Origin of the sequence: Streptomyces sp. ISL-99, assembly GCF_018614005.1 — a bacterium.
Classification (GTDB): Bacteria; Actinomycetota; Actinomycetes; order Streptomycetales; family Streptomycetaceae; genus Streptomyces; species Streptomyces flavidovirens.
In genome coordinates, this window is the sequence record NZ_JAGGPC010000023.1 from 1 (window position 1) to 55357 (window position 55357).

A 55357-nucleotide genomic window follows, 5' to 3' on the forward strand; every position below is an offset into this window, starting at 1 on the left:
CCGGTGGCCGTTCGTCTATGCGGGCACCATCCCGATGCCGGAGCAAACCCCCGGATCAGGTCGAACCCGTACACCACTTCCCTGGACGCAACCCTTGAAAACCGTCGTGGCAGCGACGTCGCCGTGGGTTCAAATCCCACACCCCCGCGCAGGTCAGCGTATGCGCTGGCCGAAGGGGTGCCTCTCGATGAGAAGCACCCCTTCTCTGTTTGGCCTGTCTCCCCTTGACCCGCCTCTGTCACGCCGTTGACCAGTGCGCGTAGACCAGGCGTGGACCAGGATTTGACCCACGGAGGCCGGGAACCCGCCGGTCACGCCCCATGCTCAGGCCAGTACGTGGACCGGCCTTGAAAACAGCGGTGCCCTGAAGGAGTCCTCGGAGGTACAAATAACGCAGACGCCCCAACCAAGTCCGCGCTTTCGGCGAACAAGCCATGTGGGCGGCGCTATGGCCCGACGATGGCGCGCAGGGCGGCGAGGTGTGCCTGGTATGTCTCGCGCCCGCGCCGGGTCAGGCGTAGCCAGACGCGTTGGCGGGTGTCGCGCACGGCCTTGCGCTGCTCGACGTAGCCGGCCTCCATCAACACGGTGACGTGCTTGCTCAGCACGGAGGCGGAGACGTCGAGCCGCCGCTGGAGCAGGGCGAACTCGGCCTCGCCGGCCGTGTCGAGCAACGCGCAGATACGCAGCCGGTTGGGCGCGTGGATGGTGGCGTCGAAGCCGTCCATGGGGTCGGTGGCAGCGCTGTTCACGAGGCTTTCCGGTGCATGCGCACGAAGACGAGGTGGAAGGCAATCGACACCGCGGCGCCGACGGCGGAGGCGGCGAACAGCCACAGCGGCTCCCGGCTGGCCCGAAAGGCGAAAGCCGAGCCCACCAGCAGCGCGGGCAGCCCGATCGCGAGCGGCACGGTGGCGCGCTTGGGCAGCACATCCAGGCGCAGCGCCACGCCAGTCTTCTTGCGCCAGTTCACGCCCGCGACCCCGAACAGCACCATGTATGCCGCGGTCATCACCAGCATGATGACGCCCCAGGCGAGGTTGGGAAGCAGCCACCGGGGACTTGCCAGCGTGCCCCCGTAGACCGGTGGTATGGCAGCGATGTACAGCGTGAGCGTGGTGGCGAACCAGCGGGGCCAGGGGGTGGCGGACAAGGCGGCAGCGGATGCCCGGACTTGCTCGGTGTCGGCCAGTGCGGTGCGGGCCTGTTGTGCGGTCGGGCGGATGGCGTCCCCGTTATTTTCCATGATGGAAAGACTAGCGGCGTGTTTCCGATACGGCAAAGCGAAACTTTCCGTCATGGAAGGCCTCCAGCCCTGCGCACGGGGCAGCAGCCAATGGGCTTTCAGCAGCAAGCCAGGCGTCACCCCCTTAGATGCCTCCGCCGGCCGGGTGCGAGCTGTCCCGCAGTGGACCAGGTGTGGACCGCAGATTGGTTTGGGGTCGGTGGGAACCTCGTCCTTGCAGGTCACAGCAAGGGGCGTCCTTCTTGTCAGCACCCTCTTGAAAACCGACTTGGCAACGCCATGGTCAGAAGTCGTTGCGGAGGCGCTCACAGTCTCAACGGCAGTCTCATCCGCACAGGTTCAGGGCCGTACAGTGGGTTGTTGATCGGTAGCAAGACAGCGGGTGTGAACGAGGTCGAACGACTCTGAACTGAACCATGCAGAGTTGGAAAGCGTGTTGGGGGCAACCCCTCACGAGTTCGAATCTCGTATCCTCCGCACTCGCCCGCCAGGGCGAACGAGAGCCCCGACCGGAATCCGGTCGGGGCTCTCGTTGTCTTGTGGCTGCAGTTGCATGGGTTGAGCCGACCGTCGCCCTCGGCAGCACGCCCCTCGCCCGCTCACGATCCGGTGACTGTCCGCACTGCATCACAATCAAAGGGTCGCCGCATGCGCGAATCGCCTGAATCGCTAGATGTAGCACATCTTGCGTAGGCACCATAGGTGTACGGACAGGGACGCCGGGACCTCACCGCCCCCGGACAAGCGCCTCAACTCGGCGCTACTGCGGTACGACAAGCCGCTGTACCGCGACTGGGCGTTCTGGACGACGGTGGGCATGGCCTGCGTGACGGCTTTCGCCATTGGGACGAGCACCGAGCCGACATCACTACCCAGGCGGCTGGACACCCTCCTGGCCGTCATCACCTTCACGGTCCTTTTCGGGGTGGTTCCCGCGTGGCTTCGGTTGCGCATCAGGCGATACCGCGCACATCGCCCTCGCGGACCAGCCCGGCGGCCCCCCCACTCACAAGGACGCCACTACGGCATCCGTTTGGCAGCCTCGGCGGCAGCAGGCACATGCCGCACCGCCAGAGGCTCAAGTGATTCCCTCCGCACCTCCGCCCAGTGCCAGCGCCCCCGTCGCCACGCCCCCTCCAACGGCTAGAAGCGCAGATACATCGGCTGAGCACCTGAGTCACTTGACTCTCCGGTTGGCTTGGGACCGACTGGACGACGACGGATTTGAACGGTTGCTGTTCGACCTGCTTCGCAGCTTTCCTGAGCACCGGAACGTGCAGTTGCTCTCTCATACGCGGGCCGCGGACCGCGGACGTGACTTGTCGATGGATCGCGTATTCCATGACAGCACCGGTGGCACCCGCAGCGAACGAGTCATCGTCCAAGCGAAGCACTGGCTGCGGAAGCCCGTGAACCTACCAGCGGTTTCGGCGACGGTGGCAGCGGTGAAGCTGTGGGAGCCGCCAGCCGTCAGGATCCTGATCTTTGCGACGAGCGGGCGTTTCTCTGCGGACGCTGTGAGATGGGTGGAGCAGCACAACGACAGCGGAGCCGCACCGGTCGTGGAGCTGTGGCCTGAGAGCAAGCTCGAAGCGCTCCCTGGCCGCAAAGCCCCACCTCGCTGTGGCCCATGGCCTTCGGTAGCGATCCACTCAATGCCCGTCTCGGCAGAGACCCTCGCACGGTCCACAGCCTGTGCATACGCCTCGGTGAGGGCGGCGGCAACAGCGCCTTGCCCGTGCCGCGCCCCTGGGCGGTCCACAAAAGGTGGTAAGGGGCCCAATACCAGGAGTATGGTCTCCAGTATGGCGACTAAGAAAGTGACGGTAACGATCCCCGAAGATCTACTTGATGAGATCCGCACGGACGCGGCAGAGCGGGGACTCTCGGCGTACGTTGCCGAGGCGCTGCGCTTCAAGCGCGACCGGGACCGGCTGCTGGAGCTGGTCGAGTGGCTGCAGGAAGAACACGGGCCGGTCACCGAAGGCGAACGGGCCACAGCGCTCGAAGGGCTTGAGGATCTCGACGCCGAGCACGAACGCCGACAGGCAGCCCGAAAGCGCAAGGCCGGAGAGGCCGCGTGAAGAAGCGGACCGGTCAGCACGGTCAACGCCCCTTGCGCATCTTCGTACTCGACTGCGAAGCCCTGTCCCTGGCCGTACGCGGCGACCGGAAGATGATCGCCTGGCTCGAGCTCGCGGCCAGAGGTGAAGCCGAGGTGGTGACGTCCCCGATGACGCTGGTCGAGGCATACGACGGCAGAACCACCGAGCAACGCTGGGACTGGGTACTCTCCCGGCTCCAAGTCGCCGATGTCAGCAAGGACGAGGCCCGCCAGGCCCGCCGGCTCCTGGCTGACGCCAAGTTGCACGGCCACAAGTACGCGATCGACGCGGTGCTCGCGGTCACTGCGCGACAGCAGAAAGGTCAAGTCACGGTCTTCACCTCGGATGTGGATGACCTGGAGAAACTGGTACCCGACACCATCGTCGTCAAGAAGGTGTGACCCGATGCCCCCCGGTCTCAGTTCTGGTCGCATTCACCCCCGTCCAGCGCTGTCCGGCACACCCTCCGTCAAGCAAGCTGACGCAGGTCAGGACCCATTACGACCGGCGCTGAGTGCCCGGACGAACACATGGAAGACGTGTTGGGACAACCCCTCACGAGTTCGGATCTCGTATCCTCCGCACTCGCCCGCCAGGGCAGATGAAGGCCCCGATCGGTTCACCGGTCGGGGCCTTCTTCGTTGTGCGGCGCTGGAACGCGTGTGATCTCTGGCGAGTGGGGCGTTCAGGGGGTTCGGGGCGTTCATGATGGGGGGCGGCGCAGGTTGCGCTGGTAGGGACGGGGTTCGGGGAATGGGACAGGGAATGGACTGCACGCTCGGGGAACAGGTCATGCTTCTTTCGCTCGAGGACGACACGGGTGTCGGCCAGGAGGCGATGAGGACGGGTCTGGCTGTGACGGGGGCCGCGTTGGTGGAGTTGGCGCTGCTGGGGCGCGTTGCCGTGACGGGCGACGGCAAGGTCGTGGTGTTGGATCCGGCTCCGGTCGGTGAGCCGGCCTTGGACCCGGTGCTCGGTGCCCTCGCGGGCCGTGACAAGCCGCGCAAGGCCCGCGACTGGGTGGAGCTGCTGCAGAAGGACGCCGTGAACGCGGCGCGTGAGCGGCTGCTGGAGCGGGGGCTGGTGCGTGAGGAGAAGAAGCGGGTCTGGGGCATCTTCCCGACCCGCCGCTACCCGGAGGCCGACGGGAGTGTGGAACGCGAGTTGCGGGACACGCTGGCCTCGGTCGTCCACGAGGGCGCCGAGCCGGACGAGCGGACGGCGGCGCTCCTCGGGCTGCTGCACGGCGCCGGGCTCCAGCAGCTGGCCTTCCCCGACGCGCAGGGCAAGGCGCTCGACCGGCGCCTGACCGAGCTGGCTCAGGGGCAGTGGTCGGTTCCCGTGGTGCGCGACGCCGTGAAGGCGGTGCAGGCCGCTACCACCGCGACGATCGCGGCTGTCACGGCCGTCACTCTGACCTGAGCTGGGCTGAGCCGAGGTGGCTCGGCTGAGTGATGTGAGCTGGGCTGAGCTGGGCTGACGTCTGGAAACGGTTGGCGGCGCCGAGACGGTGCATGAGGTCGGCGATGTACTTGCGGTAGGTACGCACGGACAGGCCGACCTCCCGTGCTCCCGATTCGTCCTTGTCGACCTGGTACATGGTGGCCAGGATCTTCCGCTCCACGTCGGTGAGCTGCGCGCCGGGGTCCGCGGTGAACCCCAGCAGGTCGCGGATGTCGGTTGCGCTCCTGGCCCGCGACCGCGGCTGGATCTGATGCCCCGTCGGTGGCCGGCGCCCCCTCGGGGCGCCCGTCGGGGTGGTCGGCGGCTCAGGACGGTGTGAGGCGCTTGAAGTAGAAGCTGCAGTCCTTGAGGGTGCCGGACGGGTCGCCCGCGTAGTCGGGGACGATGCCGTAGCGCGTCCAGCCGGCGGCGCGGTAGAGGTGATCGGCGGGGCTGCCGGTCTCGGTGTCCAGGAGCAGGAGTGTGGTTCCGGCGCGGGCTGCCGCCTCTTCGGCGGTGGCCAGGAGTGTGCGGCCCAGGCCCTGGCCTCGCGCGTCGCGGTGGACCATCAGCTTGACCAGCTCGGCGCGGTGCCGGCTGTTGGGCTTGGGACTCCGGGCGAGGCTGAAGGTGCCGGCGATACCCCTGGGACCGCGGGCGAGCCAGACGGCGAGGCTGCCGTCGTCCACCGCCGGCTGCTGAGCGCTCCACCAGGCGGCGGCCGCGTCAGGGCCGAAGGGGGCGAGGAAGCCGACGGACGCGTTGCCGTCGACCGTGTCCGCGAGGAGGTCGGCCAGGTCCTTCACGCTGTCGCGGAACTCGTCGGCGGACAGGCGGGATATGGCGTGCGTGACGGCGCTCATGGCAGGACGACCATGACGGCGTAACGGACCGGACCGGGGCCCGGGCAGTGGAACCGTGAAGCGCCCCAGAGCCGGAAGCGCAGGCAGTCCCCGGCGCGGATCTCGTGGACGCCACCGCCCGCGATGACCTCCAGGGCGCCGTCCAGTACCCAGATGTGCTGTTCGATGCCCGGCACGGGCGGTCCTTCGTACGAGATGTCCGCGCCCGGCCGCAGGACGCCCTCGACGATCTCGCCCCGCAGCCCGGGGTGCGGCGGGGACACCGACCGCCGGGTGAAGCCCGACTCCTCGTCGCGCCACACCGACTGACGCTCGGCACGGACCAGTTGCGGCGGCTCGGCTTCCACCTCGGCGAGCAGTCGCGACATCGTCCGCCCGTACGCCGCGCACAGGCTGCCCAGCAGCGCCGCCGTCGGGCTGATCTCGGCGCGTTCCAGCCGCGACAGGGTCGACCGGCTGACGCCCGTACGCCGCGCCAGCTCGTCCAGCGACCAGCCGCGCTCCACGCGGAGTTCGGAGAGCCTGCCTGCCAGGCGGTCGTCGAGGGATTTCACATCTGAGAATATATCTCATATCTGGGAAGCCCCGGTCCCCCGGCCGTGGCCGAGCGGGCCGGGCAGAGGTCGAAGTGGCTGATGCGGCAGGTGTCGGACGGGGACGACGAGCCCAGGTTGACCGCCGTACCGTCGCCCGCGATGCGCCAGCGCTTGCCCGCGGGGACGGCGCCGAGCGGCCGGTCGCCCGGCTCGATCAGGATCCAGCGGCCCCGCACGGTGCGGTGCCAGGTGGCCGGGGCGCCGCACTGTTTGCACGCCGTGGTTCTGGCGGTGCGCGGATCGGGTACGGCCGCCGAGGTGCGTGCCGCGAGTGTCAGCTCGACGGCCGTGGTGGCAAGTACCTCCGCGAGCAGCACCGGTTCACGGCCGGGACGGCTGCCCCCGGTCCGTTCGCACGGGCCGCACAGCGTCATCCCCAGAACCGCCCGCCACCTGCCGCGCGGGACACCGCACGCGTCACATGCGTCGCGCTCGTCGTACGAGACCATGTCCCCACCCTCGAACTGCCCTGTTTACAGCCGACTTGGGCAATCGTTCCACGGGGGTACGACAATCATGCGGCGCACGACGCTTCCGGGGGCCGCGCGCGGCGGACAGCCGACCGGCCCCCGGAGTCAGAAGTCGTCACACGTCGCGGTGGCGAACCTGCCGGTGGCCGTGGCGGTCTGCGGCTCGTTGTCGTCCACCGTCACGGAGCAGGTGGCGGTGCCGCCGGAGGCCCCGGTGGTGACGACGAGCGAGCCGCCCTTCACCAGGCCGGTGGTCTCGACCTCCTCGCGCCACGGGAGCCGGGCGTCGGACACGGTGTGCGACGAGGCGTTCCCGTCCCGCCAGGTCGTGTACGCGATGGTGACGTCCCTCGCGTCGCCGGTGACGGCGTACTTCACCTTCACGGTCCGCGTCGACTCGTCGTCGACCACGGTGGCGATCGTGGCGATGACGGCGATGCAGCCGCCCGCGAAGAGCAGCACCAGGCCGAGGAGGACCCAGGGCCAGATCCGGCGTCTCTTCGGAGGCGGCGGGTAGCCGGCCCACCCGGGCGGGGGCAGGCCGCCATCCGGGGGCCGCGGCCCCCAGCGCGGGCCGTCGGGCGGCGGGGGTGGCGCATCGGACATGGGGCGCGTCCTTCCGGGTCGGTGGCCTGGATGCCTTCCTCACCTCCCGATCATTGGCCGGGTCCGGCTCGCACGCCCACGGGCTTGGGCCGGCGGGATGGCGAGACGGAACGTCTTGCGTAGAGGCAGGGCAGCACTTATTCTCCTTGAGAGACGCAACGTCTCGTCTCATCCCTGACCTGAAGAAGGCTGCTCTTGCTCCGATCCGGCACCCAGCTCGTCCTGTCCGACGTCACCGTGCGCTACGACGACCACGTCGTCCTAGACCGCGTCTCCCTCACCGTCCGGCCCGGCGAGAAAGCCGGCGTCGTCGGCGACAACGGCTCCGGCAAATCCACCCTGCTGCGCCTCCTCGCCGGCACCCGGCAACCCGACAACGGCACCGTCACCGTCACCGCCCCCGGCGGCGTCGGCCACCTCGCCCAGACCCTGGACCTGCCGCCCACCGCCCTGGTCGCGGACGCCGTCGACCGCGCCCTCGCCGGACTGCGGGCGCTGGAGCGGCGCATGAGGCAGGCCGAAGCGGCTCTCGGTCACGCGGGTCCGGACGGGCTCTCGGCATACGCCGCCCTCGTCGCCGAGTTCGAGGCGCGCGGCGGCCACGACGCCGACCGCCGCGTCGACATCACCCTGCGCAGGCTCGGCGAGCGCGCCACCGTCGACCGTGCCCGCCCCCTCGGCACACTCTCCGGCGGGCAGCGCTCCCGGCTCGCGCTCGCCGCGACGCTGGCCGCCGCGCCGGAGGTGCTGCTGCTCGACGAGCCCACCAACGACCTCGACGACGAGGCCGTCGGCTGGCTGGAGGAGCACCTGCGCGCCCACCGTGGCACGGTCGTCGCGGTCACCCACGACCGGATGTTCCTCGACCGGGTCACGACCACCGTGCTGGAGGTGGACCAGGACCAGCGGACGGTACGCCGCTACGGCAACGGCTACAGCGGCTTCCTCACCGCCAAGGCCGCCGCCCGCGCCCGCTGGACCAGGGAGTACGAGCAGTGGCGCGCCGACGTCGCCAGGCGTTCCGCCCTCGCCGAGTCGAACACCGTGCTGCTCGCCGCCATCCCCCGCAAGGCCCCGGCCGCCTTCAGCGGCGCCGGCGCCTTCCGCGCCAGGTCGCGCGCGCACGGTGCGATGAGCCGCATCCGCAGCGCGCGCGAGCAGCTGCACCGGCTGATCGAGCGTCCGGTGCCGCCGCCCCCGCGCCCCCTGCGGTTCACGGCCCGTATCGAGGCCGAGGCGGTGGCAGGGGCGGAGCTGGACGACGTACGCGTGGCGGGACGCCTGCGCGCCGGCTCCCTGCGCATCGCACCCGGCGAGCGCGTGCTCGTCACCGGACCCAACGGCGCCGGCAAGTCCACCCTGCTCCAGGTCCTGGCGGGTGACCTGGCCCCCGACAGCGGTACGGTCACCCGGCCGCCGCGCACCGGCTTCCTGCGCCAGGACGCCTCCCTCGCGGACGCTCTCGACGACGGCCGTACGGTCCTGGAGGCCTTCGGGGCGCCGGAGCGCGCCGACGAACTGCTCGCGCTGGGCCTGTTCCGCGCGGCCGACCTGACGAAGCCCGTACGCACCCTGTCCACCGGCGGCCGCCGCAAGCTCGAACTGGCGCGCCTGGTCACCCGCCCCGTGGACCTGCTGCTGCTCGACGAGCCGACGAACCACCTCGCGCCGGCCCTGGTCGAGGAGCTGGAGGCGGCCCTGGCCGGCTATGCGGGCGCGCTGGTGATCGTGACGCACGACCGGCGGACGCGGGCCGGTTTCGCCGGGACGCGGCTGGAGATGGCGGGCGGTGAGGTGTGCGAAGCCGGCGCGCGTGCGTGATCATCGGAGGATGAGCCCCGATATCCGCCTCGCCCAGCAACCGGAGGCCGACGAACTGCTCGGCCGCAGCCCGCTCGCCGACCTGATCGGCATGCTGCTCGACCAGCAGATCCCCATGGAGTGGGCGTTCGCGGGTCCGTACACGATCGCCCAGCGGCTGGGCGGCGACGACCTCGACGCGCACGAGATCGCCGCGTACGACCCCGAGGCCTTCGCCGGCCTGCTGTCGGCCAAGCCCGCCGTGCACCGCTACCCGGGGTCGATGGCCAAGCGGGTGCAGCAGCTCTGCCAGTACCTGGTCGACGAGTACGACGGCGACGTGACCGCGATCTGGCGCGACGTCGCCACCGGCAAGGAACTGCTGGCCCGCCTGAACGCGCTGCCGGGCTTCGGGAAGCAGAAGTCGCAGATCTTCCTGGCCCTGCTGGGCAAGCAGCTCGGCGTACGCCCGGAGGGCTGGCGGCAGGCGGCGGGCGCGTACGGCGACGAGGGCTCGTACCGCTCGGCGGCGGACATCACGGGCCCGGAGTCACTGGCGAAGGTCCGGGCGTTCAAGCAGCAGGCGAAGGCGGCGGCGAAGAAGCGGGCGCCGGCGAAGTAAACCCTCGGGGAGGCTGTACTCCGAATGGGGGAATGCCTGCCCGGCCCGACGCGCACGGCGGCGCCCCGCCGCAATCACCGCTGTGGGGCCCCCGGAGCCGCCCACATCGCCGGAGCAGGTGGTTCCGCTCATGATTTGCTCCCGTTCTGGCGCTGAACGCGACCTTTGCACACCGCCCTCATGGCTGCGCCGGGAGCCGCTTGCCCGGTAGGCTTTCCGTGTGATCTTCAAGCGCATCGGAAACGGCCGGCCGTATCCCGACCACGGCCGGGAAAGCACCCGGCAGTGGGCGGATGTCGCGCCGCGCCCGGTCCGCCTCGATCAGCTCGTCACCACAAAGGGCCAGCTGGATCTCGAGACACTGCTGGCCGAGGACTCGACGTTCTACGGCGACCTCTTCGCCCACGTCGTGAAGTGGCAGGGCGACCTGTACCTGGAGGACGGACTGCACCGCGCGGTCCGCGCCGCGCTCCAGCAGCGCCAGGTGCTGCACGCGCGCGTCCTCGAACTCGACAGCATGTGAGGGTCGGCGCCGGGCCGCCCGACACCCGCACAGTCGCCCGAACGGCCGCCGTGTTGAGCCTTACGGGTTGCCTGACGCCAAGTCATTGATCATTTAGTAGGCATCGCCACCAAGGCGCACTACGCTGCGCCCATGAGCATGCTGACACCCCCCGGCATGGGCGGAAAATACCGCATTACGGGCGACAAGTTCCCGCGCATGCGACGCCCCCGGAACCGGCGCAGGACCATCCTCGCGGTGGTGGCCTCCCTCATGGCCCTCGGAATGGCCGGCTGGGGGACGCTGCAGCTCATCGAGGTCTTCGGCGGCGGGAAGAAGACCACGGCCGCCGGACGCGGACAGGGCTGCCCGAAGGCCGCCACGCCTTCCGCACCCGTACGCAACGCCGCCCTGCCCAAGCCGGCCAAGATCAAGGTCAACGTCTACAACGCGACCAAGCGCGGCGGTCTCGCCAAGGAGACGGCCGACGAGCTGAAGAAGCGCGGCTTCACGATCGGCAAGGTCGGCAACGCGCCGCCGTTGTACGACAAGAAGGTCAAGGGCACCGGGATACTGCTGGGCGCGCCCAAGGCGGTCTCCGGCGTACTGCCCGTCCTCGGCACGCAGCTCAAGGGCGCCGTGCAGAAGGCCGACGGCCGCAAGGGCACCGACGTGGACCTGATCCTGGGCAACGGCTTCAAGTCCCTGACCACGAAGAAGGACGCGGACAAGGCCCTGGCCGCGCTGGCCAGGCCCGCGCCCGCGCCCTCCGTGAAGTGCTGAGAACGGTGCGTACGGCCGGTCTGTTGACTAGCCCGCGGTGCCGTACATCCGGTCGCCCGCGTCGCCGAGCCCCGGCACGATGTAGCCGTGCTCGTTGAGCCGCTCGTCGACCGAGGCGGTGACGACGGTGACCGGCGTGCCGGCCAGCTCCCGCTCCATGACCTCGACGCCCTCGGGCGCCGCGAGCAGCACGACCGCGGTGACATCGTCCGCGCCGCGCTTGATCAGCTCACGGATCGCCGCCACCAGCGTGCCACCGGTGGCCAGCATCGGGTCCAGGACGTACACCTGGCGGCCGGAGAGGTCCTCCGGCATCCGGGTGGCGTACGTCTCCGCCTGGAGCGTCTCCTCGTTGCGGATCATGCCGAGGAAGCCCACCTCGGCGGTCGGCAGCAGCCGCACCATGCCGTCGAGCATCCCGAGACCGGCCCGCAGGATCGGTACGACGAGGGGGCGGGGGTGGGACAGCTTCACGCCCGTCGTCGCCGTCACCGGGGTCTGGATGTCGACCTGTTCGGTGCGCACGTCCCGGGTGGCCTCGTACGCGAGCAGGGTGACCAGCTCGTCGGCGAGGCGCCGGAAGGTCGGGGAGTCGGTGCGCTTGTCGCGCAGCGTGGTGAGTTTGTGCGCCACCAACGGGTGGTCGACGACGTGGATCCGCATGCCGTCAACAGTAACCGGGCATTACAGGCCGCTCGCGCTGGCATCAACACGCAGGCCGGAGGGAAGGTGGGGTGGGGGACAGACGCGGGCTTGGGGTGGTGTGGCCGATGCCGGACGAGGACCAGGAGCCGGAACAGGACCGAGAACAGGACCAGGAACAGCAGGAAACCATGGGGGAGGCCGACCGCAGGCGGCGGCGCGCCCAGTTCCTGCGCGAGCTGAACGAGGCGAAGGCACTGCGCGAGCGGGTACAGCCGCGCCGGGCCCGGGCGGCCCGGATGCGGCAGCAGATGCGGATGCGCACCTTCCGCTGGTAGGGGCTTTCTCGCAGGACTGGTACACGACGCAAGAGCGGAAGACCTCTCGCGGAACGCTTTCTTCTGCCACGATTCCGAGTGGGCGGGGCTCGGAGCTGCGAAACGGTTTCTCCCCAACCTCAGCGACACCCTCCGGCCGGGAGGAACTCCAACCGGCACTTCTCAAGACCAGTGGGAGAGTCACGGTGTACTTCGCCGCACTGCTCGCGCGCACCGAAGACGGGTGGAAAGCGAGCGACACGGAGCTCGACGACGTGGAAACCTTGTCCGACCTGACCGATCTGGCCCGCGAGGCCACGGTCGACGACGACACGGTGATCGTCTTCATCGAGCAGGAAGACGCATGGTTCGGCCTCGTCCGGGTGGACGGCGAGGAGGACCCTCGTATCTATGTCTCCGACGCGGCCGCGGCCGCTCGTTCCTCGTACGGGGAGATCCTGCTCACCGACGAACTGCTCGGCCGGGAGCCCGAGGACCCGGACGTCCTGGAGGAGCTCGTCGACCTCGACGGCACCGAGGACGGGGAACCGGACGAGGGCCCCGACGACATGGACGACAACGACGAGGAGGAGATCAGGGCGGACGACGGCAGCGTCGTACCGGCTGGTCCGCTCGGGGAGACGGGGATCCTCGCGGACCTCGGCCTCGCCGAGAAGGAACTGCTGGCGCTCGGCACGGACGCACTCGTGGAGATCGCCGACGCGCTGGGCGCGGCCGACGTACTGGAGACCGTCCAGTAGTGAGCCCGGCAGTGACAGACGAACAACGACCGGAGTCGGAGCCCGATCCGGTACGGGACCGGTGGCGGGCGCCCATGCGCCTTGCCCTGGACGAGGCGGCGCGGGCGGCGGAGGCCGGCGATGTGCCGGTCGGCGCCGTCCTGCTCGCTCCCGACGGCTCGCTGCTCGCGGCGGGTCACAACGAGCGGGAGGCGACGGGTGATCCGACGGCGCACGCCGAGGTGCTGGCCGTCCGCAGGGCGGCGCGCGAGCTCGGCGAGTGGCGGCTGACGGGCTGCACACTGGTCGTCACCCTGGAACCGTGCACGATGTGCGCGGGAGCGATCGTGCAGTCCCGGGTGGAGCGGGTGGTCTACGGGGCGCTCGACGAGAAGGCGGGCGCCGCCGGTTCGCTCTGGGACGTCGTACGGGACCGGAGGCTGAACCACCGGCCCGAAGTCATCCAGGGCGTACTCGAAAGGGAGTGCTCGGATCTGCTGACGGCCTTCTTCAGGGACCGCTGAAGACCGCCGCAGAGACCTCTGAAGAGACCGACGCGGAGGCCGCTGAAGGGGCCGCTGAGGAACCGATTTCGGAGCACGGCCCGGCGTGGGCTAAGCTCTCTCTCGGTAGCGTGTCCGAGCGGCCTAAGGAGCACGCCTCGAAAGCGTGTGAGGGGGCAACTCCTCCGTGGGTTCAAATCCCACCGCTACCGCTCAGAACGAAAGCCCCGGCTCCCCGAGTCGGGGCTTTCGCGTTGTGCGGTTAGACTCACGCGACTCACGGGACCGGCAGGGGAGGCCGCACAGATGGTGCAAACGAAGAAGATCGCTGTTTACGTGGTCGCCGTCTTCGCCCTGTACACGATCATCACTTCTCCCAAGCGGGCGACCGATTTCGTCCAGATTGGGTTCGAAGGCGTGTCCAGTGCCGCCCACGGCGTCGGTGAGTTCATGACCCAGCTGATTCAGTAGGAGTGCCCCTTGATCCGCCATCTGGTCCTCTTCAAGCTCAACGAGGGTGTCGAGCGGGACGAGCCGCGCGTGCGCGCCGGCGCGAAGGCCTTCGAAGAGCTCGGCGGGGTCGTTCCCGAGCTGGAGTTCTGGGAATGCGCCTGGAACATCACCGACCGGCCCATCGCGTACGACTTCGCCATCAACTCGGCGGTCCAGGACCGCGACGCGCTGAAGCGGTACATCGAGCACCCGGCCCACCAGGCGGCCGCCGGACAGTGGCGTGAATTCGCCACGTGGGTGATCGCCGACTACGAGTTCTGAGCCCCCGCGCCAGCAGGCCCCGCACCGGTCCGGTGCGGGGTTTTTGCATGTTTAAGACCCAACTTGCCGTCAACACGGAGTTATACGGTGCTTGCACACAGTGCACATGTCTTGTGATGCTATGACCGCTTTTGACGGATGAGTTGATCGTGGTTGACCGAGAAAAGGGGTGGCGTGACCGTGCCGGCCAGTACAGCGCCTCAAGCTCCGCCCCAGCAGCTTCAACCGCTCCCTCCCGAGACCGCCTCCGATCCCCCGGCAGGCGGCACCCGCAAGAGCCGTGGCGCGGACACCAGGGCCCTCACGCAGGTGCTGTTCGCGGAGCTGAAGGGGCTGGAACCGGGCACGCCCGAGCACAACCGCGTGCGCGGCGCGCTCATCGAGGCGAACCTCCCGCTGGTGCGGTACGCCGCGGCCCGGTTCCGCAGCCGCAACGAGCCGATGGAGGACGTCGTACAGGTCGGCACGATCGGGCTGATCAACGCGATCGACCGGTTCGACCCGGACCGCGGCGTGCAGTTCCCGACCTTCGCGATGCCGACCGTCGTGGGCGAGATCAAGCGGTACTTCCGCGACAACGTCAGGACCGTGCACGTGCCGCGCCGGCTCCACGAGCTGTGGGTCCAGGTCAGCGGGGCCACCGAGGACCTCACGACGGCCCACGGGCGCTCCCCCACGACCGCCGAGATCGCCGAGCGCCTGCGCATCTCCGAGGACGAGGTACTGGCCTGCATCGAGGCGGGGCGCTCGTACCACGCGACCTCGCTGGAGGCCGCCCAGGAGGGTGACGGGCTGCCGGGGCTGCTCGACCGGCTCGGGTACGAGGACCCGGCGCTGGCCGGTGTCGAGCACCGCGACCTCGTACGGCATCTGCTCGTACAACTGCCCGAACGTGAGCAACGGATCCTGCTGCTCAGGTATTACAACAATCTGACACAGTCCCAGATCAGTGCCGAACTGGGCGTCTCGCAGATGCATGTGTCAAGACTGCTGGCGAGGAGCTTCGCCCGCCTTCGATCCGCAAATCGAATCGAGGCGTAACCGGATCGGGTAGTACCCGCCCATGGCCGAAAAGCCGCACACCCCCCTTTTCCTGCGCAGATTTGTCGACTTGGCGCTACAGCGTGTTGCCGACATGTGACATTCTGCTGGAACCGCGTTTGCCGCAGCTCCGCCGCCGGTATTCAGGTGGAGGCTGCTTCCTCCGACGGGAGCGCCCGCCGCTACCGTCAGCGACCGCAGTCGACCGAAAGGGGGCTGGCATGTCCGCAGAACAGGGCAGCTCGAAGGTGCTCACGAAGGAAGTGCCCGCCGTGCTCGACCAGGTGACGGCTCCTCCGCCGCCGCTGGTGTCGCAGCCGGAAGCCATCGACACCCGCACTCTGTCCCGCTCGCTCTTCCTGCGGCTTGCCGCCCTTGAGAAAGACAGCCCGGACCGTACGTACGTACGGGACACGCTCATCGAACTCAACCTCCCCCTGGTGCGTTACGCCGCGGCCCGGTTCCGCAGCCGCAACGAGCCGATGGAGGACATCGTCCAGGTCGGCACCATCGGCCTGATCAAAGCGATCGACCGGTTCGACTGCGAACGGGGCGTGGAATTCCCGACGTTCGCGATGCCGACGGTCGTCGGTGAGATCAAGCGCTTCTTCCGCGATACCAGTTGGTCGGTACGGGTCCCGCGCCGCCTCCAGGAGCTGCGGCTCGCGCTGACGAAGGCGAGCGACGACCTCGCGCAGAAGCTCGACCGGTCGCCGACCGTCCCCGAACTCGCCGCCGTACTGGGGGTGTCGGAGGAGGATGTCGTCGACGGCCTCGCGGTGGGCAACGCCTACACCGCGAGCTCACTGGACTCGCCCTCCCCGGAGGACGACGGCGGCGAGGGCTCGCTGGCGGACCGGCTCGGGTACGAGGACATGGCGCTGGAAGGCGTCGAGTACCGCGAGTCGCTGAAGCCGCTGCTGGCCAAACTGCCGCCGCGCGAACGCCAGATCATCATGCTGCGGTTCTTCGCGAACATGACCCAGTCCCAGATCGGCGAAGAGGTCGGCATCTCGCAGATGCACGTTTCGCGGCTGCTGACGCGCACGCTGTCACAGCTACGGGAAGGGCTCATCGCGGACTGAGCCCCGGGCGCGGGTTCTTGATGGTGCAGACCGGTTCCTAATTGACGGTGCGTCAGACAAACTGGCGCGATGCGACGTCATGTGCTGACACACGGCCGCCGAGGTGCCGCTACGGGCGCCGCGGCGGTTGTGCTGTGTCTGGGCGGGGTGCTGGCCGCGTGCGGTGGCGGGAGCGGCGGCGACGACGGCTATGCGGCGGTCGGCGCGGCGGGTCCGGGGCCGGAGCGGGCGCCGGGACGGGCCGTACCACCGGAGGGCAAGGTCGAGCTGGTGCCGCTCGACGGGGACAGTACGCCTGGTGCCGGGCGCGGTGGCCGTGGTGGCTCTGGTGACGGGCCGCCCTCCGCCGACGGTGGCGGCGGGGACGCGGGTGGTACGCGCGCGCCCGACGGTGGTGGTGGCAGCGGCCCCGCGACGGAGGGGCCGCCGGCCAAGGGCGGCGGGTCGCGCTCCGGCAAGACGGCCCACGCAAAGCCGCCCGGCGCGCCCGGCGGCAACGAAGACGGCAGTGGAGGTGGTGGCGGCAGCGAAGGCGGCAGTGGCGGTGGTACGTCGACGAAGCCGCCGGTGACCGGAGCGCCGGGGGCGCCGGGGAACGGGCCGGGGCCGGGGACCGGCTCCGGGGGCGCCTCCCACGCGCCGCCCCCTGCGCCGCCCGCCGGGCCCGCCGTACTCAAGCTCGGCGACCCGCTGCTCGCGCCCGGCGACAAGCGCTGGTGCGAGCAGGTGACCGTGCCGTTCCGCAACACCGGGCAGTCAGCGGTCCGTTCGGGCACCGTGACCTTCGGAACGCACATCATCGGCGCGCTCGGCGTGGACTGGGACACCAGGTGGTCGACCCAGCCGCTGCCCGGGCCGATCGCCGCGGGCGCGGCCGTGAGGAAGACGTACACCGTGTGTGTGGACGCCTGGCGGGTGCCCCTGGGTATGCGAGTCGAGACCCAGGAGGTCACCGCCGACTGGAAGTGATCCGCGGAACGGATCAACCGAACGGATCAGCGGAACGGATCAGCCGAACGCGAGCCAGGCGACCGCCGCGAGGATCACGACGACGGCTACGACGCCGACGATCACGCCGGTCTTGGGGCCGCCGGACGCGGCGGCCGCGGCCGGCTGCTGCCGCTGCGGTTCGCCGTCGTCCACGAAGGCGCGGAACATCTGGGTGCTGCCCGCCGGGTCGTGCTGACCCTCGGGACCCTGCGGAGCGTGGGGGTTGTGTGCCATGGGCCACGACCCTAGCGAAGTAGGCCCCCTCAGCACACCCCGGACCCTCCGACGGGCGTGATCTGCGGCTTTACCGGCCGCGCGGACGCCCTTGACCCGCCATGCACGGAGCCTTTTGGGTTCCTTTACTCCGGCAGGCCCGATTTAGTTTGCCTGAAGCAACCAACTACTTCTATGGTTGCCCTAAGCAACAAGATGTTCGGAGGTGCCCATGGCCGCACAGAGTCAGTTCGCGGAACTGGCCCGGCAGCTCAGTGCCATCGGTGCCGTGAAGCGCGATCTCGCACGCGTCCTGCCCGCGCACTGCCCGGCCGGATCGGCCGCCGTGCTCACCCTCCTCGACCGCCACGGCGAGATGCGGATGAGCCGGCTCGCCGAGCTCCTCGCGGTCGACATGTCGGTGACCAGCCGGCACGTGGCGCATGTGGCGGAGCGCGGCTGGATCGACCGGGCCCCCGACCCGTGCGACAAGCGCTCCCGCATCCTGCGGCTCAACCCGGCGGGCAAGGCGCTTCTGGAGGAACTCTCCGAGCGCTACGTCCAGACGCTCGCCGGCGCCCTCGACGACTGGTCCGACGACGAGGTCGGACAGCTCAACACCATGCTGGCCCGCCTGCGCAGCAGTTTTGACTGCCGGGGGTCCGGGGGTCGCCCCCCGGGTCAGCACAGCGGTGACTGCCGGGCCAGGGCCCCGCACCACTTCGAGCACGACACCGCAGCACCAGCAATGCCCGTAACACCCGCAACGCCCGCGTAAGCAAAGGAATTCAATGGCTACGACCACACCGGCCGGTGTGCGGGGCGGCCACGCCAAGCAGGGGTCCCACCACCACTCCTCCGACGGCGCGCCGATGACTCACCGGCAGATCATGGAGGCCCTCACCGGTCTTCTGCTCGGCATGTTCGTCGCGATGCTGTCGTCGACGATCGTGTCCAACGCCCTCCCCGAGATCATCAGGGACCTCGACGGCACCCAGAGCGCGTACACCTGGGTCGTCACCGCCGCCCTGCTGTCCATGACCGTGACCACGCCCCTGTGGGGCAAGCTGGCGGACCTCTTCAGCAAGAAGCTGCTGGTCCAGATAGCCCTGGTCATCTTCGTGATCGGCTCGGCGCTCGCCGGTGTCTCGCAGAACACCGGAACGCTCATCGCCTTCCGCGTGCTCCAGGGCGTCGGCACCGGCGGTCTGGTCGCGCTCTCGCAGATCGTGATCGCCGCGATGATCCCGCCGCGTGAGCGGGGCAGGTACGCCGGCTACATCGGCGCGACGTTCGCCGTCGCCACGGTCGGCGGTCCGCTGCTCGGCGGTGTCATCACCGACACCGACTGGCTGGGCTGGCGCTGGTGCTTCTACGTCGGTGTGCCGTTCGCGGCCATCGCCCTGGTCCTCCTCCAGAAGACCCTCAAGCTCCCGGTCGTGCGCCGCAAGGTGAGGATCGACTGGCTCGGCGCGTTCTTCCTGGCCGCGTCCGTCTCGCTGCTGATGATCTGGGTGACCCTGGCGGGCGACAACTACGACTGGATCTCGTGGCAGACGTACGCCATGGTCGGCGGCTCCATCGTGCTCGGCCTGATCTTCATCCTCGTCGAGACGAAGGCCGCGGAGCCCCTGATCCCGCTGCGCTTCTTCCGTAACCGCACGATCGCGCTCACGTCGTTCGCGAGCCTCTTCGTCGGTGTGGCGATGTTCGGCTCGACGGTCTTCCTGAGCCAGTACTTCCAGCTCGCCCGGGACAAGTCGCCGACGATGTCCGGCGTCATGACGATCCCGATGATCGCCGGCCTCTTCATCTCCTCGACCGTGTCCGGCCAGATCATCACCAAGACCGGCCGCTGGAAGGGCTTCCTGGTCGGCGGCGGTGTCGGACTCGTCGCGGGCCTCGGCCTGCTCAGCACCATCACGTACGACACCGAGTACTGGCAGGTCGCCGTCTACATGGCGGTCCTCGGCCTCGGCCTCGGCATGATGATGCAGAACCTGGTGCTGGCCTCCCAGAACCAGGTCGAGCCGCACGAACTCGGCGCGGCCAGCTCGCTGGTGACCTTCACCCGCTCCCTGGGTGGCGCGGTCGGCGTCTCGGCGCTCGGCGCGGTGCTCTCCAGCCGCATCACCCACTACGTCGAGGACGGCCTCGCCGCGCTCCACATCAAGCCGTCCGCCGCGGGCGGCGGGAACACCATCCCGGACATGGACGCGCTGCCCGCGCCGATCAGGACCGTCATGGAGAGCGCGTACGGAGACGGGGTCGCCGACCTCTTTCTGTACGCCGCGCCCATCGCGCTGGTCGGTCTGGTCCTGGTGCTGTTCGTGAAGGAGGTCGCCTTGAAGTCGTCCAACGACGACGCGGTCCGGACGGCGGAGACCGAGCCGGTGCCCGCCGAGGCGGCAGCCCCCACCGAGGCCGTCGCGGCCCCCCTCGTCACCGGCAAGACCCTGCACGGCACGGTCCGTACCGCCGAGGGAACGGCCGTCCCGCACGCCGCGGTCACGCTCATCTCGCTCGCCGGGCGGCAGCTCGGCCGCGCGGTCGCCCAGGACGGCCGTTACGCACTGGACGCCCCGGCAGCCGGTTCGTACGTCCTGATCGCCTCCGCCGACGGCTTCCAGCCGCAGGCCTCCACGGTGGTCGTGGGTGACGAGCCCGTCGCGTACGACATCCTCCTGTCCGGTACGAGCGGACTCACCGGCACCGTGCGCGCCGCCGACGGCGGCCTGCCGGTCGAGGACGCGATGGTCGTCGTGACCGACGTACGCGGCGATGTGCTGGCGACGGGCAAGTCCGCCGCACAGGGCGAGTTCGTCTTCGACGAGCTGATCCCCGGCACGGTGACCGTCGCGGTGAACGCGGCCGGCTTCCGCCCGACGGCGCTGCCGGTGGAGATCGGCGGCCAGGGCGTCACCCGCGTCGAGGTCGCGCTGCGGTCCGGTGCGCTGGTCCAGGGCACGGTACGCGGCGGCGCCGACCGGCGTCCGCTGGCCGACGCCCGGGTGACGCTGATGGACGCGGCCGGGAACGTGGTCGCCACCTCCACCACCGGGGACGACGGGGCGTACGCCTTCGCCGACCTCGACTCGGGCGAGTACACGGTCGTCGCGACCGGCTACCCGCCGGTGGCCGGAGCGCTCACGGTCGTGGGCCGCGGCGTCGACGGCCACGACATCGAGCTCGCCCACCCGGGCGAGTAATCCAGAGCCCCCGGCCGCGTCGCGGGGGCGCGTCCCGAGCGGAGGCGCGCCACTCGTGTCTCGCGGCCGGTGTGGAACGGGCCCCGGTGGCGGGGCCGACAGGCAGGGGACGCCTGTCGGCCCCGGCCCGGGGCCCTCGTCATTCGTTCGCAAGGAGAGAAAACGGGATGGGACTTCGCGCACAGGTACGGACCCGCGACGGCTGGGCCGTGCAGCACGCGGTGGTGACCGTGACCGACATGACCGGCACGCAGGTGATCCGGGCGGCGGCGGACGAGGAGGGCTCGGTAAGGACCGATGCCCCCTTGCCCGCCGGTCCTTACACGGTGATCGTGACGGCGGCCGGTTACGCCCCCGCCGCGTCCACGGCGTTCGTCACGGCGAGCGGGTGGGCGGAGGCGGGAACGGTCGTACTGGCCCGCCAGGGCGGCGTGGAGCTGCCGCCGCCCGGCACCTGGGCCCTGGACCCCGCGCACTCGTCGGTGGCCGCGGTCGCCCAGCACCTGGGCCTCTCCAGCGTGCACGGCCGGTTCCTCGAATTCGGCGGGCACATCGAGATCGCCGAAGACCTGGAGAAGTCGCGCGTGGAGGCGGTGATCGGTGCGGCGAGCATCGACACGGGCAACGGAATGCGGGACACGCACCTCAAGTCGCCCGACTTCCTGGACGTGGAGCGCTACCCCGAGATCACGTACAGCAGCACGGGCCTGACGCCGGCCGGGCCCGACCGGTGGACGGTGCACGGCGAGCTGTCGCTCCACGGCATCGCCCGCCCGGTCGACCTGGACCTCAGCTACCTGGGCACGGGCCCGGATCCGTGGGGCGGCGTACGGGCTGCCTTCCGGGCGACTGCGGAACTGCGCCGGGACGACTTCGCCATGAACTACAACCAGGTCGTCCAGGCCGGGATCTCGGCGATCGGCGCGACGCTGCGGGTGGAGCTCGACGTACAGGCGGTGCAGGGGGATCGGCTGCCGCAGGCCTAGAGAGGGGCGAGCCGGCCGGGAGGGGGGTCCTCCTGGCCTCGGCTGGTGAAGGAGCCGGGCGGGGGCGGGCCGCCGCCCGCCCCGGCCACCATGTCGTGGCAGAGGTCGCGCAGCTTGACGTTCCGGGCCTGGGAGGCGCGGCGCAGGATGTCCATCGCCTCGTTCGCGGTGCAGCGTCTACTGGCGATGACTATGCCGATCGCCTGGTCGATGACCGAGCGCGAGAGCATCGCGGTCCGCAGGTCGCGCACGGTCTCCGCCTCCTGCTCGATCCGTTCGGCGACGGCGACCGCTCCCGCCGCCTGGGCGGAGAGCCGCCGCGCCATTTCCAGCTGGGTCGCGAAGGCGTCGGGCTTCCCGGAGTAGAGGTTGAGGGCGCCGAGGGAGTGGGAGTTCAGCGCCAGCGGCGTGGCCAGGACGGACCGTGCGCCATGCGCCGCCGCCGCGGCCGGGTACGGGGCCCAGCGCCGCTCCAGGAGCATGTCGGGTACGTAGTTCTCCTCACCGTTCTCCATGCTGCACACGCAGGGCCCGGCCTCGGCGTCGTACTGGAGCAGGTCCAGCTGGAGCGCACCGCCGCTTTCGGCGGCGGCCGTGACCAGGCGGCCGTTGCGGCGCATGGTGATGCTGCACGCGTCCGCGCCGTCCATCGCCCGTACCGCGCGCTCCGTGACGTCCTGGAGGAAGGCATGGAGGCCCCGCCACTCGGCGACGGCGTCCTGGATCGACGCCAAGTCGAATCCGTCGACCCCGCTGCTGCTTGTGCCGTGCGAACTCCGCGCCGTATCCGTCATGCATTCCATCTTCCCGCAATTGCTCCGGTCACGCTCGGTGCTATTCGGTGGCCCTGACTTCGACGATGCGTGACGCAATGTCGCGGAGCTTCACATTGCCTTTCTGAGAGGCGCTTACCAGACGGTCGAAGGCCTGCGCCGCGTCGATGTTCATTCGCCCCATGAGAATGCCGGTGGCCTGTCCGATCACGTCTCGGGTGTGCATGGCCTCGGCGAGCTGTTCCTGTACTTCCACGCTCTCCAGGGCGATACCGAGATGCGCGGAGAACAGTCGACCGGTGCGTACGGATTCGTCGTCGAAGGCGCGCGGCTTGCGCGAGTAGAGCGTCAGCACGCTGAATCTTCGCTGGTGGCCGCGGAGCCGCAGAAACAGGACCGAGCGCAGGCCGCTCCCGGTGAGTACAGCCCCGTGGCCGTCGCATTCGGCGATGTCCGCGATACGCACGACAGGGGTGGTCCACAGTTCCGGCCGGCGCATGGCGCAGCCGGCTCCGCAGCTGGTGGCGGCGTCCACGGTCCGTACGACCTCGTCTGTGCAGGCGACGGTACGGACGCGTCCCGCACGTTCGACGACGGAAATGCCCGCGTGGTCGGCGTCGGGCACGATGTCCGTGGCCAGCCGTACCGCGATCCTCGCCGTCTCCGCGCGCCCATCGGCTTCGTGCAGGGCGATCGCGGCAGCGGCCAACGACTCGGCGAGCGAGCCAGTCGACCCCAAATGGGCAGAATCGTACGAAATCTCCGGAATGTCGGACGCAGTCACCACGAACCTCTTCGGCGAGCATGGCTGAGCGTGCGGCCATGCGCAGGAGAGCTCCGCAGCACATTCCCGACTGCGAGCAAAGGACGAACAGACTCTATCCGCTTCTGTGCTGCGACGAAGCATTCGTGGCGATGCGCCGATCACTCAGCGGGACGCCATGGCCTCAATGCCGGCGATCAGCGTCTCCAGGGCGAAATCGAAGTCCCGCTCGCGCATCTCCGCCACCGTGTCCCCGCCCCGCGCGTCCATCAGATCCTTCGCGTTCTCGAAGGTCTCCCGGAGTTCCGGCGCCGTACTGATCGCGCCCATCGCCTCGGTGAAGTACTCGTCCTGGCTCATGTCCGCCGACGCGCAGCGCTGCACGAAGTGACCCTCGATGGTCCCGAAGCCGTACACGAACTGGAACACCGCGGCCAGGCCGCCCATCTGCCCGTGTGGTGGCAGCCCGGTCGCGCGCATCACGTTCTGTACGGCCCGGGAGAACGCCAGCGAGTGCGGCCCGATGTTCAGGAACGTACCGATCAGCGGCGACACCCACACGTGCCGGACCAGCAACTCCCGGTAGCTGGTCGCGAGTCCGCGCAGGCGGTCCCGCCAGTCGTCCGTCTCCGCCGGCGGCGTGATCTCGCTGAAGACCGAGTCGAGGGCGAGTTCCAGCAGGTCGTCCTTGGTGTCGACGTACCAGTAGACGGACATCGCGGTGACGTTCAGCTCGGCGGCCAGCCGGCGCATGGAGAACTTCGCGAGCCCCTCCGCGTCGAGCAGCCGCACCGACACCGCGGTGATCCGGTCCCGGTCGAGACCGGCCGGCTGGTCGGCCTTGCGGGTGCGCGATGTCTTCTCCTCCAGCCAGACGCTGTTACGGGCCGGATTCTTGACGCGGTCGGCCGCGGACACCATGACGCACACTCCTCGTTCTCCCGGCGGGCACGGGGGCGGGCCACGGACCGGAATGCTCCAGTCCGCTGCCCCGCTCCCGATGCTATGCCGCTGCTGCTGCTCCGGATGAGTCTGCCCGCTCGGCCCGGCGCAGCAGCACCGCTGCGAGAAGCCCGCCGGCGAGTACCGCGACCGCGCCCACCAGTTGGCTGGTTTCGACTCCGGAGGCGAAGGCGTCCGCGATACGGGCGCGCTCCTGCGCGTCACCCGCCGCCGCCAGCGCCGCGGGCAGCGAGGCCGCGCCGACGGCGGCGGGTACGAGGGCGGCGAAGCGGGAGTTCAGCACCGCGCCCAGGACGGCGACGCCGAGGCCGTTGCCGAACTCGGCCAGCGTGCCGTTGATGCCCGCGCCGACGCCCGCCTTCTCCGGCGGGATGGCGCTCATGATGGCGTTGGCCATGGCGGGCATGGCGAGCGAGATGCCCGCGCCCATCACGACCAGGCCGAGCAGCATTCCGCCGTAGCCGGAGCCACCGAGGAGTGCGATCGCGGCGAGGCCCGCCGACAGCAGCGTCATGCCGGACGCGATGGTTCCGGGCGTACCCAGCCTGGGCAGCAGCCGGGCGCCGATACCGGTGAGGTTGAGCGCCACGACGGTAAGGGCGAGGGGGGCCGTCCGCAGCCCGGCTTCCAGGGGCCCGTACCCGAGTACGAACTGGAGGTGCTGCGTGAGCAGGAACAGCGAGCCGCCCATTCCGAACGCGACGAGGATCGCTCCCGCGACGGCTCCGACGAAGCGCTGGTTGCGGAAGAAGTGCATGTCCAGCATCGGGTACGGGATGCGCAGCTCCCACACGGCGAACGCGCCGAGGACGACGACGCCCACCGCCGCCGGGAGCAGCACCTGCGCTGAGGTCCAGCCGTGCTCGGGGCCGGAAATGATCGCGTACACGACTGCGGTCATGCCGACGGTGGAGAGCAGCGCGCCGAGCAGGTCGGGCCGGTCGCCCTGCTTGCTCCTGGACTCCGGTACGAGGGAGACGACGGCGACGAGGCCGATGATCGCGACCGGGATGTTGATCAGGAAGATCGCGCCCCACCAGAAGTGGTCGAGCACGACGCCGCCGATGAGCGGACCGACCGCGAAGCCGAGCGAGTTGACCGTCGACCACAGGCCGATGGCCTTCACGCGCTCCGTGTCGTCGAAGATCTGGACGACGACGGCGAGGGTGGTCGTGATCAGCAGCGCGCCGCCGATGCCCATGCCCGCGCGGGCGGCGATCAACTGGGCGCTCGACTGCGCGAGGCCGGCGACGAGCGAGCCGATACCGAAGAGCGCGAGGCCGGCGACGAGCATCCTCTTGCGGCCGTAGCGGTCGGCGGCGCTGCCGGCGGTGAGGAGCAGGCCGGACTGGACCAGGGAGTACGCGTTGATCATCCACTGGATGTCGGCGGTGGACGCGTCCAGTTCCTTGGTGAGGGAGGGGATCGCGACGTTGAGCACGGTGTTGTCCAGCAGCACGGTGAGCTGGGCGAGGCAGATGACACCGAGGATCAGCCAGCGCTGCGGGTGGCCTTGCGCGGTGGGGCGGTTCTCGGCGGTCGTCGCCGTCATGCGGGGGTCTCCTTGTACGGGTACGGGGGCGGGGGCGGGGCCGGATCGCGGCCCACCCCCTCCCGTACACCGTACAAGGAACTCCTGTACGCCGTATAATTATTTCTGGCCGGTCAGGTCGTAGAGGGTCGTCCCGTCGACAGTGACCTTGGTGAAGTTGGCCTCGACCCAGGTGGTGATCGCCGAGTTGCCACCGCCGGGACCGCCGTTCCCGCCGGCGATGAAGTAGTGGATCTCGCCCTTCTGTACGTACGCCTTGAACTGGGTCAGGGTCGGGGACGGATCGCTGCCGTTGAACCCGCCGATCGCCATCACCGGCTTTCCGGTGGCGAGTTGGTAGCTCGCGGCGTTCTGGGAGCCGATCGCCGCAGCGGCCCAGGTGTACTCCTCGGCGTCGGCGCGGAGCTTGGCCTCGGTATCGGAGCCGACGCTCTGGCCGTTGAGGAGACCTCCCATGCCACCGGCGCCGCCCCTGCCGCCCTCACGCTCCCCCGCGCCCGGAGCGCCGCCGGGGGGCAGCATGCCGCCTGCGGGAGCGGCCTGTTGGCCCCCGGGCTGCGCGCCCGCCGGACGCTCACCCGCCGCGAGCCCCCCGCCGAAACCACCACCAGGACCACCACCAGGACGGCCATCAGGACCACCACCTGGACCGCCCCCGCCGGGACCACCCCGCATCGAGGCCGGTCCCGCCGTCACGATCGACCCGGTGTGCGCGCTACCGACCGTGGAAGCGGCGTACGCGCCCGGCCCCGCCAGCGCCGCCGCGAGCCCGAGCCCGGCGGCCCCCAGAGCGATCCGCCGGTCCGCCCGCCCCGCGAACACCAGCCCGACCGCCGCCACCACACCGCACACCACCACGGCCCAGCGCAGCCACGGCACATAGTCAGCGGTCCGCCCCAGCAGGACGTACGCCCACAGGGACGTCACCGCGGCCGTCACGCCGAGCGTTCCCGCCGCCAGGAACGAGCGACGCTCTTCCCAGAGCACGGTCGTACCCATGCCGATCAGGGCGGCGATGTACGGGGCCAGGGCCACGGTGTAGTACTCGTGGAAGATCCCGGCCATGAAGCTGAAGACGGCGGCGGTCATCAGCAGCGACCCGCCCCACGCGACCAACGCGGCACGCGCGCTGTCCGTCCGCTTCGCCCTCCACGTGACAACCAGACCGGCGGCCAGCAGGATCAGCGCGGCGGGCAGCAGCCAGGAGATCTGGCCGCCGATGTTCGTACTGAACATCCGCCCGATGCCGCTCTCGCCCCAGCCACCACCTCCCCGGCCACTACCGCCGACGCTTCCGGTCTCCTCCCCGTTGATCCGGCCGAGGCCGTTGTAGCCGAAGGTCAGCTCCAGGAAGCTGTTGGTCTGCGAGCCTCCGACGTACGGACGCGAGGCCGCCGGCCACAGTTCGACGATCGCGACCCACCAGCCGCCCGCGACCACGAGCGCGAGCCCGGCGAGAGCGAGCTGGCCGAGGCGGCGGCGTACGGAGGTGGGGGCGCACACGGCGTACAGCACGGCGAGCGGCGGCAGAATGAGAAACGCCTGCAGCGTCTTCGTAAGAAACGCGAAACCGACCGCCACGCCCGCCCACACCACCCACTTGGTCCGCGCGTCCTCAAGAGCGCGGAGCACGCAGTACACGGTGACGGTCATCAGCAGCGCGAGCAGCGCGTCCGGGTTGTTGAACCGGAACATCAGCGCGGCGACCGGCGTCAGCGCGAGCACGGCGCCCGCGATCAGGCCGGCGGCGGGGGAGAAGCGGCGGCGTACGGCGGCGTACAGCACCGCGACCGTCCCCACTCCCATCAGCACCTCGGGGACGAGGATCTGCCACGAGCCGAGGCCGAAGAGCCGTACGGACAGGGCCATCGGCCACAGGGCGGCCGGGGGCTTGTCGACGGTGATGGAGTTCGCGGCGTCGGACGAGCCGAAGAAGAAGGCCTTCCAGCTCTCGCTGCCCGCCTGGACGGCGGCGGAGTAGAAGGAGTTGGCGTAACCGGAGGAGCTGAGATTGAACAGATACAGCAGCGCGGTGGCGAGCAGCAGCCCCGCAAGCGCGGGGCGCGCCCAGCGGGGGTCGCCGTTTCGGTGTGCGGTCATCGGGCGGCCTTCTTCGGTTCGCGTTCGGGGTGATCGGTGCGCCGGTCCGGGAAGACCCAGGCGCGCAGCAGCAGGAAGCGCAGTACGGTCGCGGCGAGGTTGGCGGTGATCAGCACGGCGAGTTCCGTGCCGTGGGAGGGCGCGCCGGCCGCCGCGTCGAGGGCGGCGAGCGAACCGCTGGTGAGGGCGAGCCCGATACCGAACACCACGAGGCCCTGGGCCTGGTGGCGTACGGCACGCTCACGGCCCCGCACCCCGAAGGTGAGCCTCCGGTTGGCCGCCGTATTGGCCACGGCCGAGACGAGCAGGGCGAGCGCGTTGGCGGCCTGGGGGCCCGCTCCCGCCCGGAAGACGGAGTACAGCACCAGGTAGACGAGCGTGCTCAGCGCGCCCACGACGCAGAAGCCGACGAGCTGACGGGCCAGCCCGCCGGGCACGCCGTCGATCGAGCGGTCGCGCGGATCGTCACCGAAGGGCCGCGCGAGCCGGTCCAGCGGCAGCGCGCCCACGGCGAGCGCCCGCCCGACCCGCCACACGCCCTTGAGGTCGTCGACGGCCGTACGCACGATGTGCACCGTGCTGTCAGGATCGTCGACCCAGTCCACCGGCACCTCATGGATGCGCAGTCCGGCGCGTTCGGCGAGCACCAGCATCTCGGTGTCGAAGAACCACCCGGTGTCCTCGACCATCGGCAGCAGCCGCTCCGCCACATCGGCGCGTATCGCCTTGAACCCGCACTGCGCGTCGGAGAAACGCGCGGCGAGCGAGGAACGCAGGATCAGGTTGTACGTACGCGAGATGAACTCGCGCTTCGGCCCGCGCACCACCCGCGAACCGCCCGCCAGGCGGGAGCCGATGGCGAGGTCGGAGTGGCCCGAGATCAGCGGGGCGACCAGCGGCAACAGCGCCTTGAGATCGGTGGACAGATCGACGTCCATGTAGGCGAGAACGGGCGCGTCGGAACGCTCCCAGACGGCGCGCAGGGCCCGCCCGCGCCCCTTCTGCTCCAGCCGTACGGAGGTCACTTCGGGCATCACGCGTCCGAGCCGGGCGGCGATGCCGGGCGTGCGGTCGGTGCTCGCGTTGTCCGCGACGGTGATCCGGAACGCGTACGGAAAGGTGCGGGCCAGGTGCTCGCGGAGCCGGAGCACACAAGCTTCGAGGTCCTTCTCCTCGTTGTGCACGGGGATGACCACGTCGAGCACGGGTACTGGGGCGCCCGGCTCTCCGGCCGGAAGGTGTTCCCTGGCCGGAAGAGCGCCCACTGAGGTGTCGGTTCGCATGATCCCGACCCTCGCGAACTCCCCTGTCAGCAGAGTGTGACCCCCCTGTGCCCCACCTGTGAGTCCCACCCCGACAGCGCGAGGACCGCGCCCGGCCCCGTCTCACCTGCCAGGCCGCCGGTGAGGGGACGTGTCGGGGCGCTCCCCGCAGGGCGTTGAACGCAACCCCCGCGAACGAACCAACACCTACCCGAACGTTCGACGCCCGAGGAGACGCCCCGGCGCGGCACCGACCCCGAAGCGCGAGGCCTCCCCACACCCCGACCCCGCTACGCGTCCCGCACCGCAGGCAACCGCACCGCGAAAACCGTGCGCCCAGGCGTGCTCTCGACCGTCACCTCGCCCCCGTGCGCACGCACGACGGCCTGAACGATCGACAGCCCGAGCCCCGTCGAACCGCCACCGGCACCGGCACCGGCACCGCCACCGGCCGCCCCACTTCCCGCCTCCCCCGTACCCGTCACCACCCGCGACCCGGCCCCCGACCCGGCCCGCGCCCGCGACGCATCACCCCGTGCGAAGCGCTCGAAGACGTACGGCAGCAGCTCCGGCGGAACACCGGGCCCGTCGTCCCGTACCTCCACCACCGTCCACCCGCCCGCGCCCTCGCCCTCGCCCGCGCCCGCGCCCACGCACCGCACGGCCGCCGTGACAGTGGTGCCCGGCGGAGTATGCGTACGCGCGTTGGCCAGCAAGTTCACCAGTACCTGCTGGAGACGCGCGGGATCGCCCCGTACGACGGCAGGATCGTCCGGCAGCTCCAGCCGCCAGACGTGCCCCCGCCCGGCCACCCGCGCATCGCTCACCGCGTCCACCACCAGCGGCGAGAGATCAGTGTCCTCGTACGACACCGACAGCGGACGCCCCGCGTCCAGCCGTGCCAGCAGCAGCAGGTCCTCCACCAGCCCCGTCATCCGCGCCGCCTCCGACTCGATCCGCCCGAGCGCGTGCCGCGTATCCGGACCGGCCGCCTCCCGCCCCCGCCGCGTCAGTTCGGCGTACCCGCGGATCGAGGCCAGCGGCGTACGCAGCTCATGGCTCGCATCAGCCACGAACTGCCGTACCCGCGTCTCGCTCTCCTGCCGCGCCGCGAGGGCCGAACCGACGTGCCCGAGCATCCGGTTGAGCGCCGCACCGACCTGCCCGACCTCGGTCCGCGGGTCGGCCTCCTGACCCCGTACGCGCTCGTGGAGCGCCACCTCACCGCTGTGCAGCGGCAGTTCGGAGACGCGCGTCGCGGTCGCGGCGACCCGCCGCAGCGGACGCAGCGCGACGCCCACGATCGCCGTGCCCGCGAGCCCGGCGGCCACAAGACCGGCGGCCGTGACGCACACCTCGACGACGATCAGCGTGCTGACGGTGTCCTGTACGCCGCCGAGCGGAAAGCCCAGCACGACCGCCCCGTCGCGCGTCGAGGCGATCCGGTAGTCACCGAGCCCGGGAACCTCCGCGGTGTGCGGTCCGGAGTCCCGCGCGACCGGCCCCAGCGCCCGCGTCTGCGCGCCGGACAGCGCCGCCAGATGCGCCTCGGGCCGCGCCCCCTGCGCTTCGACGCTCTTCGCGGCCACCAGAACGGTCCCGTCCGCCGCGACGCGCCCGCCGACGGTCCCCAGCGGCTGCCCGGGCGCCGCCACGAACCTCAGCTCCTGCCCGGTCACATCAGCGGGGTCGCGCTCGGCCCGCCGTACGGACGACATCAGCTCGTCGTCGAGCTGATGCTCCAGATACGAGTGCAGCGCGATCGTCGTAACGGCCCCGATCACCGCCGCGACCACCGCGATCAGCGCGAGGGCGGAAACCACCAGGCGGGTCCGCAGGGACACCGCGCGCTCACCCACCCGGCTTGATCAGATATCCGGCCCCGCGCCGGGTGTGGATCATCGGCGGGCGGCCGGCGTCGATCTTCCGCCTCAGGTACGAGATGTAGAGCTCGACGACGTTCGCCTGCCCGCCGAAGTCGTAGCTCCAGACCCGGTCCAGGATCTGTGCCTTGCTGAGGACGCGGCGCGGGTTGCGCATCAGGAAGCGCAGCAGCTCGAACTCGGTCGCCGTGAGGTGAATGCCCTCGCCGCCGCGCACGACCTCGTGGCTGTCCTCGTCCAGCGTCAAGTCCCCCACCACCAGCAGCGATTCCTCGCGTACGGCCGCGGCCGCCGTCACCGAGCGCCGGATCAGCCCGCGCAGCCGCGCCACGACCTCCTCCAGACTGAACGGCTTGGTGACGTAGTCGTCGCCCCCCGCCGTCAGTCCCGCGATCCGGTCCTCGACCGAGTCCTTCGCCGTAAGGAACAGCACAGGTACGTCCGGGAGTTCGCAGCGCAGCCGCCCGAGGACGGTGAGGCCGTCCATGTCCGGCAGCATCATGTCCAGTACGACAGCGTCGGGCCGGAAGCCGCGCGCGGAGCGGACCGCTCCCGCACCGTCACCGGCGCTGCGGACCTCCCACCCCTCGTATCGCAGCGCCATCGACAGCAGCTCGGCGAGCGGCGCCTCGTCGTCGACGACGAGCACCCGGACGGGCCCGCCGCCCGGCCTCAGCATTTCAGTACGCATGGGGACAGGCTGGGCGACGCCCCTGAGAGCACCCTTTCTCATTTCTGTGAATCCCCTGAGAAACCCACAGCCCCGCCCGCACCAGCCTCCTACGCCCCCTCCCCCTCCCCCTCCTCCCACAGCCCTCCTACAACCCGAAGAGCCGCTCCGAGTTCCCGTGACAGACCGCCCGAAGCCAGTCGTCCCCCAGCCCGAGCCGCTCCAGGGCCTCCAGCTGGTGCACGTAGCCATACGGGATGTTCGGGAAGTCGGTCCCCAGCAGGATCCGGTCGCCCAGGTCCGCCAGCCGCCCCAGCTCGCCCTCGGGGAAGGGGGCGAGGCGCTCGGAGAAGTCGGTGAAGGCCATGGTCGTGTCCAGCCTGACCTCCCCGTACCGCTCGGCCAGGGCAAGGAAATCGGCGTACTCCGGCATGCCCATGTGCGCCACCACGAGCCTCAGCCGCGGATGCCGCGCGAGCAGCCGGCCGACCGGCTCGGGTCCGGTGTGCTTGCCGGGCGCGGGCCCCGAACCGCAGTGCATCACCACCGGAATTCCGGCCTCGGCCAGGAGGCCCCAGACCGGGTCGAGCAGCGGGTCGTTGGCGTCGTACGCCCCGACCTGGAGGTGCGACTTGAAGACCCGCGCCCCGCTCTCCACGGCCTGCCGCACGTACGCCGCGACCCCCTCCTCCGGAAAGAGGGTCGCCGTGTGCAGGCACTCGGGGGTACGGGCCGCGAAATCCGCCGCCCAGCCGTTGAGCCAGGCCGCCATGCCCGCCTTGTGCGGGTAGAGCATCGAGGTGAAGTGCCGCACCCCGAACTCCCGCAGCAGCGCGACCCGTTCCTCTTCCTCGTGCCGGTAGGTGATGGGCCACTCCATCCCGGTCAGCGGCCCGACGGCGTCGAAGTACGCCCACACCTTCCTGAGCACCGGCTCCGGCATGAAATGCGTGTGTACGTCGATGAGCCCCGGCAGCCCGAGCCGCCCCCAGAACCGCCGTACACCGGCGTCCTCCCCCACCGCATCACCCACCGCGTCACCCCCCACCACACCCCCCACTCCCTCATCCCCGCTCAAAGCCATAGCTCCGCTCCACCTTGGCGACGTGCACGGAGTAGCTGTCGTACCACTCCTCCCTGCCCTGCTGCTGCACGGCCCGGTGCTCCGCGTTCCGCTGCCACACGCTGATCGCTTCCTCGTCCCGGAAGTAGCCCACGGTGATCCCGAGCCCACCCGGCGTCCGGGCGGACTCGTACCCCAGGAACCCGGGCACCTCCTTGACGAGCTCCTCCATCCGCGCGGCGGCCTCGCCGTACTCGCCGACTTCCCCCGCCCTCATGACGGACGTGAAAACGACTGCGTAGTAAGGCGGTTCATGCGCTTGGAAAGGCTTGATGTCCATGACGATCACCCTCCGACGCGCACGTCCCTCCAGTCCAGACTCATTGCAGTACGGGATCCGAAAGGGATCCAAGTCTTGACCGTCCGGTCAGAAAAGCCCGCCCTGCACGCCCCGCTCCACACTCTTCACCGGCACAGTCACACCCCCCGCCGCGCCCCGCGCGCCCCGCGCGCCCGCCGCACCCTGCGCGCCCGCCAGCTCCCACCCGCTCATCAGCCGGGTGTCGAGCACCACCACCCCGCCGTCCGCCGTCCCCAGATGCAGATCGGGCCCCGCGGCGGCCAGCAGCCGCCCCGCGACCACCCCGCCCGGCACCAGCTCGGTCACCACGCCGGTCATCGGCCGCAGCCCTTCGAGCCCGAACACCCCGGCATGGTCCACCGCCTCGAACGGCGCCCGTTCCAGGGAGTCCGGCCACCCCACCAGCGCCCCGGCCCGCCGGTGCAGCTCCTCGATCTCCCGCGCCCGCTCCGCCCGCGCGGGCAACGAGGTCCGCACGGCCCTCTTCTCCTTGTACGGAATCCGGTCCGGCACCCCCAGCGCCGCCCGCAGCAGCTCCTCGGCCCGCCGCGCCGCCATCAGCGGCCCGCGCCCCAGCCAACTGAACACCACCGCCCCCTGCTCCAGCAGCCGCGTGGACCCGCGCTCGTCCGCCGTGATCCCGACCTTGACCAGCCCGGGGCCGAACCAGGCGAGGTAGACGGCGTACGGCCGGGGATCGTCGGCCATCGTGTCCGCCGCCACCGACCGCGACCGCTCCAGCCGCGCGCACTCCGGGCACTGCCCGCCGCTGCTCCGCCGCGGCACCACGGCGCGCAGCGGACACCCGCCCCGGCGCACCCCGACGCAAAGACGCTCCGCTCCCGCCACCCGGAACGCGACGTCGCCCCCGTACGTCAGCGCACTGACGCGCTCGACGTGCTCCAGCCGCCCCCCGCCCCCGTACCAGGCAAGCGCCGGCCGCCCCGCCGTCCACCGCAGCCCACCGCACAGCCAGCTCATACCAGGAGGCTAACGCCCAAAAGCCGGAGGCCCTGACGATTTCTCGTCAGGCCCTCCGGCCTTCTGTGCACTCGGCAGGATTCGAACCTGCAACCTTCTGATCCGTAGGATCGGGCAGCACGCCGTGGGGGGGGTGCTGGCGGCCTCCTGCTCCGAACGCTCAGGTTAGCGATCATGCGTGCCGGCATGATCCGTAGCCACAACGGCGCCGGGCTGCTCAACCTGCCGACGTTAGAGCTGCACTCATGGGGTTCATGCCCGACCTCGTCAATGCCTCATCTCGTCGGAATGACGCAAAACGAAGGAACGCGCGTCGGCCTTCGGGCTGCTCTGAGATCCTGGAGACCGATCGAGAGGGGCCGCAGCGATGCAGTGGAAGATCCACGGGGAACGTCCGATCTACGAGAACAGCTGGGTGAACCTGTGGCTCACCGACGTCGAGACGCCGGACGGGAACCGCTGGGAGCACCACGTCGTCAAGCTCCGGCACCTGGCCGTGGCCGCCGTCGTCAATGAGCGGCGCGAGGTTCTGATGATGTGGCGGCACCGCTTCATCACGAACGCTTGGGCGTGGGAACTGCCCATGGGCCTGGTCGAGAAGGGCGAGACGCCGGCCGACGCGGCGGCCCGTGAGGTTCTGGAGGAGACCGGGTGGCGGCCAGGTCTGATCAAGCCTCTGATCTACGCCGAGCCGGCCAACGGCATCACCGACTCCCAGCACCACGTCTTCCGGGCTGACGGGGCGACGTACGAAGGACCGCCGACCGAGAAGAACGAGTCGGACCGGATCGAGTGGATCCCGCTGGCCGACGTACGGGCCATGATCGACCGCCGCGAGATCGTCAGCAGCGGCTCCCTCGTCGGACTGCTTTACGTACTCATGGACGAGGCGATCCGCTGACCTGGCGGGGCAGCACTTCCCGGAGCCGGGCCTCGAACGCCACCGCGGCTGGCTCCCGACGGAAGGGCTCCAGTTGCTCGTAGAACTCACGGAGGTGGCCAGCGACTCGTTGCGAGCCGACGGCCGCCGCCGGGGCCAGGGCCTCCATGGCCGTGTGGCATGCCTCGTCGAGTTTGCCGCGCTGGAGCTGGGTGCGGGCGAGCCAGAAGGCGTGGAAGGCGCGGCCTCGGTGGTTTGTCTGGTGCTCTCGACGTAGGGCGTCCGCGATGAGGGGTTCAGCGAGGGCCACTTCGCCCAGGCGGCCGTGCGCGATGCCGGTGTCTACGATCAGCTTCGGCTCGTCGAAGTAGTTGACCCAGGCTGGGTCCGGGTCGCCCGTGCTGATCCGGCCGAATTGGGTGTGGGCTTCCGAGATCGCGGTGTGGGTGGCGCTGTGGTTCCCAAGGGTGGCGTGTGCAAAGGCTTCGCGCATTGCGAGCATAGCCAGCACGCGCGGTGTCGTCCCAGCAGCGCCTCGCGCTTGGTCCTGGGCTGCTGTGACGAGCGCGAGGGCATCCCCAGACTTGTCCTGGTAGGTGGCCTGAAGGCTCATACAGGCGAGGACGTTGGCCATGAACTGGCGATCACCGATGGTCTTGGCCAGGCCGAGGGATTCGGTGAAGTAGGCGCGCGCCTGGTTGTACTGGCGGGCGTCGAAGTAGGTCCACCCCGTGAGCCGGGCCAGCTCGGCCGCGATGCTGTGCAGGCCGTCTCGCATGGGTGCGGGGCGCTTTTCCTTAAGGAGATCGACGACGTAGCGGAGTTGGCCGACGACCGCCGGCCGTAAGGTCTCGCCGCCGTGCTCGTCGTCCCGGCGCCAGTAGTCCGCGATCGACGAGTGCAGCGCGTCCAACGTCGACGGGCTGAGGTCTCTCTCGGCCGCCAGAGCGAGGATGCTGTCCACGTCCGACCCTGGCAGACCTGCGGCCAACTGAGCTTCGACGGGGGTCGGTTGCTCCGGGGGTTCTCGTGGCGTGACGGTCAGGTTCCGCGGGGTCTCCCACGAGCGCCGTGCCAGGCCGAGCATGTGGCCGGGGATGCGCAGTCCGTCAGAGATCCGCTCGATCACGTCCATGTGCAGCAGCTGCCGCCGCCCGGCGATCACCTCTCCGACGCGGCTGGGTGTGAGGTCGCAGCGTCGCGCGATCATCGACGGGTAGATACCTGCTCGCGCTTTGACCAGCTGAAAGATGCGGCCGAAGTCTCTGACCTGGCATGCCTCGATCATCACCGGGTCCGTGAGCAGGCTGACCGGGAGTTCCTTCGAGCGGGGTGGCTCGGGCATCGGGCACGCTCCGGCATGAGGACTACGGATTGCTGCTCTTGGCCAACCGAGGGTGATGTTACCCAAGTTGGGTAATCCGCTTGACCTTTCTGGTCAAGCCTGCGGGTCGCGATGCTCCTGACCATGGCGAACGGACAGGACGACGTACGGATGACGCTGCGGGTCTCGCGCGACTCCGGCCGAACGTGGGGGCGTCTCACCGAGGTGCGCGTAGGGAACGACCCGGTACTCCCGGACAACCCCGGCGGCTTCCCACCGTGCGCGTGCCGTCGGTGCGCGGAGCGGCACTCCGTCGGCTCTCTGCGGCTGGTGTCGTGATGCGGTGCACGCACTGGCGTTGGGTGCCCCCGGACCTGGCGCGGGAAGCGCGGGAGAGGTGGGCCGCGGAGTGCGTGGACAGGGCCGTGCAGTGCCAGTTGTCCGCGCACGGCGACGGTGAGCACTACGGCCTCCTCGACGACCTCGGTGAGTACGCGACTGCGCTGTGGCTCCGCTGGCAGGAGAGGACCGACGTGGACCTGGTCGTGCTGCCGGACTGCCCGGTGGTCACCCCGGGTCCCGACGGTGAGGGCTGCTGTCTGTTCGCCGGCCACACCAAACAGCACACCTGGGAAGACACCCTGGAGGAGGTCTCGTGCACCAGCTGATCACGAGCCCGCACAACGGCACGCTCCTCGTCGCCCGCCCCGACTCCCCCCGCGGAGTGCAGACCTGGCGCCTTCGCCCTCCTCGCAACGAGAGCTGCGGGGACTGCGGCGGCAGCGGCGCCGACTCGTCCGGCAAGACCTGCGGCACCTGCAACGGCCTCGGCGAGATCCACTGCCGTGCCGGCCGTCAGGGCGCACGCGTGCCGTCGCGTTCCATGATCCGGAAGGAGGGCCACTGATGGCCCACGCTCTGATCGCATCCCCGTTCCTCGACGGGCACCTGCTCCTCAAGCCCGGTGCGAGGGCTGGGGCTCGCATCCCCGCCGACCACTACGAGGGCATCCGGCAGGCCGCCGCCGACGGTAAGGCTCTGCCTCCCTGGGCGGTGCAGACCGCTGCCGATGTCTGGGGCATCGACCTGAGCGGCCGACCCACGCAGGGCACCGTGCTGGTGCGCGAGCCGTCCCCGTACGGCTACTGCCGCGCCTCCTGGGAGATCAACCTCGGCTGCAACTTCGGCTGCAAGCACTGCTACCTCGGCGAGCGGCCCTTCTCCGGCCTCAGCTGGGAGGACAAGGTGCGGCTGCTGGACATCATGCGCGAGGCCGGCGTCCTCTGGCTCCAGATCACCGGCGGCGAGCCCACCATGGATCCGCACTTCCAGGGTGCCTACCGGTACGCCTGGCAGGCCGGGATGATGCTCACCATCTCCACCAACGGCTCGCTGCTCTGGCGGCCGGACCTCCTCAAGCTCTTCCGCGACTGCCCGCCCTACCGGTTGGTCGTCAGCATGTACGGGGCGAGCGAGAAGTCCTTCGACACGCTCACCCAGCGCCGCGGAGCGTGGAAGGCGTTCCGGCGCGGCATGGACGCCGCACGTGAGGCGGGCCTGCCTCTGCGTATCAACGTCGTGGTGACCGAGGACAACGCCTCCCAGGCCGACGAAATGGCCGCCCTCGCCGAGGAGTGGAACGTCGAAAACCACGCGTACACGAACATGACACCCACGATCTACGGCGGCGGTGAGCCCTTGCTCGCCCAGTCCGCCGCCCACCTGCGGCAGCGCAAGCCGTTCGCCGGCTGCAACGCGGGACACACCTTCTTCCATGCCGACCCGCACGCCAAGGTCTCGATCTGCAAGGTCGGACGGGACGACCAGATCGACCTCATGGCCGAAGGCGTCGACGGCCTCACCCGGCTCGGCGTCATCGCCGACCGCCTCATGCTTCGCACCGGTGGGTGCGAAGGCTGCGCCCTGTCCGGCACCTGCCGGGTCTGCCGCCCCCTGGCCAAGCACTACCAGGAAGCGAAGGCGCCGCTGCACAGCTACTGCCAACACGGAGACAAGGAGATCGCATCATGACCCCGCCCGTACTGGTGACCCTTCTGCCCGGCCCGCCGACCTCGGCGCGCCGCGCGGCACCGCCCGTCGCCGCCCTCTCGGTGACCGCCGTCCTGGACCTGGACGACGTCGTGGAGAGCGCGGAGTGCTCCTGCGACGCCGGTGACGACAACCCCCACTGACCGACAGATCCGGTCGATTCCGTTCAGGCCCTGGCGCGTTCGCGTCGGGGCCTGAGCCCTGACCGGCCGACCGTTAGGGTGCCGCTCATGCTCTTCCGCTGGGACTGGCTCCGGCCCGTATTGACCGCGCCGATCGTGCCGACCCTCGGTCCCGTCCATCCCAACGCCCTGACCGTCGACATCTTCGAAGACACCCTGCGAGTGGCCGTCACCGGGGACTTCCTCCCCTACGACAAGGACCGGCGCTGGGGCGGAGAGAAGGACGAGACGGTCCTCCGCGGCGACGTGGTGCACCAGCCCGATCACACCCTCATCCCCACCCTGAACCGGCGCGGACGCGGCACCCTCAAAGTATTCGCCTACGGGCACCGCAGCAGCGTCGTGGACGAGGCAGCGGAGCTGGCCGCGAAACTCGCCGCCGTGCACGACGCTGTCAATGCCCGGGTCGTGCGGCCGCTCGGCCCCGAGACCGGCTCCCCGCGCGGCACCCGCATCCAGCTCCAGGACTTCACCACCATCGCCTGCCCCGATTTCGGCGGCCCGGTCCGCCCCGTCACCGACTGGCCGGCCGCCGTGCAGGAGACCTTCGCTCCGTTCGCCGAGGCCATGGCGGGCGACGGCCTGGCCTTCCTCCACACCCATATGCAAGTCGGCGCGTGCGGCCCGGTCCTCGCCGCCGCCGTCGAGGACCGCATCGTGGGAGCGATCGGCCCCATGGAAGTACGCCCCGACGCGATCGGCTGCCCTCAGCTCATGCCCCAGTACTTCACCGTCCTGCCCGAGGTCCGAGGGCAAGGCCTAGGCCGCGTCCTGTGGCGGGCGGCAATGCACTGGGGCCAGTCCCACGGCGCCGCCTACCAACTCCTCCAGACCGAGGTCGGCGGACCCTCCGACAGGCTGTGCCAAACCGAAGGACTGACCTCCCTCGGCTTCAGCCACACGACACGGGCGTAGCCGCCTGATCTCGCCCGCCGCGAGGTGACACCCGAGTCAGCGCCACTGCGCTCACACGCCAACTACCCCCCACTTTCTGACCGTTCGATCAAGCGGGCGCGGGTTACCACGCGGCCGGCCGGAGCGGCTTTGGCCGGTGCCACCGATGCGGCCGCCCCCTGGGCCTGACGTGGAAGTCCGTCGACTTCGAGACCGGCGAGCTCTACGTCGACCACCAGATCCAGCGCGCCGGGCGGCAGATCCTCCACCGCGAGACCAAGACCGAGGACTCGGACGACTTCCTGCCGCTGCCAGCGCTCTGCCTCAAGGCCCTGCGGATGCGCCGCGCCCAGCAGCTCGGCGACCGGAAAGCCGCCGGGGATCTCTGGCAGGACAGCCACGGCCTGATCTTCACCACGAAGCACGGCACGCCCATCGAGCCGGGCAACCTCACCCGGATGTTCGCTCTGCGTGCCCGCCGTGCCGACCTCCGGGCCATCCCGCTGCGGAACACCCGCCACACGTGCAGCTCGCTCCTGGTCGCGCTTCGGGTGCACCCGAAAGTGGCACAGCGCATCCTGCGCCACTCACAGATCGCCATGACGATGGAGGTCTACGCCGAAGCGAGCGAGGAAGCGGTACGCGCCGCGATCGGCAAGCTGTCCGAAGCGATGGGCGCCACCGGCTGACACGGTTGCGGTACTTCGCTGCTGTACGGGAAACACCAGAGGCCCTCAGGATTTCTCCTGAGGGCCTCTGGCCTGCTGTGCACTCGGCAGGATTCGAACCTGCAACCTTCTGATCCGTAGTCAGATGCTCTATCCGTTAAGCTACGAGTGCTTGTGCGTCTTGGGCTTTTTCGGCCCCGTCGGCGTTGCGAGAACAACATTACATGACCTGCGCCGGGACGCGAAATCCATTAGCCGGACCCGTGCTGAGCTGCGGAAACGACCCCCAGAGGGGTACAAACGACCGAAGCCCCGGTCCGTGGACCGGGGCTTCGGTGATCATGCGCGGAGGCGGAGGGATTTGAACCCTCGATGGGCTTTAAGACCCAAACCGCATTAGCAGTGCGGCGCCATAGACCGGACTAGGCGACGCCTCCAGCACACTCTCTCGCCTGCGCGAGTGGGTGCGTGCAGATGATGACACAGCCTTGCGGGATGCCACCAATCGCTGACCACGGTACTAGGCAGTCGGGGGCCAGAGCAAAGTGTTACCGGTTGCGCAACGCCCGGGGCCGCGGAGCGTTAGAGAGTGCGGGGCGCCCCTGCCCCCTTTTGAACCTCAGGAGCCTCCATGCTGCGCCGTCTCACCCTCACCGCCGCCGCGTCCCTCGCCGTCCTGTTCGCCGCCGCCCCCGGCGCGTCCGCCGCGGCCGCGCCCATCCCGCTGCCGCTCCTCCATGACGTACATGACGTACTCGGCACGGAAGACACCCAGGACAGGCTCACCGTGACGACGGCCGAGACGGGCAACCGGGCCGCCAATGGGACGTACGAACTGAAATGCGACCCCGTCGGCGGCACGCACCCCGAGGCGCAGGCCGCCTGCGACCGGCTCGACGAGCTGGCCCGGAAGAACGGCGACCCCTTCGCGCCCGTGGCGCAGGACCGCATGTGCACCCACCAGCACGGCGGGCCGGCCACGGCGCGGATCACCGGTACCTGGAACGGGCGAACCGTCGACGCGAAGTTCAATCAGGGCAATGGCTGCGAAATCTCCCGCTGGCGTGAAATGGAGCCGGTGCTTCCCAGCGTGCGTTGACAGGCCGCCGCCGGCCCGCCCTCAGCGCGGCCACGGGGCACTCGTGCCTGGTCAGGGCGTACGCCGCGCCGTCCGATGTGCCCCCAAGCGCACAAAACATTGGGGAGAGCTCCCCGTCATCCGCCGTCGCGGGCCCCTCCCCTGCCTTTAGACTCCCTCCAGTGACAGCTTGCGGCCCGAGGGGCAAAATGAGGCCGGCTGTCGGCAAGGTGCAGTAGTTCAGGGAGGAACCGTCGTCGTGAGCAGCAGGCCATCCCGAGGCGCTGCTCGCCTCGCAGCGATACTCGACGCACTTCCTGACGGGCTGTTGCTCGTCAACTGCAACGGCACCGTCGTCAATGCCAACACCATCGCCCTGGAGACTTTCGAGTCGCCGGGCACCGGACTCGTCGGGCGCGGACTGCTCGACCTGCTGCCGATGTTCGACTCGAAGCTGATCCCGGGGTCGATGCGGCGGGCCGACGGCGCGGACGATCAAGGGCGTACGAAACCGACCCGCATGATCGCGCGGCGCACGGACGGGACGGAGTTCCCGGTCGAGGTGACCAGCGCGAACCTGGAGGACGGCCGGGACGCGTACGCCTCCCACACCGACCGGCCCGGCTACACCGGCGACGAGCTGCTGATGCTCGTCGTACGTGATCTCTCGGGCACCGTCGACACCGAGGCCGAGCTGGCCCGTTCGCAGCGCCAGACCGAGATGATCCTGCGCGCCGCCTCCGAGGGCGTCGTCGGGACCGACACCGACGGGCGCGTGGTCCTGGTCAACCCGGCCGCGGCGCAGATACTGGGTTACCGCGCGAGCGACCTCGGCGGCAAGGAGCTGCACCCCCTCGCGATCCATTCGAAGGGTGACGGCACGCCCTTCCCGTACGAGGACTCACCCCTGGCGGACACCCTCAAGTCCGGGCGCAAGCACCGGGTGCGCGGGCAGGTCCTGTGGGCGAAGAACGGCAAGCCGGTCGCCGTCGACCTCACGACCGCTCCGGTACGGGACGGCGACCAGCTGGTCGGCGCCGTGATGACCTTCACCGACCGCCGGCCGTACGACGAACTGGTCGAGAAGCAGGCCGAGGTGCTCGAACGCGAGACCAAGCGGTACGAGGAGATGGCCGGGCGGCACGCCCAGCTGACCGCCGTACTCGGCGACTCGCTGCGCGGGCCGCTGGAGGAACTGCGGGGCGAGCTGGGGACGCTGGCCTCCGACCCCGCCGGGCAGCTGTGGCCCGAGGCGAACCAGATCCTGCATCATCTGGCGGCCGGTTACGCCCGGATGACCACCCTTGTCGACAATGTCCTGGGCTTTCAGCGGCTCGCGGCGGGCACGGAGCAGCTCACGAAGGCGAAGGTGCTGCTCGACGGTGTCGTGGCGGCCGGTGTCGAGGGCGCGATCGAGCTGATCGGCCCCGGTCGGGCGCAGTTCGCCGTGCACGCGCCGCCGATAGAGGCCGAGGTGGACGCGGGGCGGCTGGCGACGGCGCTCGCGCATCTCGTCGCCGACGTGGCCGGGATCGATTCGACGGGCAAGGCCCCGGCGGCGGCGCCGGGCGGCGGCTACACGGACTCGACGATCGTGGTCGCGGCGGCGCAGCGCGGTGACGTCGTACGCATCGAGGTGCGCGGGCCGTACGCCGGGGGAGACCCGGTGCACGAGCCGATCGTGCGCGGCATCGTGGCGGCGCACGGCGGCGTACTGCAGACGCATGAAGTGCCTGGCATGAGCGGAAGCGCGTACGTGCTGGAGGTGCCGCTCGGCGCGGGCGCCGGGGCGGTCGCTTCGGCGCGGGGCACGGCGGCCTCTCCGGACCCGGCGCCGGTGCCGACGCAGCAGCCGGCACCGGCGGACGGTGGAGGGCGGCGGGCACGGCGGTCGTCCACGGACGCCTTCCTGGAGGCGGACGGCAAGGGCGCGGCGGGCGAACAGGCCGCTGGGGCCGCTCAGGCCCCGGCCGACGCGGGCTCAGCGGGTTCCCAGGATGCGGTTGCGGCGCCCACGGGGAGGCGCAGGGCGCGGCGTGGCGGGCCGGGCGAAGCGGGCGCCGGTGGGGCGCAGGAACGTATTCCGGCGCAGGCCGGGGGGGATGGCGCCGGCTCGGCTTCCGGGCCCGCTGCCGGCTCCGGTGGTACGGGGCGCAGGCGGGGGCGGCCCAGTCCCGTCGAGGGCGGCGGCGAGGGGCGTACGGGCGGTGGCGGTGGCGGCGTAGAGCTGCGGGCCGCGCTTCCGGCTGCCGCCGCGCCGGCCGGCCCCGCGGGTGCGGTCTCGGAAGGCTCCGTCGTGACGGCCTCCGAGGGGGCGCACGGAACCGGGCGCGCGGCGCGGGGTGAGACGGTGCCGCCCCAGGGGGTGCCCGTCGACGTACCGGGGTCGGCGGGGCGTCGTGCGCGACGTGGTGAGGACGCGGCGCCCGGGAACGTGCCCGCGCTTCCCGCCCTGCCTTCCGTACCGTCTCCCGGAAACGAGTCCCAGCAGCAACAGCAACCGCAGCAGTCTTCCGGGCGGCGTGCGCGGCGGGCGCTCGCGCCGGCGCAGGGGCGGGCCGAGGCGCCCCGCAGCCCGTTCGCCCTGCCGCCGGCCGACGCCGACCGGGTGCCGCCGGCCCCGGGCGCGGCGGACGTATCGCTGCCTGCACGCCACGACGCCGTACGCACCGCTCCGGACGCCGACCACACGCCGCCGCAGCCGCATCCCACCCCGGCACCAACGGGGCGGCGCAGGGCGCGCAGCGACGCTCAGTCCGGGCAGCCGGTGCAGCCCGACTGGGCGGCCAACGGCACTCCCGGCCACGGTCCCGCCACGCCCGCTCCGGCGGGGGCAGCGCTTCCCGCCGCCGCCGAACACGACAGCGGTGCCGTCTCCGTGCCCCCGACCTGGTCGGCCGTCCCCAGCGGAGCCACCGCGACGACGACCGGTACGACACAGACCTGGCCCGCCCCCGGCTTCGCGGGCACGGCTGTGAACGAGAACGAGGCCGAGCAGCACGGGGGCGCGGCGGCGGACGGCATGGCCGACGCGAACGGTGCGAACGGTGCGAACGGTGCGAACGGCTTCATCGGACCGAAGGGCCCGAACGACTCTGCCGGCTCGGGCGGCGGGCACGGCTCAGCCGGTCCGAACGGCGACGCGGCCCGCGCGGCCGACGTCGCACCCGTACCCGCACCCGCCAACTCGGCCGGCTGGGGCGACGGGCACGGGGCGATCGGCTCAGCCGGTCCGAACGGTGACGCGGCCCGCGCGGCCGACGTCGCACCCGTACCCGCACCCACACCCGCACCCTCCACCGGACAACAGCACCCGGGCGCCGCGCAGCCTTTGCCGCCCGCCCAGCCCCTCCCCGCCGAGACGCCCGCACCGTCCCCAGCAGCCCCACCGTCCCCAGCGGCCCCCGCCGCGCCCGCACCGCCGACACCGGGGCAGATGCCCGCCCACACGCCCCCGCCGCCCTCCGCCGCCCTGCCCGCCGACTCCTCGCAAGGCCGCGCGTTCAGCGTGCGTACCCTCGGCCAGGGCATGCCGTTCGCCCAGCAGGTCGCCCACCAGCAGAGCCAGACCCTGGGCTCCGGACGGCGCCGTAAGCTCGCCGCCGCGCGGCCGGAGGCGGAGCAGTCCGCGCCCGCCGAAGGCACCGAGGTCCAAGGCAGCGCCGAGTCCGCCGCCCGCCCGCACCCCCAGAGCACCCAGAGCCCCCACGGCTCTCTCCAGCAGCGACTGCCCGCTCATGCCGAGGGCCGCGCGTACGCCATAGGCGCACCCGACGAGGGCTCCGAGGGCCCTGAGCCGCTGGACGGCCCCAACGGCGCCGTGGAGGTGGCCAACCGGCCCCAGCCGCAGCCCGTCGACGACGAGCTGCCCCCCGAGCCGCTCGACAATCCGCGCCGCCTGCTGGTGTGGCCGGCCCCCGACGTCTCGACGCAGCAGGCGCTGAGCGACCGCGGGTACCGCCCGGTGATCGTGCACTCCCGCGAAGAAGTCGACGCGCAGATAGCGGCGTTTCCGGCGGCGCTGTTCGTCGACCCGCTGACCGGTCCCATCACCCGTACGGCGCTCCAGTCGCTGCGCCAGGCCGCCGTCGCCGCCGAGGTCCCCGTCCTGGTGACGGCCGGGCTCGGGCAGGCGACGCGTGAGGCGGCGTACGGCGCCGATCCCGCCGTACTGCTGAAGGCGCTCGCGCCGCGCGACAGCGAGCAGCACCCGTCGCGCGTCCTGCTGATCGAGGAGCACGAGGAGATCGCGCTCGCGCTGACGGCGACGCTGGAGCGGCGCGGCATGCAGGTCGGGCGCGCCGGGACGGACACCGAGGCGGTCACGCTGGCGACGCAGATGCGGCCGAACCTGGTGGTGATGGACCTGATGCAGGTACGCCGCCGCCGCGCCGGAATCATCGACTGGCTGCGCGCGAACGGGCAGTTGAACCGCACTCCGCTGGTCGTCTACACCTCGGCCGGCCTTGACGAGGGCGAACTGCACCGGCTCGCTTCGGGGGAGACGGTGCTCTTCCTCGCGGAGCGCTCGACGAGCAGTGAGGTGCAGGGCCGGATCGTCGATCTGCTCGCGAAGATCGGCACCAACTGACCCGTGGCGACGCACGCTGAAGGGGCCCCGCGCCGTTGCGGAGCCCCTTCAGCCGCTCATGGGCGCCAGGCGCCATGGGCCGTCAGAACTTCGTGACGTCCAGCTCCCCGTCCGCGTACTGCTTGCGGATCACCTTCTTGTCGAACTTCCCCACGCTCGTCTTCGGCACGGCCGGGATCATCGCCCAGCGTTCCGGCAGCTGCCACTTCGCGATCTTGCCCGCGAGGAAGACGCGCAGCTCCTCGTAGTCGGCGGTCGCGCCCTCCTTCAGCACCACCGTGGCCAGCGGACGCTCGCTCCACTTGTCGTCCGGTACGGCGACGACGGCCGCCTCCGCGACGTCCGGGTGGGCCATCAGGGCGTTCTCCAGCTCAACGCTCGAAATCCACTCCCCGCCCGACTTGATGACGTCCTTCGCGCGGTCGGTGAGGGTCAGGAAGCCGTCGTGGCTGATGACGCCGATGTCGCCGGTCTTCAGCCAGCCGTCCTCGCTGAACTTGTCGGCGGGCCTGAAGTCCTCGCCGCCCGCGCCGCCGTAGTACGCCCCGGCGATCCAGGGACCGCGTACCTCCAGCTCACCGGCCGACTCGCCGTCCCAGGCGAGGATTTCGCCGCCGGGACCGATCAGACGCGCCTCCACGCCGGCCGGGAAGCGGCCCTGCGTGACGCGGTACGGCCACTCCTCGTCCGGGGTCAGCCCGGCCGGCGGGTGGGCCATGGTGCCGAGCGGTGAGGTCTCCGTCATGCCCCAGGCGTGGCACAGGCGCACGCCGAGCTTGTCGTACGCCTCCATGAGGGCGGGCGGGCAGGCGGCGCCGCCGATGGTGACGCTGGCCATGGAGGAGAGGTCGCGCGGGTTGGCGGTGACCTCGGCGAGCAGGCCCTGCCAGATGGTGGGGACGGCGGCCGCGTGCGTCGGCTTCTCGCGCTCGATCATCTCGGCGAGCGGGGCGGGCTGGAGGAAGCGGTCCGGCATGAGCATGTTGATGCCGGTCATGAAGGTGGCGTGGGGGAGCCCCCAGGCCATTACGTGAAATTGGGGGACCACCACGAGGGTGGTGTCCTTGTCGGAAAGACCCATCGACTCGGCCATGTTGACCTGCATGGAGTGCAGGTAGATGGAGCGGTGGGAGTAGACGACGCCCTTGGGGTCGCCGGTGGTGCCGGAGGTGTAACACATGGCGGCGGCGGCGCGTTCGTCCAGCTCGGGCCAGTCGTACGTGGTGGGGCGGTCCGCGATCAGGTCCTCGTACTCGTGCACGCGCGGCGCGCAGCCGTCGAGGAGCGAGCGGTCGCCGGGACCCGAGACGACCACGTGCTCGACGGTCTTGAGGTGCGGGAGGAGCGGTGCGAGCAGCGGCAGCAGGGAGCCGTTGGCGATGACGACGCGGTCGGCTGCGTGGTTGACGATCCAGATCAGCTGCTCGGGGGGCAGGCGCAGGTTGAGCGGGTGGAGTACGGCGCCCATGGAGGGGATCGCGAGATACGCCTCCAGATGCTCCGCGTTATTCCACATAAGGGTGGAAATCCGCTGGTCGCCGTCGACGCCGAGTTCGTCGCGCAGAGCGTTCGCGAGCCGTGTCGCGCGCTCGCCGGTCTCGGCGAAGGTGCGGCGCTGCGGCTCCTCCTCACCGGTCCACGTGGTGACCTGTGAGCGGCCGTGGATCGTCATCCCGTGCTTCAGGATGCGGGTCACGGTCAGTGGTACGTCCTGCATGGTGCTCAGCACGGCGTCCTCCCGGTGGGCGCTACGCGGCAGTAATAAGGGTGGCCTGATTCTGCGCACGTACCGCGCGGTATGTCACTACTTCCGGGAGTACGAATCGGTTGCGGCACGGAGAGCGATCAGCGCACCGGAGCCAGCTCCGGGTCCTCCCGCAGCTTGCCCAGAGCGCGCGAGACGGCGCTCTTGACCGTACCGACGGAGACGCCGAGGACCTCGGCTGTCTGGACCTCGCTCAGGTCCTCGTAGTAGCGCAGTACGACCATGGCGCGCTGGCGGTCCGGCAGCTTCATGACCGCGCGCCACATCGCGTCGCGCAGCACCTGCTGCTCGGCGGGGTCGGCCGCCGGAGCGGTGACGAGGGCGGGGGTGGGCTCGGGCAGCTCGTCGGTGGCGTACTCGTCGACCTTGCGCTTGCGCCACTGGGAGGTGCGGGTGTTGAGCAGGGCGCGGCGTACGTACCCGTCGAGGGCGCGGTGGTCCTCGATGCGGTCCCAGGCGACGTACGTCTTGGCGAGCGCCGTCTGCAGCAGGTCCTCCGCGTCGCACGGATTGGGGGTGAGCGAGCGCGCGGTGCGCAGCAGTACGGGCCCCCGGGCGCGTACGTACGTGGAGAACGACGGATAGGGCGTCGGCGTCGCCGCCCTTGTCGCCGCCTTGGATGCGCTGGTGCAGACAGGCGTGGTCATGGCTTCCACGCTAGGAGCGGGACGTACGCGGCGGATCGCCCCCAGGTCCCGAACCCGGATCCGCCTCAGGTTGTAGGGGTGGGGGCCGCCCCACCTCCTGAGGGTGGAGGCCGCGTCGTCCCGCGTAGGGGTCGCGTGTCAGGGACGGGCCCGGCCCTTCGGAGGTCCACCCGGACGTCCGAAGGGCCTTCTTCGTGTGTACGTCGTTCAGTACTTCGTTCGTACTTCGCTCGGTACTCCGTTCGCACTCCGTTGGTACGGGCAGGTCAGCGGGCGATCCGGGCGACCGGGGCGTCGGCCGAGTTGCGGTCGATGGTCAGGCGCCGGCCGCCGTGCTTCTCGGTGACGTTGCCGGCGTACTGGTGGATGCGGCGGTGCGGGGACCAGGCCCACGGGGACAGCACGCGCTCGCCGTACAGGGACGGCTTGCCGTCCCAGCGGGCGAACCACATCGCCGACGGCAGGTCCGTGACCCCCGCCCTGCGGGAGCGCTCCATGTGCCGCACCCCGGACTCCGCGCTGCTGTAGAAGCCGGGGAGGTAGGCGTACTTGCGTACTTCACGGTTCCAGCCGCGGACGAAGTCGAGGGTGGTGCGTGCGCAGCGGCTGTTCCCCTCGTTGTACGCCTCCATGTCGAGGTAGAGCGCACTTCCTGTCAGCATGCCGAGGGCCTTCGCCGCCCGTACCGCCTGGCGCGCCTCCTTCTTGCCCTGGCGCCAGGGTGCGCGGCCGATCCGGACGTGCCGCTTGTTCTTGGCGTGCACGCACGGGGACTGCGAGCCGACGAAGATCGGCAGCACTTTCCAGCCCAGCCGGGTGGCGTCCGCCCCCCACCGCTTGCTGAGGTGGCGCTGCTTGGGGCAGGCCCTGCCCCGGCCCCCGAAGTAGACGCCGACGGCCCGGTACGGCGAGGAACGCCAGGCCCGCAGCGTGGAGACCGGCGGGGCCTTGCAGGTGTCGAACGCCCGGCCGCGGAACGTCACGGTGCGGGCAGCGGACACCTCCGTCCGCGTGGCGGGTGCTCTCGACTGTGCCGCCGTCGCCTCTGTTGCCTGCGTCTGGTGCGGGAGGGCCAGCACGCCGAGTGTGGCGGCCAGCGCGAGTCCATATCCGATGAGCCTCTTTAGGTACATGAAGGAGAGTGAACGGGTCCCGCGCCGCACCGACGCTCTTCACACTCCGCAGTCAGCCATCCGCGCCGAGGATCAACCCGGACGTGGGAACGCCGGTGCCTGCCGTCACCAGCGAGGTGGCCGCGCCCGGTATCTGGTTCACCGACGTGCCGCGCAGTTGTCTGACCGCCTCGGCGATGCCGTTCATGCCGTGCAGGTACGCCTCGCCGAGCTGGCCGCCGTGCGTGTTCAGCGGCATCGCGTCCTCGGCCACGAAACCGGCGCCCTCACCGGGCCCGCAGAACCCGAACTCCTCCAGCTGCATCAGCACGAACGGCGTGAAGTGGTCGTAGATGATGCCCACATCGATGTCGTCCGGCCGGAGCCCCGAGGTCTGCCACAGCTGCCGGGCGACCACGTTCATCTCGGGCAGGCCGGTCAGGCCGTCCCGGTAGAAGCTGGTCATCTGCTCCTGGCCGCGCCCGGCGCCCTGCGCCGCGGCGACGATCACCGCGGGCGGGTGCGGCAGGTCTCCGGCCCGCTCGCGGGAGGTGACGACGAGCGCCTGCCCGCCGTCGGTCTCCTGGCAGCAGTCGAGGAGCCGCAGCGGTTCGACGATCCAGCGCGAGGCGGCGTGGTCGTCGAGGGTGATGGGCCGCTCGTAGAAGTACGCGGCGGGGTTGCGGGCGGCGTGCCGGCGGGCGGTGACGGCGACGTGTCCGAAGACGTCGGGCGCCAGGTTGTACGTATGGAGGTAGCGCTGGGCGGCCATGGCGACCCAGGAGGCGGGGGTGAGCAGCCCGAACGGCAGGTTCCAGCCGAGGGCCGCTCCTTCGGCCGAAGGCTCCCTGTGCTGCACGCCCGACCCGAAGCGGCGGCCGGACCGTTCGTTGAACGCCCGGTAGCAGACGACGACTTCGGCCACCCCGCTCGCCACGGCGAGTGCGGCCTGCTGAATAGTGGCGCAGGCCGCGCCGCCGCCGTAGTGAACGCGGGAGAAGAACGACAGCTCGCCGATGCCGGCCGCCCGGGCGACGGTGATCTCGGGGCTGGTGTCCATCGTGAAGGTGACCATGCCGTCGACGTCGGCGGGGGAGAGCCCGGCGTCCTCGATGGCGGCCTGTACGGCCTCGACGGCCAGCTTGAGCTCGCTGCGCCCGGAGTCCTTGGAGAACTCGGTCGCCCCGATGCCCGCGATCGCGGCCTTCCCGCCGAGCGCATCGGCGCTGCGTACGCTCACGAGTCCTCCCCCGCGACTGTGACGGTCACCTTGCCGGTGACGTGGTGGCCGAGCCCGTTGGCGCCGACGACGCGCACCTCGGCCGTGCCGTCCGGGTCGAGGGCGGTGACGGTGCCGGTCAGCACCATGGTGTCGCCGGGGTAGTTCGGCGCCCCCAGGCGGATCTTCACCGCGCGCAGCCGGGCGCCGGGGCCGAAGTGGTCGGTGATGTACCGGCCGACCAAGCCGTTGGTCGTGAGGATGTTCATGAAGATGTCGGGCGACCCTTTCGCCCGCGCGGCCTCGGCGTCGTGGTGGACGTCCTGGTAGTCGCGGGAGGCGACGGCGCCCGCGACGATCAGTGTGCGGGTGACCGGGATCTCCAGCGCCGGCAACTCGTGCCCAACCCTCATACCGGCTCCTCCTCCTTCCCTCCGCCGCCTCCGCCGCCTTCGGCCGGCCGAAAGACCGGCAGCTCCAACTCCTCGTCGACCCGCAGGAACTCCAGCCGAACGGGCATCCCGATCCGCACTTTGTCGTACGGCACCCCCACCACGTTGCTGACCATGCGCACGCCCTCCGCGAGCTCGATCAGCCCAACGGCGTACGGAGGGTCGAAGGCGGGGAACGCCGGATGATGCATGACGACGTACGAGAACACCGTCCCCACCCCGCTCGCCTCGACCGTGTCCCACTCCGGCGACCCACAGGCCCCGCAGCCCGGCAGCCAGGGAAACCGCAGCGCCCCGCACCCCTCGCACCGCTGGATCAGCAGCCTGTGCCGGGCCACCCCGTCCCAGAACCCGGCGTTGTCCCGGTTGACGACGGGCCGGGGCCGCTCGCTTCCCCCCTTACGTCCTCCTTCGCGCCCGCCTTCGCGTTCGCCCTCGCGCGTGCCTTCGCGTCCTCTTTCCCGTCCTCGCCCGGCCGGTGCGTACTTGAGGATGCGGAAGCGGTGCGTCCCCGCCGGCTCCCCGTCCGCGCGGACATCCATCCGCGTCGTGACGAAGTGCCCCGTACCCAGCTTGGTGGTCTTGCGCTCCGACACGGACTCGATCACCGCGTCGAAGGTGATCCGGTCCCCGGGCCGCAGATCCCGCACGTACTCCTGCTCGCAGTCGGTCGCGACCACCGAGGTGTACCCCGCGCCGTCCAGCAGCGCGAGCAGTTCGTCGTACGCCGCCGACCTGCCCGTATGCCCGGACAGGCCGCCCATCGTCCAGGCCTGGAGCATCGTGGGCGGGGCGATCGCGCCGGGACCGGAGTACGCCGGCGCGGTATCTCCCATCGCCTCGCACCAGTGCCTGATCATCGGCTCGTTGACGGGGTCCTTCCCGGCCCCCGCGACCACTGCCGCCCGCCCCTCGAAGGCCTTCAGCCGCCCGTCCGCATTCATGTCCGCATTCATGTCCGCGTTCATCGCCACCCCCTCGGCCTCCCGAGCGCACCGCACGAGCGGCCCGATCCAAAACAGTTTCTGACTGTCCGTCAGTTCCATCCGCCTGTCAAGGCAACGGCAACAGCGCGGCCAGAAACGGGAACGGCCTGCGCAACGGCGACAAGCGCCGTCGCGCAGGCAGTCATTCACCCCGCAACACAGACCCCAGCCGGTCCACGGCTCACCAGAGCTGCGCGAAATTCACATTGACGGTCTCGTTGTCCTGGTCGATCACCGTGAAGCCCGAGCCGTTGACGCTCGCCGTGTTGTTCTGGTTCGAGGCACCCGGACCCGTCGCCACCTGCTGCGTGGTGGTCGAGTTGCCGCCGTTGAAGCCACTGACACCGCTTCCGCCGACCGTGGCCACGGCCGCGTTCGATCCGTTACTCGCGAAGGAACCGTTGTGCGCGACGGCAGCGCCCGAGAAAAGGGCGGCCGCGAGGGGCAGGGCGGCTACAGCGGCGATGATGCGAGCGGTACGGATGCTTGCCATGTGCATTCCTCCAGGGAACGGTAAGTGCGCCTTGTTCCGGGGCAGTTGGCCGACTGCCTCAGCGATGGTGACGACGTCGCGAGATCAGAATTGCCCACCGAATCCCCGGCGAAGCGCCCGAAGGCACTTATTCGCCCTCAAGCGTGATGACATGTCGATAAACACCCTTCACGCCCCCAAATCCCCAGCTAGCCCCTCCTACCGACAGCACCCCCAGCCCCGCAAGGGAAAAGCGTTCCCGTACATATTCAGCCAATCCACCCCCTTCCCTTCCTCGAACACACGTACGAAAATGAACCCATGGCCATCTCCGACCGGCGTGCCGCCACCCTGGCCCTCGCCCACGCTCTCTCCGCCGCCGAGCGCGGGCTCCCCGTCATCCCCCTGTCCCGCACCAAGCTCCCCGCCCTGCGTTCCCCGCACCGCGACGACCCGGAGCCGCACCTGTGCCGGGGCGAGTGCGGGCGCGCGGGGCACGGCGTCCACGACGCCACCACCGACCCGGCCACCGTCCGCGCCCTCTTCGCCGCCGCCCCCTGGGCCACCGGTTACGGCATCGCCTGCGGCCGCCCCCCGTACCGCCTCATCGGCATAGACCTGGACACCAAGACGGACACCGGCACGGGTACCAACCCCGCCTCCGGCACGGACTCCACCACAGCCCTCCAGCACCTGGCGCTGCGGCACCTCTTCACGATCCCGGAAACCGTCGTCGTCCTCACTCCCAGCGGAGGCCGCCACATCTGGCTGACCGGCCCGCCGGACGTCGTCGTCCCGAACTCCGCGAGCCGCCTGGCCCCCGGCATCGACATCCGCGGCACCGGCGGCTACCTGGTGGGCCCCGGCTCGCTCACCACCCACGGCGTCTACCGCACCGCGCCAGGCACCGGCCATCTCGCGCCGGCCCCGTGCCCCAGCGCACTGCTCCGCCTCTTGGCGCCCCCCGCGCGCCCGCACTCCCCCGCGCACCACCCCGCCGGCGGGCCCGGAAGCGGCCACGGCCTGGTCCAGTTCGTACGGGCGGCACACGAAGGCCAGCGCAACACCCGCCTCTTCTGGGCCGCTTGCCGCGCGTACGAGAACGGCATCGGCGACGCCCTCGCGGACGCGCTCACAGAAGCGGCCGTCCACACGGGCCTCACCGAACGCGAAGCCCGTGCCACGATCGCCTCCGCCGCCCGTCTCTCAGGGCTTGGCAGTGGCAGCCGGTGATTTCTCGCGTCCCGCGGGGTTCTCCCCGATCGCGACGAACCACCGGCCGGACGCACGGCTCAGCGTCAGGTCGTAGCGCTGTTCCTCGCCCCGCTGGTAATTGGTGCAGTCGTGGGCCCACACATGGCCCCCAATGCCTGGTCAAGGTGAGACACAGCCCATGCAGAAGGGGCGCCCCGGAAGCGGGACGCCCCTTCTGCACTGCTACTTCGCCGACCTGGCGGTGGGTGTGGGATTTGAACCCACGGTGACATCGCTGCCACGACGGCTTTCAAGAGGGTGCTGAAGACCGGTAGAGGCGTCACAGAGCAATTTCAGTGCAGAGACTTCTCGATCGCCCCGAAGATGTCCGCGTCGGTCTCCTTCTGCCAGTCCGGCAGATCCGGCCAGTCCGCCACATACCCCGGCTTGGGGTCATCGAAGTGCTTGAACATCTGCGCGGTCCAGCAGGTCGCGACGAACCGGCCCTTCTGCTCGCGTGACAGACGCGACGCATGGCCATTGCTGAGATCGAGGAACTGGCGCACCTGCTCATACACAGAACCAGCGGCCTCACGTTCCCACTCGGGTGTTTCCTCCCAAGGGGTGATGTAGCTGGGCTTCGGTTCGCCAGGGAAGTGCTCTAGGACACCCGCGATCCACGCCTCTCGGAACACCCGTGCGCCCTCGATCTGCGACATGCCTACCCCTCTCGTCACGTCTTGCTCAAAGCACCGATGTCTGCCGCGAGCTCGGCCACACGGCTATCGCTGGCCAGCGGGCCGAACTCAGCTCGTAGCGTCTGGAGTCTACGGGCGACGTATCCGGAGGAAGATTCCCGCGCGAGGGCCAGGGCCTCGCGGCCGAAAGTGATGACTTGGTCAGGATCGAGCCGCTTGGCTCCGATGGCGGCCAGGTCCGCCAGGACGACTCCTCGGCGGCGGAACGATTGCCCCTGGGCCAATGCGCCCTGAGCCAACGCTGCTTTCAGGGCCCGCTCAGCGAGGTCGAGACGGCCGAGCTGTACGTATCGGGCACCGCGCTCCTCAGCCAGTCGCGAACCGTCGAAACGGAGCCATCCGCCGTTGTGTCCGGGCCCCGCAAGATGCATGACCTTCTCTGCCTCATCAAGCGCACGCTCGCAGGCAACCAGGTCACCCAAGCCTGCATGGGCTTCGGCCTGAACGGATGCGACCCAATGCCGCGTGGCCAATGAGCTGTCTCCCCGCCTGGCGACCCTCTCGGCTGCCGACAGCAGATCTGCGGCCTCTTTGAAGCGGTGCTCGTACACGTCAACGTATGCATGCCGCACGAGGGCGCAAGCCCAAAGGTCGAACGCTCCAGCCTCCTTGCTTGCCGACGCCGCGAGGGCATATGAGGCGGCGGCGTCCGTGTAGCGGTTGCTGTCGAAGGCGAGTTCCCCCGCGAGCTGGAAGAGGTCGCCGGCAGCGGTGCACAGCGGCTGCACCTCGGCGTCGGACCGACCGGCCAACGTTCTGTTCAAGGCGGATAGTTGCTCGCCCACTATGGGGCGCACGGAACGCTTGGAGCGTGCGAGCTGGTACACCTGCCAGAGGTGACCGTTCATGCGTAGGAAGTCGGAGGCAGTGCCTCGACGGGCGGCGTCGTCAAAAGCTCCGGTGTCATCGGCGGGCAGGGTCGCGAGTGCTCCGGTTACCGCTATAGCCCGCAGGAATTCGCGTCGGATCATTTCCTCGGTGTACCCCGAGCCGTAGTCGTTGGTGTGCGGCGTCCCCGCGGAGTCCTGGGCTGGGGTTTGTGGCTGCGCAACCAGGACGTCCAGTTCGGCAAGGTCTACTTGCAGGACCTCAGCGAGCTTGGGTCGTAACGGCGGCTGAGGCACATTTTTACCGCTCTCCAACGGCCGACCGTGGTGCGGTCGACGCCGAGCAACTGGG

Annotated in this window: 58 protein-coding genes, 3 tRNA genes and 2 pseudogenes; 31 read left to right on the plus strand and 32 right to left on the minus strand. The window is 70.4% G+C overall.

The features are described 5' to 3' along the window. Positions 1–446: 446 nt before the first annotated feature. The gene (locus tag J7E91_RS14520) at positions 447–752 is read right to left on the minus strand and encodes a transcriptional regulator (RefSeq protein WP_308376536.1); all 306 of its coding nucleotides are present in this window, start codon (positions 750–752) and stop codon (positions 447–449) included. Beyond that, positions 749–1300: a hypothetical protein gene (locus tag J7E91_RS14525; protein WP_251015667.1), complete on the minus strand. Its 552-nt coding sequence runs from the start codon at positions 1298–1300 to the stop codon at positions 749–751. The genes J7E91_RS14520 and J7E91_RS14525 overlap by 4 nt, the downstream gene beginning before the upstream one ends. 1028 nt (positions 1301–2328) lie before the next feature. On the opposite strand from J7E91_RS14525, the pseudogene J7E91_RS37320 reads away from it, so the two are divergent. From J7E91_RS37320 to J7E91_RS14540, 4 genes and pseudogenes are all read left to right on the plus strand, one after another. After that, positions 2329–2826, plus strand: a pseudogene (locus J7E91_RS37320) (restriction endonuclease); the annotation flags it as partial. Between the two features lie 225 nt (positions 2827–3051). Then, the gene (locus J7E91_RS35950; protein WP_251015668.1) at positions 3052–3330 is read left to right on the plus strand and encodes a CopG family transcriptional regulator; all 279 of its coding nucleotides are present in this window, start codon (positions 3052–3054) and stop codon (positions 3328–3330) included. After that, positions 3327–3752 carry a PIN domain-containing protein gene (locus J7E91_RS14535; RefSeq protein WP_214903526.1) on the plus strand — a complete coding sequence of 142 codons (426 nt, stop codon included), beginning with the start codon at positions 3327–3329 and terminating at the stop codon, positions 3750–3752. The genes J7E91_RS35950 and J7E91_RS14535 overlap by 4 nt, the downstream gene beginning before the upstream one ends. Positions 3753–4116: 364 nt before the next feature. Continuing rightward, a complete protein-coding gene (locus J7E91_RS14540; protein ID WP_214903927.1) occupies positions 4117–4773 on the plus strand; it encodes a GPP34 family phosphoprotein in 657 nt (218 codons plus the stop codon). On the opposite strand, the gene J7E91_RS14545 is transcribed toward J7E91_RS14540, so the two are convergent. The 5 genes from J7E91_RS14545 to J7E91_RS14565 form a co-directional block, all read right to left on the minus strand. Further along, on the minus strand, positions 4760–4975 hold the full coding sequence (locus tag J7E91_RS14545) for a hypothetical protein (protein ID WP_214903529.1): 216 nt from the start codon (positions 4973–4975) through the stop codon (positions 4760–4762). The genes J7E91_RS14540 and J7E91_RS14545 overlap by 14 nt on opposite strands. Before the next feature lie 145 nt (positions 4976–5120). After that, positions 5121–5657, minus strand: a complete 537-nt coding sequence (locus J7E91_RS14550) for a GNAT family N-acetyltransferase (protein ID WP_214903532.1) — start codon at positions 5655–5657, stop codon at positions 5121–5123. Further along, on the minus strand, positions 5654–6211 hold the full coding sequence (locus J7E91_RS14555) for an XRE family transcriptional regulator (RefSeq protein WP_308376539.1): 558 nt from the start codon (positions 6209–6211) through the stop codon (positions 5654–5656). Before J7E91_RS14555 ends, J7E91_RS14550 begins: the two co-directional genes overlap by 4 nt. Then, a complete protein-coding gene (locus tag J7E91_RS14560) occupies positions 6208–6702 on the minus strand; it encodes a DUF6083 domain-containing protein (protein WP_214903535.1) in 495 nt (164 codons plus the stop codon). The genes J7E91_RS14555 and J7E91_RS14560 overlap by 4 nt, the downstream gene beginning before the upstream one ends. A gap of 126 nt (positions 6703–6828) precedes the next feature. After that, positions 6829–7329 carry an MmpS family transport accessory protein gene (locus J7E91_RS14565; protein ID WP_214903538.1) on the minus strand — a complete coding sequence of 167 codons (501 nt, stop codon included), beginning with the start codon at positions 7327–7329 and terminating at the stop codon, positions 6829–6831. 195 nt (positions 7330–7524) lie between these two features. Between J7E91_RS14565 and abc-f the strand changes: the two genes are divergently transcribed. The 4 genes from abc-f to J7E91_RS14585 all read left to right on the plus strand — a co-directional run bounded on the left by abc-f (position 7525) and on the right by J7E91_RS14585 (position 11036). Continuing rightward, positions 7525–9150, plus strand: a complete 1626-nt coding sequence (abc-f, locus tag J7E91_RS14570; protein WP_374224705.1) for a ribosomal protection-like ABC-F family protein — start codon at positions 7525–7527, stop codon at positions 9148–9150. Positions 9151–9160: 10 nt separating this feature from the next. Further along, positions 9161–9751: an HhH-GPD-type base excision DNA repair protein gene (locus J7E91_RS14575; RefSeq protein WP_214903541.1), complete on the plus strand. Its 591-nt coding sequence runs from the start codon at positions 9161–9163 to the stop codon at positions 9749–9751. 220 nt (positions 9752–9971) lie between these two features. Further along, a complete protein-coding gene (locus J7E91_RS14580; RefSeq protein WP_138895407.1) occupies positions 9972–10274 on the plus strand; it encodes a type II toxin-antitoxin system VapB family antitoxin in 303 nt (100 codons plus the stop codon). A 132-nt stretch (positions 10275–10406) separates the two neighbouring features. Beyond that, positions 10407–11036 carry a LytR C-terminal domain-containing protein gene (locus J7E91_RS14585; protein WP_214903544.1) on the plus strand — a complete coding sequence of 210 codons (630 nt, stop codon included), beginning with the start codon at positions 10407–10409 and terminating at the stop codon, positions 11034–11036. Between the two features lie 27 nt (positions 11037–11063). Here the strand turns inward: J7E91_RS14585 and upp are convergent, their stop codons facing one another. Next, complete coding sequence (upp, locus tag J7E91_RS14590; protein ID WP_028815049.1) at positions 11064–11699, minus strand: uracil phosphoribosyltransferase; 636 nt, start codon at positions 11697–11699, stop codon at positions 11064–11066. Positions 11700–11806: 107 nt separating this feature from the next. Here upp and J7E91_RS14595 point away from each other — a divergent pair, with 107 nt between their 5' ends. From J7E91_RS14595 to J7E91_RS14635, 9 genes are all read left to right on the plus strand, one after another. Further along, positions 11807–12016 (plus strand): hypothetical protein, encoded by a 210-nt coding sequence (locus J7E91_RS14595; protein WP_214903547.1) that lies wholly within the window; start codon positions 11807–11809, stop codon positions 12014–12016. A gap of 185 nt (positions 12017–12201) precedes the next feature. Next, a complete protein-coding gene (locus J7E91_RS14600; protein WP_214903550.1) occupies positions 12202–12756 on the plus strand; it encodes a hypothetical protein in 555 nt (184 codons plus the stop codon). Positions 12757–12830: 74 nt separating this feature from the next. Then, the gene (tadA, locus tag J7E91_RS14605) at positions 12831–13259 is read left to right on the plus strand and encodes a tRNA adenosine(34) deaminase TadA (protein ID WP_214903553.1); all 429 of its coding nucleotides are present in this window, start codon (positions 12831–12833) and stop codon (positions 13257–13259) included. A 104-nt stretch (positions 13260–13363) separates the two neighbouring features. Then, positions 13364–13450 (plus strand) — tRNA-Ser (locus tag J7E91_RS14610). Positions 13451–13544: 94 nt separating this feature from the next. Then, a complete protein-coding gene (locus J7E91_RS14615) occupies positions 13545–13709 on the plus strand; it encodes a hypothetical protein (protein WP_214903556.1) in 165 nt (54 codons plus the stop codon). A gap of 9 nt (positions 13710–13718) precedes the next feature. Beyond that, on the plus strand, positions 13719–14012 hold the full coding sequence (locus J7E91_RS14620; RefSeq protein ID WP_214903559.1) for a Dabb family protein: 294 nt from the start codon (positions 13719–13721) through the stop codon (positions 14010–14012). A gap of 180 nt (positions 14013–14192) precedes the next feature. Then, positions 14193–15053 carry an RNA polymerase sigma factor SigF gene (locus J7E91_RS14625; protein WP_214903562.1) on the plus strand — a complete coding sequence of 287 codons (861 nt, stop codon included), beginning with the start codon at positions 14193–14195 and terminating at the stop codon, positions 15051–15053. A gap of 221 nt (positions 15054–15274) precedes the next feature. Beyond that, positions 15275–16138 carry an RNA polymerase sigma factor SigF gene (locus J7E91_RS14630; protein WP_028815055.1) on the plus strand — a complete coding sequence of 288 codons (864 nt, stop codon included), beginning with the start codon at positions 15275–15277 and terminating at the stop codon, positions 16136–16138. A 69-nt stretch (positions 16139–16207) separates the two neighbouring features. Then, positions 16208–17107, plus strand: a complete 900-nt coding sequence (locus tag J7E91_RS14635; protein ID WP_214903565.1) for a hypothetical protein — start codon at positions 16208–16210, stop codon at positions 17105–17107. 39 nt (positions 17108–17146) lie between these two features. On the opposite strand, the gene J7E91_RS14640 is transcribed toward J7E91_RS14635, so the two are convergent. Continuing rightward, complete coding sequence (locus J7E91_RS14640; RefSeq protein ID WP_028815057.1) at positions 17147–17362, minus strand: hypothetical protein; 216 nt, start codon at positions 17360–17362, stop codon at positions 17147–17149. Between the two features lie 211 nt (positions 17363–17573). Here J7E91_RS14640 and J7E91_RS14645 point away from each other — a divergent pair, with 211 nt between their 5' ends. From J7E91_RS14645 to J7E91_RS14655, 3 genes are all read left to right on the plus strand, one after another. Next, positions 17574–18119: a MarR family winged helix-turn-helix transcriptional regulator gene (locus tag J7E91_RS14645; protein ID WP_214903567.1), complete on the plus strand. Its 546-nt coding sequence runs from the start codon at positions 17574–17576 to the stop codon at positions 18117–18119. 13 nt (positions 18120–18132) lie between these two features. Continuing rightward, positions 18133–20550: an MFS transporter gene (locus J7E91_RS14650; protein WP_214903569.1), complete on the plus strand. Its 2418-nt coding sequence runs from the start codon at positions 18133–18135 to the stop codon at positions 20548–20550. A gap of 167 nt (positions 20551–20717) precedes the next feature. Further along, on the plus strand, positions 20718–21536 hold the full coding sequence (locus J7E91_RS14655; RefSeq protein WP_214903571.1) for a YceI family protein: 819 nt from the start codon (positions 20718–20720) through the stop codon (positions 21534–21536). On the opposite strand, the gene J7E91_RS14660 is transcribed toward J7E91_RS14655, so the two are convergent. From J7E91_RS14660 to J7E91_RS14710, 11 genes are all read right to left on the minus strand, one after another. Further along, a complete protein-coding gene (locus tag J7E91_RS14660; protein ID WP_214903574.1) occupies positions 21533–22330 on the minus strand; it encodes a GAF and ANTAR domain-containing protein in 798 nt (265 codons plus the stop codon). The genes J7E91_RS14655 and J7E91_RS14660 overlap by 4 nt on opposite strands. 40 nt (positions 22331–22370) lie before the next feature. Next, entirely contained in the window at positions 22371–23048 is a 678-nt protein-coding gene (locus J7E91_RS14665; protein WP_251015671.1) for a GAF and ANTAR domain-containing protein, read from the minus strand. A gap of 189 nt (positions 23049–23237) precedes the next feature. Then, complete coding sequence (locus J7E91_RS14670) at positions 23238–23993, minus strand: TetR/AcrR family transcriptional regulator (RefSeq protein WP_214903577.1); 756 nt, start codon at positions 23991–23993, stop codon at positions 23238–23240. 82 nt (positions 23994–24075) lie between these two features. After that, the gene (locus J7E91_RS14675; RefSeq protein WP_214903580.1) at positions 24076–25587 is read right to left on the minus strand and encodes an MFS transporter; all 1512 of its coding nucleotides are present in this window, start codon (positions 25585–25587) and stop codon (positions 24076–24078) included. A gap of 99 nt (positions 25588–25686) precedes the next feature. Continuing rightward, entirely contained in the window at positions 25687–27747 is a 2061-nt protein-coding gene (locus tag J7E91_RS14680; RefSeq protein WP_374224711.1) for an ArnT family glycosyltransferase, read from the minus strand. Continuing rightward, positions 27684–28970 carry a bifunctional glycosyltransferase family 2/GtrA family protein gene (locus J7E91_RS14685; protein WP_214903586.1) on the minus strand — a complete coding sequence of 429 codons (1287 nt, stop codon included), beginning with the start codon at positions 28968–28970 and terminating at the stop codon, positions 27684–27686. The genes J7E91_RS14680 and J7E91_RS14685 overlap by 64 nt, the downstream gene beginning before the upstream one ends. A gap of 269 nt (positions 28971–29239) precedes the next feature. After that, positions 29240–30793: a HAMP domain-containing sensor histidine kinase gene (locus tag J7E91_RS14690; RefSeq protein ID WP_308376544.1), complete on the minus strand. Its 1554-nt coding sequence runs from the start codon at positions 30791–30793 to the stop codon at positions 29240–29242. A gap of 7 nt (positions 30794–30800) precedes the next feature. Then, the gene (locus J7E91_RS14695; protein ID WP_285439087.1) at positions 30801–31523 is read right to left on the minus strand and encodes a response regulator transcription factor; all 723 of its coding nucleotides are present in this window, start codon (positions 31521–31523) and stop codon (positions 30801–30803) included. Positions 31524–31650: 127 nt separating this feature from the next. Next, positions 31651–32586 (minus strand): amidohydrolase family protein, encoded by a 936-nt coding sequence (locus tag J7E91_RS14700; RefSeq protein ID WP_214903589.1) that lies wholly within the window; start codon positions 32584–32586, stop codon positions 31651–31653. Beyond that, positions 32567–32905 carry an antibiotic biosynthesis monooxygenase gene (locus J7E91_RS14705; protein ID WP_214903592.1) on the minus strand — a complete coding sequence of 113 codons (339 nt, stop codon included), beginning with the start codon at positions 32903–32905 and terminating at the stop codon, positions 32567–32569. The genes J7E91_RS14700 and J7E91_RS14705 overlap by 20 nt, the downstream gene beginning before the upstream one ends. Before the next feature lie 87 nt (positions 32906–32992). Beyond that, on the minus strand, positions 32993–33907 hold the full coding sequence (locus J7E91_RS14710) for a DUF2797 domain-containing protein (RefSeq protein WP_214903595.1): 915 nt from the start codon (positions 33905–33907) through the stop codon (positions 32993–32995). Between the two features lie 367 nt (positions 33908–34274). On the opposite strand from J7E91_RS14710, the gene J7E91_RS14715 reads away from it, so the two are divergent. Beyond that, the gene (locus J7E91_RS14715) at positions 34275–34808 is read left to right on the plus strand and encodes an NUDIX hydrolase (RefSeq protein WP_214903602.1); all 534 of its coding nucleotides are present in this window, start codon (positions 34275–34277) and stop codon (positions 34806–34808) included. Here J7E91_RS14715 and J7E91_RS14720 read toward each other — a convergent pair. Continuing rightward, a complete protein-coding gene (locus J7E91_RS14720) occupies positions 34786–36132 on the minus strand; it encodes a hypothetical protein (protein ID WP_214903606.1) in 1347 nt (448 codons plus the stop codon). The genes J7E91_RS14715 and J7E91_RS14720 overlap by 23 nt on opposite strands. A gap of 123 nt (positions 36133–36255) precedes the next feature. Here J7E91_RS14720 and J7E91_RS14725 point away from each other — a divergent pair, with 123 nt between their 5' ends. The 7 genes and pseudogenes from J7E91_RS14725 to J7E91_RS14755 all read left to right on the plus strand — a co-directional run. Beyond that, positions 36256–36450 (plus strand): hypothetical protein, encoded by a 195-nt coding sequence (locus J7E91_RS14725; protein WP_251015672.1) that lies wholly within the window; start codon positions 36256–36258, stop codon positions 36448–36450. Positions 36451–36524: 74 nt separating this feature from the next. Beyond that, positions 36525–36779, plus strand: coding sequence for a hypothetical protein (locus J7E91_RS14730; RefSeq protein ID WP_308376546.1), 255 nt, complete (start codon positions 36525–36527; stop codon positions 36777–36779). Continuing rightward, the gene (locus J7E91_RS14735; RefSeq protein ID WP_308376547.1) at positions 36767–37018 is read left to right on the plus strand and encodes a hypothetical protein; all 252 of its coding nucleotides are present in this window, start codon (positions 36767–36769) and stop codon (positions 37016–37018) included. The genes J7E91_RS14730 and J7E91_RS14735 overlap by 13 nt, the downstream gene beginning before the upstream one ends. Further along, the gene (locus J7E91_RS14740; RefSeq protein WP_214903615.1) at positions 37018–38142 is read left to right on the plus strand and encodes a radical SAM protein; all 1125 of its coding nucleotides are present in this window, start codon (positions 37018–37020) and stop codon (positions 38140–38142) included. Before J7E91_RS14735 ends, J7E91_RS14740 begins: the two co-directional genes overlap by 1 nt. Further along, complete coding sequence (locus J7E91_RS14745; RefSeq protein ID WP_214903619.1) at positions 38139–38303, plus strand: hypothetical protein; 165 nt, start codon at positions 38139–38141, stop codon at positions 38301–38303. The genes J7E91_RS14740 and J7E91_RS14745 overlap by 4 nt, the downstream gene beginning before the upstream one ends. A gap of 87 nt (positions 38304–38390) precedes the next feature. Continuing rightward, positions 38391–39257 (plus strand): GNAT family N-acetyltransferase, encoded by an 867-nt coding sequence (locus J7E91_RS14750; protein ID WP_214903622.1) that lies wholly within the window; start codon positions 38391–38393, stop codon positions 39255–39257. A 143-nt stretch (positions 39258–39400) separates the two neighbouring features. Further along, positions 39401–39925: pseudogene (locus J7E91_RS14755) on the plus strand (tyrosine-type recombinase/integrase); the annotation flags it as partial. 78 nt (positions 39926–40003) lie between these two features. Here the strand turns inward: J7E91_RS14755 and J7E91_RS14760 are convergent. Then, a tRNA-Arg gene (locus J7E91_RS14760) sits at positions 40004–40076 on the minus strand. Between the two features lie 174 nt (positions 40077–40250). Continuing rightward, positions 40251–40341 (minus strand) — tRNA-Ser (locus J7E91_RS14765). A gap of 194 nt (positions 40342–40535) precedes the next feature. Between J7E91_RS14765 and J7E91_RS14770 the strand changes: the two genes are divergently transcribed. Continuing rightward, the gene (locus tag J7E91_RS14770) at positions 40536–41003 is read left to right on the plus strand and encodes an SSI family serine proteinase inhibitor (RefSeq protein ID WP_214903625.1); all 468 of its coding nucleotides are present in this window, start codon (positions 40536–40538) and stop codon (positions 41001–41003) included. A 238-nt stretch (positions 41004–41241) separates the two neighbouring features. Beyond that, the gene (locus J7E91_RS14775; protein WP_214903628.1) at positions 41242–45573 is read left to right on the plus strand and encodes a PAS domain-containing protein; all 4332 of its coding nucleotides are present in this window, start codon (positions 41242–41244) and stop codon (positions 45571–45573) included. Positions 45574–45655: 82 nt separating this feature from the next. Here the strand turns inward: J7E91_RS14775 and J7E91_RS14780 are convergent, their stop codons facing one another. The 7 genes from J7E91_RS14780 to J7E91_RS14810 all read right to left on the minus strand — a co-directional run bounded on the left by J7E91_RS14780 (position 45656) and on the right by J7E91_RS14810 (position 52247). Continuing rightward, positions 45656–47302 carry a long-chain fatty acid--CoA ligase gene (locus tag J7E91_RS14780; RefSeq protein WP_214903630.1) on the minus strand — a complete coding sequence of 549 codons (1647 nt, stop codon included), beginning with the start codon at positions 47300–47302 and terminating at the stop codon, positions 45656–45658. 116 nt (positions 47303–47418) lie between these two features. Beyond that, complete coding sequence (locus J7E91_RS14785; protein ID WP_214903632.1) at positions 47419–47985, minus strand: SigE family RNA polymerase sigma factor; 567 nt, start codon at positions 47983–47985, stop codon at positions 47419–47421. A gap of 266 nt (positions 47986–48251) precedes the next feature. Next, a complete protein-coding gene (locus tag J7E91_RS14790) occupies positions 48252–49118 on the minus strand; it encodes a DUF1906 domain-containing protein (RefSeq protein WP_214903635.1) in 867 nt (288 codons plus the stop codon). Positions 49119–49170: 52 nt separating this feature from the next. Beyond that, on the minus strand, positions 49171–50337 hold the full coding sequence (locus J7E91_RS14795) for a lipid-transfer protein (RefSeq protein ID WP_214903638.1): 1167 nt from the start codon (positions 50335–50337) through the stop codon (positions 49171–49173). Beyond that, entirely contained in the window at positions 50334–50729 is a 396-nt protein-coding gene (locus J7E91_RS14800; protein WP_214903641.1) for a MaoC family dehydratase, read from the minus strand. The genes J7E91_RS14795 and J7E91_RS14800 overlap by 4 nt, the downstream gene beginning before the upstream one ends. Continuing rightward, on the minus strand, positions 50726–51736 hold the full coding sequence (locus J7E91_RS14805) for a bifunctional MaoC family dehydratase N-terminal/OB-fold nucleic acid binding domain-containing protein (protein ID WP_251015673.1): 1011 nt from the start codon (positions 51734–51736) through the stop codon (positions 50726–50728). Before J7E91_RS14805 ends, J7E91_RS14800 begins: the two co-directional genes overlap by 4 nt. Before the next feature lie 199 nt (positions 51737–51935). After that, entirely contained in the window at positions 51936–52247 is a 312-nt protein-coding gene (locus J7E91_RS14810) for a hypothetical protein (protein WP_214903644.1), read from the minus strand. A gap of 300 nt (positions 52248–52547) precedes the next feature. On the opposite strand from J7E91_RS14810, the gene J7E91_RS14815 reads away from it, so the two are divergent. Beyond that, entirely contained in the window at positions 52548–53459 is a 912-nt protein-coding gene (locus J7E91_RS14815; protein WP_214903648.1) for a bifunctional DNA primase/polymerase, read from the plus strand. A gap of 314 nt (positions 53460–53773) precedes the next feature. Here J7E91_RS14815 and J7E91_RS14820 read toward each other — a convergent pair whose 3' ends face one another. After that, entirely contained in the window at positions 53774–54139 is a 366-nt protein-coding gene (locus tag J7E91_RS14820; RefSeq protein ID WP_214903651.1) for a hypothetical protein, read from the minus strand. Between the two features lie 14 nt (positions 54140–54153). Next, entirely contained in the window at positions 54154–55320 is a 1167-nt protein-coding gene (locus J7E91_RS14825; RefSeq protein ID WP_374224707.1) for a transcriptional regulator, read from the minus strand. Positions 55321–55357 lie beyond the last annotated feature (37 nt).

Bases quoted from the DNA above. Each gene is read 5' to 3' on its own strand.
- J7E91_RS14525 (WP_251015667.1), bottom strand. From the start codon at position 1,300: ATGACGGAAAGTTTCGCTTTGCCGTATCGGAAACACGCCGCTAGTCTT.
- J7E91_RS35950 (WP_251015668.1), top strand. From the start codon at position 3,052: ATGGCGACTAAGAAAGTGACGGTAACGATCCCCGAAGATCTACTTGAT.
- J7E91_RS14540 (WP_214903927.1), top strand. From the start codon at position 4,117: ATGGACTGCACGCTCGGGGAACAGGTCATGCTTCTTTCGCTCGAGGAC.
- J7E91_RS14550 (WP_214903532.1), bottom strand. From the start codon at position 5,657: ATGAGCGCCGTCACGCACGCCATATCCCGCCTGTCCGCCGACGAGTTC.
- J7E91_RS14560 (WP_214903535.1), bottom strand. From the start codon at position 6,702: ATGGTCTCGTACGACGAGCGCGACGCATGTGACGCGTGCGGTGTCCCG.
- J7E91_RS14565 (WP_214903538.1), bottom strand. From the start codon at position 7,329: ATGTCCGATGCGCCACCCCCGCCGCCCGACGGCCCGCGCTGGGGGCCG.
- J7E91_RS14575 (WP_214903541.1), top strand. From the start codon at position 9,161: ATGAGCCCCGATATCCGCCTCGCCCAGCAACCGGAGGCCGACGAACTG.
- J7E91_RS14585 (WP_214903544.1), top strand. From the start codon at position 10,407: ATGAGCATGCTGACACCCCCCGGCATGGGCGGAAAATACCGCATTACG.
- upp (WP_028815049.1), bottom strand. From the start codon at position 11,699: ATGCGGATCCACGTCGTCGACCACCCGTTGGTGGCGCACAAACTCACC.
- J7E91_RS14595 (WP_214903547.1), top strand. From the start codon at position 11,807: ATGCCGGACGAGGACCAGGAGCCGGAACAGGACCGAGAACAGGACCAG.
- tadA (WP_214903553.1), top strand. From the start codon at position 12,831: ATGCGCCTTGCCCTGGACGAGGCGGCGCGGGCGGCGGAGGCCGGCGAT.
- J7E91_RS14615 (WP_214903556.1), top strand. From the start codon at position 13,545: ATGGTGCAAACGAAGAAGATCGCTGTTTACGTGGTCGCCGTCTTCGCC.
- J7E91_RS14630 (WP_028815055.1), top strand. From the start codon at position 15,275: ATGTCCGCAGAACAGGGCAGCTCGAAGGTGCTCACGAAGGAAGTGCCC.
- J7E91_RS14635 (WP_214903565.1), top strand. From the start codon at position 16,208: ATGCGACGTCATGTGCTGACACACGGCCGCCGAGGTGCCGCTACGGGC.
- J7E91_RS14640 (WP_028815057.1), bottom strand. From the start codon at position 17,362: ATGGCACACAACCCCCACGCTCCGCAGGGTCCCGAGGGTCAGCACGAC.
- J7E91_RS14645 (WP_214903567.1), top strand. From the start codon at position 17,574: ATGGCCGCACAGAGTCAGTTCGCGGAACTGGCCCGGCAGCTCAGTGCC.
- J7E91_RS14650 (WP_214903569.1), top strand. From the start codon at position 18,133: ATGGCTACGACCACACCGGCCGGTGTGCGGGGCGGCCACGCCAAGCAG.
- J7E91_RS14655 (WP_214903571.1), top strand. From the start codon at position 20,718: ATGGGACTTCGCGCACAGGTACGGACCCGCGACGGCTGGGCCGTGCAG.
- J7E91_RS14660 (WP_214903574.1), bottom strand. From the start codon at position 22,330: ATGACGGATACGGCGCGGAGTTCGCACGGCACAAGCAGCAGCGGGGTC.
- J7E91_RS14670 (WP_214903577.1), bottom strand. From the start codon at position 23,993: ATGGTGTCCGCGGCCGACCGCGTCAAGAATCCGGCCCGTAACAGCGTC.
- J7E91_RS14675 (WP_214903580.1), bottom strand. From the start codon at position 25,587: ATGACGGCGACGACCGCCGAGAACCGCCCCACCGCGCAAGGCCACCCG.
- J7E91_RS14685 (WP_214903586.1), bottom strand. From the start codon at position 28,970: ATGCGAACCGACACCTCAGTGGGCGCTCTTCCGGCCAGGGAACACCTT.
- J7E91_RS14695 (WP_285439087.1), bottom strand. From the start codon at position 31,523: ATGCGTACTGAAATGCTGAGGCCGGGCGGCGGGCCCGTCCGGGTGCTC.
- J7E91_RS14700 (WP_214903589.1), bottom strand. From the start codon at position 32,586: ATGGCTTTGAGCGGGGATGAGGGAGTGGGGGGTGTGGTGGGGGGTGAC.
- J7E91_RS14705 (WP_214903592.1), bottom strand. From the start codon at position 32,905: ATGGACATCAAGCCTTTCCAAGCGCATGAACCGCCTTACTACGCAGTC.
- J7E91_RS14710 (WP_214903595.1), bottom strand. From the start codon at position 33,907: ATGAGCTGGCTGTGCGGTGGGCTGCGGTGGACGGCGGGGCGGCCGGCG.
- J7E91_RS14715 (WP_214903602.1), top strand. From the start codon at position 34,275: ATGCAGTGGAAGATCCACGGGGAACGTCCGATCTACGAGAACAGCTGG.
- J7E91_RS14720 (WP_214903606.1), bottom strand. From the start codon at position 36,132: ATGCCCGAGCCACCCCGCTCGAAGGAACTCCCGGTCAGCCTGCTCACG.
- J7E91_RS14725 (WP_251015672.1), top strand. From the start codon at position 36,256: ATGGCGAACGGACAGGACGACGTACGGATGACGCTGCGGGTCTCGCGC.
- J7E91_RS14740 (WP_214903615.1), top strand. From the start codon at position 37,018: ATGGCCCACGCTCTGATCGCATCCCCGTTCCTCGACGGGCACCTGCTC.
- J7E91_RS14745 (WP_214903619.1), top strand. From the start codon at position 38,139: ATGACCCCGCCCGTACTGGTGACCCTTCTGCCCGGCCCGCCGACCTCG.
- J7E91_RS14750 (WP_214903622.1), top strand. From the start codon at position 38,391: ATGCTCTTCCGCTGGGACTGGCTCCGGCCCGTATTGACCGCGCCGATC.
- J7E91_RS14770 (WP_214903625.1), top strand. From the start codon at position 40,536: ATGCTGCGCCGTCTCACCCTCACCGCCGCCGCGTCCCTCGCCGTCCTG.
- J7E91_RS14785 (WP_214903632.1), bottom strand. From the start codon at position 47,985: ATGACCACGCCTGTCTGCACCAGCGCATCCAAGGCGGCGACAAGGGCG.
- J7E91_RS14790 (WP_214903635.1), bottom strand. From the start codon at position 49,118: ATGTACCTAAAGAGGCTCATCGGATATGGACTCGCGCTGGCCGCCACA.
- J7E91_RS14800 (WP_214903641.1), bottom strand. From the start codon at position 50,729: ATGAGGGTTGGGCACGAGTTGCCGGCGCTGGAGATCCCGGTCACCCGC.
- J7E91_RS14805 (WP_251015673.1), bottom strand. From the start codon at position 51,736: ATGAACGCGGACATGAATGCGGACATGAATGCGGACGGGCGGCTGAAG.
- J7E91_RS14810 (WP_214903644.1), bottom strand. From the start codon at position 52,247: ATGGCAAGCATCCGTACCGCTCGCATCATCGCCGCTGTAGCCGCCCTG.
- J7E91_RS14815 (WP_214903648.1), top strand. From the start codon at position 52,548: ATGGCCATCTCCGACCGGCGTGCCGCCACCCTGGCCCTCGCCCACGCT.
- J7E91_RS14820 (WP_214903651.1), bottom strand. From the start codon at position 54,139: ATGTCGCAGATCGAGGGCGCACGGGTGTTCCGAGAGGCGTGGATCGCG.